General features: G+C 70.3%; 56 protein-coding genes. 22 read left to right on the top strand and 34 right to left on the bottom strand.

Going from position 1 to position 55,638, the window contains the following annotated elements:
- Positions 1-2 precede the first annotated feature (2 nt).
- The 4 genes from QMK24_RS20620 to QMK24_RS20605 form a co-directional block, all read right to left on the bottom strand.
- On the bottom strand, positions 3-611 hold the full coding sequence (locus tag QMK24_RS20620; protein WP_283467914.1) for a MarC family protein: 609 nt from the start codon (positions 609-611) through the stop codon (positions 3-5).
- Positions 612-722: 111 nt separating this feature from the next.
- Positions 723-1,580, bottom strand: a complete 858-nt coding sequence (locus tag QMK24_RS20615; RefSeq protein WP_283467911.1) for a PHP domain-containing protein — start codon at positions 1,578-1,580, stop codon at positions 723-725.
- Positions 1,581-1,678: 98 nt separating this feature from the next.
- Positions 1,679-2,317, bottom strand: a complete 639-nt coding sequence (locus QMK24_RS20610; protein ID WP_283467909.1) for a DUF6758 family protein — start codon at positions 2,315-2,317, stop codon at positions 1,679-1,681.
- 153 nt (positions 2,318-2,470) lie between these two features.
- Positions 2,471-3,058 carry a suppressor of fused domain protein gene (locus tag QMK24_RS20605; protein WP_283467907.1) on the bottom strand — a complete coding sequence of 196 codons (588 nt, stop codon included), beginning with the start codon at positions 3,056-3,058 and terminating at the stop codon, positions 2,471-2,473.
- Positions 3,059-3,491: 433 nt separating this feature from the next.
- On the opposite strand from QMK24_RS20605, the gene QMK24_RS20600 reads away from it, so the two are divergent.
- The gene (locus QMK24_RS20600; RefSeq protein ID WP_283467906.1) at positions 3,492-4,607 is read left to right on the top strand and encodes a magnesium and cobalt transport protein CorA; all 1,116 of its coding nucleotides are present in this window, start codon (positions 3,492-3,494) and stop codon (positions 4,605-4,607) included.
- Between the two features lie 60 nt (positions 4,608-4,667).
- Here QMK24_RS20600 and QMK24_RS20595 read toward each other — a convergent pair whose 3' ends face one another.
- Entirely contained in the window at positions 4,668-5,636 is a 969-nt protein-coding gene (locus QMK24_RS20595; RefSeq protein ID WP_502962632.1) for a DMT family transporter, read from the bottom strand.
- 168 nt (positions 5,637-5,804) lie between these two features.
- Here QMK24_RS20595 and QMK24_RS20590 point away from each other — a divergent pair, with 168 nt between their 5' ends.
- Positions 5,805-6,332, top strand: a complete 528-nt coding sequence (locus tag QMK24_RS20590; RefSeq protein WP_283467905.1) for a hypothetical protein — start codon at positions 5,805-5,807, stop codon at positions 6,330-6,332.
- 43 nt (positions 6,333-6,375) lie between these two features.
- Here QMK24_RS20590 and QMK24_RS20585 read toward each other — a convergent pair whose 3' ends face one another.
- Positions 6,376-7,107: a hypothetical protein gene (locus QMK24_RS20585; RefSeq protein WP_283467902.1), complete on the bottom strand. Its 732-nt coding sequence runs from the start codon at positions 7,105-7,107 to the stop codon at positions 6,376-6,378.
- 283 nt (positions 7,108-7,390) lie between these two features.
- Here QMK24_RS20585 and QMK24_RS20580 point away from each other — a divergent pair, with 283 nt between their 5' ends.
- From QMK24_RS20580 to QMK24_RS20570, 3 genes are read left to right on the top strand one after another with little or no spacing between them, the layout of a single operon-like run.
- A complete protein-coding gene (locus QMK24_RS20580) occupies positions 7,391-8,689 on the top strand; it encodes a magnesium transporter MgtE N-terminal domain-containing protein (protein ID WP_283467900.1) in 1,299 nt (432 codons plus the stop codon).
- A complete protein-coding gene (locus tag QMK24_RS20575) occupies positions 8,679-9,239 on the top strand; it encodes a DUF1003 domain-containing protein (protein ID WP_283467897.1) in 561 nt (186 codons plus the stop codon). The genes QMK24_RS20580 and QMK24_RS20575 overlap by 11 nt, the downstream gene beginning before the upstream one ends.
- Before the next feature lie 19 nt (positions 9,240-9,258).
- Positions 9,259-10,416 (top strand): Mrp/NBP35 family ATP-binding protein, encoded by a 1,158-nt coding sequence (locus tag QMK24_RS20570; protein ID WP_283467895.1) that lies wholly within the window; start codon positions 9,259-9,261, stop codon positions 10,414-10,416.
- A gap of 55 nt (positions 10,417-10,471) precedes the next feature.
- Here QMK24_RS20570 and QMK24_RS20565 read toward each other — a convergent pair whose 3' ends face one another.
- The 5 genes from QMK24_RS20565 to sigE form a co-directional block, all read right to left on the bottom strand.
- The gene (locus QMK24_RS20565; protein WP_283467893.1) at positions 10,472-11,086 is read right to left on the bottom strand and encodes a hypothetical protein; all 615 of its coding nucleotides are present in this window, start codon (positions 11,084-11,086) and stop codon (positions 10,472-10,474) included.
- Between the two features lie 146 nt (positions 11,087-11,232).
- Complete coding sequence (locus QMK24_RS20560; RefSeq protein WP_283467891.1) at positions 11,233-11,679, bottom strand: sec-independent translocase; 447 nt, start codon at positions 11,677-11,679, stop codon at positions 11,233-11,235.
- 122 nt (positions 11,680-11,801) lie between these two features.
- Positions 11,802-13,094, bottom strand: coding sequence for a S1C family serine protease (locus QMK24_RS20555; protein WP_502962631.1), 1,293 nt, complete (start codon positions 13,092-13,094; stop codon positions 11,802-11,804).
- Between the two features lie 57 nt (positions 13,095-13,151).
- On the bottom strand, positions 13,152-13,946 hold the full coding sequence (locus QMK24_RS20550) for a zf-HC2 domain-containing protein (RefSeq protein WP_283467890.1): 795 nt from the start codon (positions 13,944-13,946) through the stop codon (positions 13,152-13,154).
- Positions 13,943-14,704, bottom strand: coding sequence for an RNA polymerase sigma factor SigE (gene sigE, locus QMK24_RS20545; protein ID WP_283467887.1), 762 nt, complete (start codon positions 14,702-14,704; stop codon positions 13,943-13,945). Before sigE ends, QMK24_RS20550 begins: the two co-directional genes overlap by 4 nt.
- Before the next feature lie 224 nt (positions 14,705-14,928).
- On the opposite strand from sigE, the gene QMK24_RS20540 reads away from it, so the two are divergent.
- Entirely contained in the window at positions 14,929-15,567 is a 639-nt protein-coding gene (locus tag QMK24_RS20540; RefSeq protein WP_283467966.1) for an O-methyltransferase, read from the top strand.
- Positions 15,568-15,678: 111 nt separating this feature from the next.
- On the opposite strand, the gene QMK24_RS20535 is transcribed toward QMK24_RS20540, so the two are convergent.
- A complete protein-coding gene (locus QMK24_RS20535) occupies positions 15,679-15,846 on the bottom strand; it encodes a DUF3117 domain-containing protein (RefSeq protein WP_069464762.1) in 168 nt (55 codons plus the stop codon).
- Positions 15,847-16,125: 279 nt separating this feature from the next.
- Between QMK24_RS20535 and chcB the strand changes: the two genes are divergently transcribed.
- Complete coding sequence (chcB, locus tag QMK24_RS20530; protein WP_283467883.1) at positions 16,126-16,926, top strand: 2-cyclohexenylcarbonyl CoA isomerase; 801 nt, start codon at positions 16,126-16,128, stop codon at positions 16,924-16,926.
- 49 nt (positions 16,927-16,975) lie between these two features.
- On the opposite strand, the gene QMK24_RS20525 is transcribed toward chcB, so the two are convergent.
- Positions 16,976-17,560 carry a DNA-3-methyladenine glycosylase I gene (locus QMK24_RS20525; protein ID WP_283467881.1) on the bottom strand — a complete coding sequence of 195 codons (585 nt, stop codon included), beginning with the start codon at positions 17,558-17,560 and terminating at the stop codon, positions 16,976-16,978.
- Positions 17,553-17,933 (bottom strand): cell division protein DivIVA, encoded by a 381-nt coding sequence (locus QMK24_RS20520; protein ID WP_283467880.1) that lies wholly within the window; start codon positions 17,931-17,933, stop codon positions 17,553-17,555. Before QMK24_RS20520 ends, QMK24_RS20525 begins: the two co-directional genes overlap by 8 nt.
- Positions 17,934-18,068: 135 nt before the next feature.
- Here QMK24_RS20520 and folP point away from each other — a divergent pair, with 135 nt between their 5' ends.
- Positions 18,069-18,929, top strand: a complete 861-nt coding sequence (folP, locus tag QMK24_RS20515) for a dihydropteroate synthase (RefSeq protein WP_283467879.1) — start codon at positions 18,069-18,071, stop codon at positions 18,927-18,929.
- Positions 18,930-18,956: 27 nt separating this feature from the next.
- Here folP and QMK24_RS20510 read toward each other — a convergent pair whose 3' ends face one another.
- From QMK24_RS20510 to dapE, 3 genes are all read right to left on the bottom strand, one after another.
- Positions 18,957-19,793: an LOG family protein gene (locus tag QMK24_RS20510; RefSeq protein WP_283467877.1), complete on the bottom strand. Its 837-nt coding sequence runs from the start codon at positions 19,791-19,793 to the stop codon at positions 18,957-18,959.
- 19 nt (positions 19,794-19,812) lie between these two features.
- Positions 19,813-20,892, bottom strand: coding sequence for an alpha/beta hydrolase (locus QMK24_RS20505; RefSeq protein WP_283467876.1), 1,080 nt, complete (start codon positions 20,890-20,892; stop codon positions 19,813-19,815).
- Positions 20,893-21,029: 137 nt separating this feature from the next.
- The gene (gene dapE / locus QMK24_RS20500) at positions 21,030-22,100 is read right to left on the bottom strand and encodes a succinyl-diaminopimelate desuccinylase (protein ID WP_283467872.1); all 1,071 of its coding nucleotides are present in this window, start codon (positions 22,098-22,100) and stop codon (positions 21,030-21,032) included.
- Positions 22,101-22,200: 100 nt separating this feature from the next.
- Here dapE and QMK24_RS20495 point away from each other — a divergent pair, with 100 nt between their 5' ends.
- Together QMK24_RS20495 and QMK24_RS20490 are read left to right on the top strand one after the other, a co-directional pair.
- Positions 22,201-23,154 carry a VldE C-terminal domain-containing protein gene (locus QMK24_RS20495; RefSeq protein WP_283467871.1) on the top strand — a complete coding sequence of 318 codons (954 nt, stop codon included), beginning with the start codon at positions 22,201-22,203 and terminating at the stop codon, positions 23,152-23,154.
- A 276-nt stretch (positions 23,155-23,430) separates the two neighbouring features.
- Positions 23,431-23,913 carry an ATP-binding protein gene (locus tag QMK24_RS20490; RefSeq protein ID WP_283467868.1) on the top strand — a complete coding sequence of 161 codons (483 nt, stop codon included), beginning with the start codon at positions 23,431-23,433 and terminating at the stop codon, positions 23,911-23,913.
- A gap of 70 nt (positions 23,914-23,983) precedes the next feature.
- On the opposite strand, the gene dapC is transcribed toward QMK24_RS20490, so the two are convergent.
- Complete coding sequence (gene dapC / locus QMK24_RS20485) at positions 23,984-25,081, bottom strand: succinyldiaminopimelate transaminase (RefSeq protein ID WP_283467867.1); 1,098 nt, start codon at positions 25,079-25,081, stop codon at positions 23,984-23,986.
- An 83-nt stretch (positions 25,082-25,164) separates the two neighbouring features.
- Positions 25,165-25,491: a ferredoxin gene (gene fdxA / locus QMK24_RS20480; protein ID WP_138351014.1), complete on the bottom strand. Its 327-nt coding sequence runs from the start codon at positions 25,489-25,491 to the stop codon at positions 25,165-25,167.
- A 114-nt stretch (positions 25,492-25,605) separates the two neighbouring features.
- On the opposite strand from fdxA, the gene QMK24_RS20475 reads away from it, so the two are divergent.
- Together QMK24_RS20475 and QMK24_RS20470 are read left to right on the top strand one after the other, a co-directional pair.
- Complete coding sequence (locus QMK24_RS20475; RefSeq protein ID WP_283467965.1) at positions 25,606-26,565, top strand: GNAT family N-acetyltransferase; 960 nt, start codon at positions 25,606-25,608, stop codon at positions 26,563-26,565.
- The gene (locus QMK24_RS20470; RefSeq protein WP_283467866.1) at positions 26,562-27,386 is read left to right on the top strand and encodes a transglutaminase family protein; all 825 of its coding nucleotides are present in this window, start codon (positions 26,562-26,564) and stop codon (positions 27,384-27,386) included. Before QMK24_RS20475 ends, QMK24_RS20470 begins: the two co-directional genes overlap by 4 nt.
- A 73-nt stretch (positions 27,387-27,459) precedes the next feature.
- Here QMK24_RS20470 and QMK24_RS20465 read toward each other — a convergent pair whose 3' ends face one another.
- From QMK24_RS20465 to QMK24_RS20430, 8 genes are all read right to left on the bottom strand, one after another.
- Positions 27,460-28,065 (bottom strand): response regulator transcription factor, encoded by a 606-nt coding sequence (locus tag QMK24_RS20465; RefSeq protein ID WP_283467865.1) that lies wholly within the window; start codon positions 28,063-28,065, stop codon positions 27,460-27,462.
- A gap of 70 nt (positions 28,066-28,135) precedes the next feature.
- Positions 28,136-29,305: a sensor histidine kinase gene (locus QMK24_RS20460; protein ID WP_283467963.1), complete on the bottom strand. Its 1,170-nt coding sequence runs from the start codon at positions 29,303-29,305 to the stop codon at positions 28,136-28,138.
- A gap of 97 nt (positions 29,306-29,402) precedes the next feature.
- Positions 29,403-30,143, bottom strand: a complete 741-nt coding sequence (locus tag QMK24_RS20455) for an ABC transporter permease (RefSeq protein WP_283467863.1) — start codon at positions 30,141-30,143, stop codon at positions 29,403-29,405.
- Positions 30,140-31,096, bottom strand: coding sequence for an ABC transporter ATP-binding protein (locus QMK24_RS20450; protein WP_283467862.1), 957 nt, complete (start codon positions 31,094-31,096; stop codon positions 30,140-30,142). Before QMK24_RS20450 ends, QMK24_RS20455 begins: the two co-directional genes overlap by 4 nt.
- Before the next feature lie 158 nt (positions 31,097-31,254).
- A complete protein-coding gene (locus tag QMK24_RS20445; RefSeq protein ID WP_283467861.1) occupies positions 31,255-33,150 on the bottom strand; it encodes a hypothetical protein in 1,896 nt (631 codons plus the stop codon).
- 334 nt (positions 33,151-33,484) lie between these two features.
- Positions 33,485-33,856 (bottom strand): DUF6113 family protein, encoded by a 372-nt coding sequence (locus tag QMK24_RS20440; RefSeq protein WP_283467859.1) that lies wholly within the window; start codon positions 33,854-33,856, stop codon positions 33,485-33,487.
- Entirely contained in the window at positions 33,853-34,713 is an 861-nt protein-coding gene (gene mshB / locus QMK24_RS20435; RefSeq protein WP_283467857.1) for an N-acetyl-1-D-myo-inositol-2-amino-2-deoxy-alpha-D-glucopyranoside deacetylase, read from the bottom strand. The genes QMK24_RS20440 and mshB overlap by 4 nt, the downstream gene beginning before the upstream one ends.
- Positions 34,714-34,738: 25 nt before the next feature.
- Positions 34,739-34,933, bottom strand: coding sequence for a hypothetical protein (locus QMK24_RS20430; RefSeq protein ID WP_283467855.1), 195 nt, complete (start codon positions 34,931-34,933; stop codon positions 34,739-34,741).
- Positions 34,934-35,122: 189 nt separating this feature from the next.
- On the opposite strand from QMK24_RS20430, the gene QMK24_RS20425 reads away from it, so the two are divergent.
- The gene (locus QMK24_RS20425; RefSeq protein WP_283467853.1) at positions 35,123-37,243 is read left to right on the top strand and encodes a S9 family peptidase; all 2,121 of its coding nucleotides are present in this window, start codon (positions 35,123-35,125) and stop codon (positions 37,241-37,243) included.
- A gap of 61 nt (positions 37,244-37,304) precedes the next feature.
- Here the strand turns inward: QMK24_RS20425 and QMK24_RS20420 are convergent, their stop codons facing one another.
- Positions 37,305-38,450: a hypothetical protein gene (locus QMK24_RS20420; protein ID WP_283467851.1), complete on the bottom strand. Its 1,146-nt coding sequence runs from the start codon at positions 38,448-38,450 to the stop codon at positions 37,305-37,307.
- 417 nt (positions 38,451-38,867) lie between these two features.
- On the opposite strand from QMK24_RS20420, the gene QMK24_RS20415 reads away from it, so the two are divergent.
- From QMK24_RS20415 to QMK24_RS20395, 5 genes are all read left to right on the top strand, one after another.
- Positions 38,868-39,899 carry an ABC transporter permease gene (locus tag QMK24_RS20415; RefSeq protein ID WP_283467850.1) on the top strand — a complete coding sequence of 344 codons (1,032 nt, stop codon included), beginning with the start codon at positions 38,868-38,870 and terminating at the stop codon, positions 39,897-39,899.
- A gap of 87 nt (positions 39,900-39,986) precedes the next feature.
- On the top strand, positions 39,987-41,765 hold the full coding sequence (locus QMK24_RS20410; protein ID WP_283467848.1) for an ABC transporter substrate-binding protein: 1,779 nt from the start codon (positions 39,987-39,989) through the stop codon (positions 41,763-41,765).
- Between the two features lie 101 nt (positions 41,766-41,866).
- A complete protein-coding gene (locus tag QMK24_RS20405) occupies positions 41,867-42,844 on the top strand; it encodes an ABC transporter permease (RefSeq protein WP_283467845.1) in 978 nt (325 codons plus the stop codon).
- A gap of 67 nt (positions 42,845-42,911) precedes the next feature.
- Complete coding sequence (locus QMK24_RS20400; protein WP_283467844.1) at positions 42,912-43,979, top strand: ABC transporter ATP-binding protein; 1,068 nt, start codon at positions 42,912-42,914, stop codon at positions 43,977-43,979.
- Positions 43,980-44,000: 21 nt separating this feature from the next.
- On the top strand, positions 44,001-45,116 hold the full coding sequence (locus QMK24_RS20395) for an ABC transporter ATP-binding protein (RefSeq protein WP_283467843.1): 1,116 nt from the start codon (positions 44,001-44,003) through the stop codon (positions 45,114-45,116).
- 162 nt (positions 45,117-45,278) lie between these two features.
- On the opposite strand, the gene QMK24_RS20390 is transcribed toward QMK24_RS20395, so the two are convergent.
- The 6 genes from QMK24_RS20390 to QMK24_RS20365 form a co-directional block, all read right to left on the bottom strand.
- Positions 45,279-46,301, bottom strand: a complete 1,023-nt coding sequence (locus tag QMK24_RS20390) for an ABC transporter ATP-binding protein (RefSeq protein WP_283467840.1) — start codon at positions 46,299-46,301, stop codon at positions 45,279-45,281.
- Positions 46,288-47,319, bottom strand: coding sequence for an ABC transporter ATP-binding protein (locus QMK24_RS20385; protein ID WP_283467837.1), 1,032 nt, complete (start codon positions 47,317-47,319; stop codon positions 46,288-46,290). Before QMK24_RS20385 ends, QMK24_RS20390 begins: the two co-directional genes overlap by 14 nt.
- 12 nt (positions 47,320-47,331) lie before the next feature.
- The gene (locus QMK24_RS20380; protein WP_283467835.1) at positions 47,332-48,312 is read right to left on the bottom strand and encodes an ABC transporter permease; all 981 of its coding nucleotides are present in this window, start codon (positions 48,310-48,312) and stop codon (positions 47,332-47,334) included.
- On the bottom strand, positions 48,305-49,228 hold the full coding sequence (locus QMK24_RS20375; protein WP_283467834.1) for an ABC transporter permease: 924 nt from the start codon (positions 49,226-49,228) through the stop codon (positions 48,305-48,307). Before QMK24_RS20375 ends, QMK24_RS20380 begins: the two co-directional genes overlap by 8 nt.
- A gap of 64 nt (positions 49,229-49,292) precedes the next feature.
- Entirely contained in the window at positions 49,293-50,933 is a 1,641-nt protein-coding gene (locus tag QMK24_RS20370) for a peptide ABC transporter substrate-binding protein (protein WP_283467833.1), read from the bottom strand.
- A gap of 151 nt (positions 50,934-51,084) precedes the next feature.
- Positions 51,085-52,065, bottom strand: a complete 981-nt coding sequence (locus QMK24_RS20365; protein WP_283467831.1) for a helix-turn-helix domain-containing protein — start codon at positions 52,063-52,065, stop codon at positions 51,085-51,087.
- 329 nt (positions 52,066-52,394) lie between these two features.
- Here QMK24_RS20365 and QMK24_RS20360 point away from each other — a divergent pair, with 329 nt between their 5' ends.
- The 4 genes from QMK24_RS20360 to QMK24_RS20345 form a co-directional block, all read left to right on the top strand.
- Positions 52,395-53,390, top strand: a complete 996-nt coding sequence (locus QMK24_RS20360) for a penicillin-insensitive murein endopeptidase (RefSeq protein ID WP_283467829.1) — start codon at positions 52,395-52,397, stop codon at positions 53,388-53,390.
- A gap of 22 nt (positions 53,391-53,412) precedes the next feature.
- Positions 53,413-54,141 (top strand): peptidoglycan-binding domain-containing protein, encoded by a 729-nt coding sequence (locus tag QMK24_RS20355; protein ID WP_283467826.1) that lies wholly within the window; start codon positions 53,413-53,415, stop codon positions 54,139-54,141.
- 25 nt (positions 54,142-54,166) lie between these two features.
- Positions 54,167-54,928: a D-Ala-D-Ala carboxypeptidase family metallohydrolase gene (locus QMK24_RS20350; RefSeq protein WP_283467824.1), complete on the top strand. Its 762-nt coding sequence runs from the start codon at positions 54,167-54,169 to the stop codon at positions 54,926-54,928.
- Between the two features lie 157 nt (positions 54,929-55,085).
- Positions 55,086-55,638: transposase (locus QMK24_RS20345; RefSeq protein WP_283467822.1), on the top strand; the 553-nt coding region annotated here is incomplete at its 3' end.

Below are 55,638 nucleotides of genomic sequence, written 5' to 3'. Positions count from 1 at the left end.
GCTCAGCCCTCGCCGTGCACGAACCCCAGGACCCCGTTGGCCACCGACTGCACGGCGATGGCCGAGAGCAGCATCCCGGACAGCCGGGTCACCAGCACCACACCGCCCTCCTTGATGATCCGGATGATCGCCAGCGAGTAGCGCATGACCAGCCACAGCACGACGTGCATGGCCGCGATCGCCACCCACACCGACGCCTGCTGACCGAAGCCGTCCGCGTTCTGCACCGCGAGGATCACGGTGACGATCGCACCGGGCCCGGCCAGCAGCGGCATTCCCAGCGGCACCAGCGCGACGTTCACGTCCTTGGTCTGGGTCGGCTCGTCCATCTTGCCGGTGAGCAGATCCAGCGCGATGAGGAGCAGCAGCAGCCCGCCGGCGATCCGCAGCGCGGGGACCGAGACATGCAGATAGTCGAGGATCTGCTGGCCGCAGATGCCGAAGACCGCGATGACGCCGAAGGCGACGAGCGTCGCCTGCCAGGCCATTCTGCGCTGGACCTTGGTGGCGCGCCCGGAGGTCAGGGCGAGGAAGATCGGTGTGATGCCGGGCGGGTCCATGATCACGAAGAGCGTGACGAATACGGACCCGAAGAGGGTGACGTCGAACATGTTCAGTGGGGGCTTTCCGCGGTGGGCCGGCAGGCGGGTGGGCGCCGGCGTCGAAGCGCCGGCGCGTCAGGGGTCGCGTCAGGGGTCGGGCGAGTCCGGGCGGGAAGGGCGCTAGACCGCGCTGATCGGGACCGCGCCGGGCGCCCTGCGGGCGATCTCCCGGTAGACCTCGGGGTCGGTCACGCAGTCCCCGAGCCGACAGTCCTTGCGGCTGCCGTGATAGTCGCTGGAGCCGGTGACGAGCAGCCCCGTCCCTGCGGCGAATCCGCGCAGCCGGGCCCGGGTGGCCTCGTCGTGGTCCATGTGGTCCACCTCGATGCCGTCGAGTCCGGCCGCCGCGAGTTCGGCTATGACGCTGTCGGGGACGGTCTCGCCGCGCTGGTGGGCACCTGGATGCGCGAAGACCGTGACACCGCCGGCCGCCTTGACCAGGCGTACGGCGTCGAAGGGGTCGAACTCGTGCTTCTCGACGTACGCGCGGCCGTCGTTGGCCAGCCATTGGTCCGTGAAGGCGTCCGAGACGCTGTCCACGACGCCGAGCTCGACGAGCGCGGTCGCGATGTGCGGCCGTCCCACGGAGCCGTCACCGGCGATCCTGGCGACACGCTCCCAGGTGACCGGGACCCCGAGGCCGCGGAGCTTGTCGACCATGGCCCGCGCGCGCGGCATCCGGTCGTCACGCACCAGTTCGCGCTCCCGGAACAGCTCGGGTTCCTCGGGATCGAAGAGGTACGCCAGCATGTGCATGCTGATGCCGCCGACTTTGCAGGACAGCTCGGCGCCGGTCACCAGCGTCAGCGGCGACCCGAGGTCGTACAGCGCCTTGGCCGCCTCGCCATAGCCGCCGACCGTGTCGTGGTCGGTGAGCGCCACGACGTCGAGGCGGGCCGCGGCGGCGTTGCGCACCAGCTCCGCGGGGGTGTCCGTACCGTCCGAGGCCGTGGAGTGGGTGTGCAGATCGATGCGCACGGCACAGCTCCCAACGGCGGTCGGCGGTATACGGCACAAGCTTTCGGAAAGTAAGGATAGCGGGCCGGGGAACCTGCGAATCTCAGGAGATGTGCATCTCAGCCGAGCAGACGGGGTGACAGCGCACCGCACGGCAGCAGGTCGACCTCCGCCCCCGCTTCCCGCAGATCGGTGAGCACCAGCTCGTCGTACATCATCAGCCCGGACTGCTCGGGCCACACGACCGCCCAGAGCCACAGCCCGAGCGCCTCGCCCGCGAAGACCACCCGGTCGCCGGGCGCGCCCGCCACATGCCACATCGGGGTCGGCCGGCCCGCGGCCAGCACCTTGGTGTGCGGGGACCGCTCCATGCTCATCGCCGACCCGGGGTCGGGCCCGGCGATGCCCGCGTAGCGCGCACCCAGCCCCACGCCCAGCTCCTCGGCGATGAGCAGCAGCTCACCGGGGCCGCCGAGCGGGCCGGGCCCGGAGCAGGCGATGGCGGTCGCACGCCCGCCGCTGCGGTCGTCGCCCGCGTAAGCCGCCCCGGAGAACAGCCACCCGACCGGCAGCGGCCAGGGCATCCACACCGGCACCTGCGCACGGTGCACGACGACGCCGAGTGCCTCGACGCTCGGTGGGACGACCGGCTGGAGCGGATACACGGTCCCGTGCACGCCGCACTGCCAGGAATCGGCGAAGAGGCCGGGCGCTCGCACCCGGCCACCACACTTCGGGCAACTGGGTTCGCCCCTCATAGGGCCCAACGGTCCTCCCGAGGCGTGCCCGCGTCAAGGACGATCACCCGTCCGGCGCCGCGTAGATCAGTCTTCCGCCCGGCCGGCGAGCGCGGCCGGGATCCGGGATACGGCACAGGGACACGGCGGAGGAGGGCGGGGAAGCGGCGGCGCTCAGTCGGCGAGCGGTACCGACGCCCGCAGCGGGTCGCGCAGATCCGTGCCGTACTTCAGCCAGCGCTCCTGCAGCGCGGCACCGCCCTGGACACGTTTCCAGGCCGCCTCGTTCTGCGTCATCGGGAGCACGGGGAAGAACCTGACGGGATCCAGAGGGTCTTCGAGTTCGAGATCCTCGACCAGACCGCCCGGTTCCGCGACCAGCACGGCGGAGAACGGCGCACCGCTCCACAGCGGACCGCCGACGTCCAGGGAGGCGCCTGGAGCCACCACGACGCCCTCGACCTGCGGCGAGGCCGCGAGCACGGCGAGCGGCCGCAGCACCTGGTCGACGGGGGCGAGCCCGGCACGGACCGACAGCACCAGTTCGGCGCGCGGACCGCGCAGCGGGTCGGCGACCGGGGCCAGCGGATCGCTCATCGGCTGCCGCGACATCCCGAGGGTCGCGTAGCGCACGACGTCGCCGTCGACGAAGCGCAGCACCTCGATGCGGTCGGTACCGAGAAAGGTCACCGCCGCCCTGCTGTGCCGCTCACCGAACGCCGAGTGCAGTCGTGCCTCGACCAGCTGAAGAAGATCGCCCATACCGCGGAGCATAGGTGCGCTCCCCCCGCCGCAGGTAGGGGAACCGTATTGAACAGGCAAAGCTGGGCGGCAGCGCTCTGGGCGCTTGCTAAGCTAGGGCGTTGGCCGCCGTGAAGTCTGGCGTCGCCATGGGTATACGTCATCCCCCAGCGGGGATCGGCCGGAGGAGGTGGGGCTGACATGGATCCTAGTCGACCTGGCAGTACCGGCAGCTCTTCCTCACGCCACCCCGCCATCTGAGTCCTCGCGTTCCATACCCGGCCCTCCCGCCGGGAAACGCGGAAGTTTCGTCTTCCCACTGGATCAGCTGGATCAGCGTCTGCCGCGGGCACCGCGCCGGAAGAGCGCCCTGAACTGCCGTGTGATCACCCTGCCTTGATCAGCATTTCAGTGCGGCTTTCGTGCCGTCGGCCAGTCCGTGAAGGAGCTTGCCATGTCGATGATCCGTGACCTGCGCGCAGTCGTCCGCCCCTCCCTGCGCAAGAGCGCCGCGTCATACGACTACGGTGCGACCCGCACCCCCGGCGCCACGAGCGCGGTCGTGGACTGCGCCGTCTACCGCGACGGTGTGCGCTGCGGCGATCACATCGGCCCGGCCGAGGCGCTGGAGAAGGTGCGTACCGGCAGCCGCAGCGAGGGCTTCGTCTGGATCGGGCTGCACGAGCCCACCGAGCAGGAGTTCTCCGGCATCGCCGAGGTGTTCGGGCTGCACCCGCTGGCAGTCGAGGACGCCGTGCACGCCCACCAGCGCCCGAAGCTGGAGCGGTACGACGACATCCTCTTCACCGTCTTCAAGACCATCCGCTACGTCGAGCACGCCGAACTCACCGCGACCAGCGAGGTCGTGGAGAGCGGCGAGGTCATGGTCTTCACCGGCCGGCACTTCGTCATCACCGTCCGGCACGGCGGCCACGGCTCGCTGCGCGCGCTGCGGCACCGGCTGGAGGAGGACCCCGAGCTGCTCGCCAGGGGCCCCTCGGCCGTCCTCCACGCCATCGCCGACCAGGTGGTCGACGACTACCTCGCGGTCACCGAGGCGGTGCAGGACGATATCGACGGCGTGGAGATCGACGTCTTCTCCGCCGCGCAGGGCAAGTCGGCACGCGGCGGCGACGCGGAGCGGATCTACCAGCTCAAGCGCGAGGTACTGGAGTTCAAGCGGGCCGTCTCGCCGCTGCTGCGGCCGATGCAGCTGCTCAGCGAGCGGCCGATGCGGCTGGTCGACCCGGAGATCCAGAAGTACTTCCGCGATGTCGCCGACCACGTGGCGCGCGTCCACGAGCAGGTGGTCGGCTTCGACGACCTGCTCAACTCGATCCTCCAGGCGAACCTGGCGCAGGCGACCGTCGCGCAGAACGAGGACATGCGCAAGATCACGGCCTGGGCAGCCATTCTCGCCGTGCCGACGATGATCACGGGCGTGTACGGGATGAACTTCGATCAGATGCCGGAGTTGCACTGGCGCTACGGGTATCCCATGGTGCTTTGCGCGACAGTCGCTATCTGTTTCAGCATCCACCGGGGGTTCCGGCGCAACGGCTGGCTGTAGGCCTCACCGATGGCCTCAGGCGCCGGCCGGGCTGGATTCTGCCGTCAAGCGCCGGGCGGGCTAAGGCATGGCCTCAAACGCCGGCCGGGCTGATTTGGGCGGGCTGATTTTCTTGTGTCCTCGGATGACCAGGGCCAGGCCGGCGAGGATCACTCCGAGGGCCGGGTAGGCCATCGCCGGCGGTGTCTGGCCGAGCCAGAGGGCCGCGATGAGGGCCGCGCCCGGCGTCTCCAGCAGGATCGCGGTCGAGGTGGTGGACGGGCCGAGACCGTGCACCACGCGATTCAGCAGCGAGTGGCCGAGCAGCTGCGCGACGACGGTGAGCGCGATGAGCTTCAGCCAGGTCTCGCCGCTGTATCCGCCCAGTGAGGCGCCGGAGACCAAGCACGCGATGAGCAGCGCGATCGCGGTCGTCGAGTAACAGACGTAGGTGTACGCGGTGGTGCTGGCGGTCCTGCGGACCTCCGCGCCCAGCAGGACGTACGCGGCCGCCGCCATACCCGCGCCCAGCGCGAGCGCGTCGCCCGCCAGCGCCCGGGTGTTGATCGACATGTCGATGCCGGTCAGGATGACCACGCCGACCACCGCCAGCAGCGTGCCCGCCCACACCAGCCGGGGCGGGCGGTGGCCACGCACGCGCAGGATGAGCGTGGTCCAGATCGGGGTGGTCGTGCACAGCGCGGTCGACGTCGCGACCGACGTCATCGACAGGCTCGGCAGCCACAGGCCGAAGTGCAGCGCGAGGGTCGCACCCGCCGTCACCGACAGCAGGATGGAGCGGCGCCCCATCCGGCGCAGCTCGCCGAGGTTGCGGCCGAGCACGAACGGGGTGAGCACCCCGATCGCCATGGCGTTCCGCCAGAAGGCGATGGCCAGCGCCGGGGCGGCGGTCGCCGCGATCAGCGGGGCGGAGAACGAGACGCCCGCGATGGCCACGGCCAGCAGCGTGAAGTCCAGCGGCCGGTGCGCGACCGCTGCCGCGGGCGGCACGGCGGCGGTCGTGGCGACGGTGCGCGGCTCGGCGGACACGGGACTCCTCGGTCGGGGCGGCCTGACTGGACGGGGGCACGAGCGGCTCGCGATGGGATGGGACCGATCCCAGCGTAAGGCCCGTGACCGGACCAAGCCCCTGTCGTCCATCGCTTGGACGGCGTCCGCCGGGCCGTGGCGAATGCCGTAACGAATAAGGTGACCCCCATGACGGAAACCGCCGAACAGACCGCCCTCGTCGAGGAGGCCACCAAGAAGTCCGGCCTGGTCTGGGTCCAGGCCCCGACCGGCCGCCCGCCGCAGGCGGTCTGGCATGCCTGGGTCGACGGCGCGATGTACGTCCTCGGTGGCGGCCCCGGGGAACAGCCGCTCGGCGGGCTGGCCGACGGCGGCACCGCGGTCGTGACCGTGCGCAGCAAGGACAAGGGCGGCCGGCTCGTCGCCTGGCCCGCCGCCGTCACCGCGCTCGCGCCCGACAGCGAGGAATGGACCGCCGCCGTCGAGGAGCTCAAGGGCAAGCGGCTGAACGCGCCGGACGCCGAGACCATGACCGTCCGCTGGGCACGTGAGTGCCAGGTGCTGCGCCTCGCGCCGTCCGGGCCGCTCGCCGAGCAGCCCGGCGACATGCCGGACGACTCCGGCGCGGCAAGCCCCGTACCCACCCCCGCCACGACCCGGCAGCCGATGCCGGAGGCGCTGCCGCGCCTTCTGGCGCGCCGCAGGAAGCGCGCCTGACGGTCCGGCGGGTGACCGTGGGGCGTCGCCGGTGGTGGGGGCCTCAGCCGCCGGAGGTGCCCGTCATGGACTTGCCGTAGTCGACGACATGCGCGGCGTCCGGCGCCGCGAGCGGGAAGTCCTTGCCCCAGTCGGCAAGCGTGAGCGTGCCGGAGCCCCCGGCACGTTCGTACTGCAGGGGGTAGGGGCTGCCTTCGAGCGAGACATCGAGGGTGCCGCCACCGCCGCCGTCCGCCGCGAGGGCGATGGTGCGGGTGCCGTTGACCTTGCGGTGGTCGCCGGTGGAGAGGTCGCCGCTGAGGACGAAGAGCCCGTCGAGCAGGACCTTCTTGTCGGTGAAGCCGCTGAACTGCTGGTACGCGGGGTCACCGGCGGGCACCTTGACGTACTTGTCCTTGAGCTTGGCCGCGGCGGCCTGGCCGTCCTTGTCCGAGCCGGCGTCGCCGTAGAAGTCGGCGCCCGCCTTCAGGTACAGGTCCTTGCCGACACGCAGCAGCTGGAACGTACTGCTCTGGGTGGAGACATCGCCGACGCCGCCATCGCCGCGCAGCCGCATGTCGAGCTTGTACGTCTTCCCCTTGCTGACCACGGTGCCGGACAGCCGGACGGTCTCCGCCGACGCGGCGGCCTCACGGGCCCGCTGCTCGATCGTCTTCGGCGGCAGCTTGGCGACCCCGTTCGTCCCGGCGTCCGGGTCGCCGCCGGCACACCCGGCGAGCGTCAGTCCGGCGCACAGCGCCCCGACGAGAACAGCAGATCGGCGGCCCGGAAACACGTGTTCTCTTCCTCCAGCGGCAGGGGAACGGTGGTGGGGAGACCCGAAGCTACCGCAGCGTACAGCTCTCTGCCGAGACCCGGTCCTTACCCGGCCGCGCCCCGACCGTGCCCCACCCGCGCCCCGTACCCGCCCCGCCCGTACGCTGCCAGGAGCTTGGCGCCTCGCACGGAGCGAAACCACGGAGCAGCACCGCGGAGCAGCACCGCGCGGCGGCCAAGATTCCCGCGGGTTAGCCTGACAGCGACGACCCGTGACCCGAAACGACGCCAGGAGGCACCGCATGGCCGCTGGTGCCCCGCGCGTGTTCATCTCTCACATCTCGGGTGTCGCGGTCTTCGACCCGGGCGGCGACCAGGTCGGCCGGGTCCGGGATCTCGTCGTCATGCTGCGCGTCGGCGGCCGGCCGCCGAGGGTGCTGGGACTGGTCGTCGAGGTGGTCAGCCGGCGGCGGATCTTCCTTCCGATGACCCGGGTGACCGGAGTCGAGTCCGGCCAGGTGATCACCACCGGAGTCGTCAACATGCGCCGTTTCGAGCAGCGGCCGACCGAGACCCTCGTCCTCGGCGAGCTGCTCGACCGCCGGGTCAGGATCGTCGGGACCGGCGAGGAGGTGACGGTGCTGGACATCTCGATGGTGCAGTTGCCGGCCCGCCGCGACTGGGAGATCGACAAGGTCTTCGTGCGCCGGGGCAAGGGCGGGGCGCTGCGCAGGCGCGGCGAGACCCTCACCCTGGACTGGTCGGCCGTGACCGGCTTCTCACTGGAGGAGCACGGGCAGGGCGCCGCGAACCTGCTCGCCACCTTCGAGCGGCTGCGGCCCGCCGACCTCGCCAACGTCCTCCACCACCTGTCCCCCAAGCGCCGTGGCGAGGTCGCCGCCGCCCTGGACGACGACCGGCTCGCCGACGTCCTGGAGGAGCTGCCCGACGACGACCAGGTGGAGATCCTCGGCAAGCTCAAGGAGGAGCGCGCCGCCGACGTCCTGGAGGCAATGGACCCGGACGACGCGGCCGACCTCCTGTCCGAGCTGCCCGAGGTCGACCAGGAGCGCCTGCTGACGCTGATGCAGCCGCAGGACGCTGCCGATGTGCGTCGCCTGCTGTCCTACGAGGAGCGCACGGCCGGCGGTCTGATGACGACCGAGCCCATCGTGCTGCGGCCCGACGCGACGATCGCGGACGCGCTGGCCCGGGTCCGCAACCCGGACCTGTCCCCCGCGCTCGCCGCCCAGGTCTATGTGTGCCGGCCGCCCGACGAGACGCCGACCGGCAAGTACCTGGGCCTGGTGCACTTCCAGCGGCTGCTGCGCGACCCGCCCTTCACCCTGGTCGGCTCCATCGTCGACACCGACCTGCTGCCGCTGCCGCCCGGCACCCCGCTGTCCGCGGTCACCAGCTACCTCGCCACGTACAACCTGATCTCGGCGCCCGTCGTGGACGAGAGCGGGTCGCTGCTCGGCGCGGTGACGGTCGACGACGTACTCGACCATCTGCTGCCGGAGGACTGGCGCGAGACCGATCTGCACGGCGCGGCGGGCGCCCACCACGTCAGCGAGACCAGGCCTGACGATGGCAGCTGAGGTGGAGCGCGACCGCGAGCGCGGAAAGATGCCGGGCGGCGCCACCGCCGTGCCGCGGCTGCGGGTGCGGCTGGACCAGCCGCGTCCGGTGCGCCGCCGGCTGCTGCCGGCCTACGACCCGGAGGAGTTCGGCAAGTTCTCCGAGCGGATCGCGCGCTTCCTCGGCACCGGGCGCTTCATCGTCTGGATGACGGTCCTCATCGTCCTGTGGGTGCTGTGGAACATCTTCGCCCCGGACTCGATGCGCTGGGACCAGTACCCGTTCATCTTCCTGACGCTGATGCTCTCGCTGCAGGCGTCGTACGCGGCCCCGCTGATCCTGCTCGCGCAGAACCGCCAGGACGACCGCGACCGGGTCACCCACGAGCAGGACCGCAAGCAGAACGAGCGCAGCATCGCCGACACCGAGTACCTGACGCGGGAGGTGGCGTCGCTGCGGATGAATCTCGGCGAGGTCGCCACCCGCGACTGGATCCGCTCCGAGCTCCAGGATCTGCTGAAGGAGCTCGAGGAGCGGCGTGACGAAGGCGACGGCAGAACACGCCGGTAAGCGCCGTACCATCGACCGTATGGCTACCGATATTCACGGATCCGCTCCGAACGAGGACGCCGTGCGCGCCGCGCTCGCGACGGTGAACGACCCGGAGATCCACAAGCCGATCACTGATCTCGGCATGGTCAAATCCGTGGACATCGCGGACGACGGCACGGTGAAGGTCGCCGTCTATCTGACGGTGTCGGGCTGTCCCATGCGCGAGACGATCACCACGAACGTCACCACGGCCGTCGAAGCCGTCCCGGGCGTCACGGGCGTCACCGTCGAACTCGACGTGATGAGCGACGAGCAGCGCAAGAACCTCGCGACCAACCTGCGCGGCGGCACCGCCGAGCGCGAGGTGCCCTTCGCGCAGCCCGGCTCGCTGACCCGGGTCTACGCGGTCGCCTCCGGCAAGGGCGGCGTCGGCAAGTCCTCGGTGACGGTGAACCTGGCGGCGGCGATGGCCGCCGACGGCCTCAAGGTCGGTGTCGTGGACGCGGACATCTACGGCCACTCGGTGCCGCGGATGCTCGGCGTGGAAGGCCGCCCGACCCAGGTCGAGAACATGATCATGCCGCCGTCGTCGCACGGTGTGAAGGTCATCTCCATCGGCATGTTCACCCCGGGCAACGCGCCCGTGGTGTGGCGCGGCCCGATGCTGCACCGCGCGCTGCAGCAGTTCCTCGCCGACGTGTACTGGGGCGACCTGGACGTCCTGCTGCTCGACCTCCCGCCGGGCACCGGCGACATCGCGATCTCCGTCGCGCAGCTCGTCCCGAACGCCGAGATCCTCGTCGTGACGACGCCTCAGCAGGCCGCTGCCGAGGTCGCGGAGCGCGCCGGGTCCATCGCGGTGCAGACCCACCAGAAGATCGTCGGCGTCGTGGAGAACATGGCCGGGATGCCGTGCCCGCACTGCGACGAGATCGTCGACGTGTTCGGCAGCGGCGGCGGCGAGCGTGTCGCCGAGGGCCTGACCAGGACCACGGGTGCCACGGTGCCGGTGCTGGGCCAGATCCCCATCGACGTCCGGCTGCGCGAGAGCGGCGACGATGGCCGTCCCGTCGTCCTGAGCCACCCCGACTCCCCCGCCGGGCTCGCGCTGCGGTCGATCGCGGGCAAGCTGGGCGGCCGGGCCCGCGGCCTTGCGGGTATGTCGCTGGGGATCACCCCGCGCAACAAGTTCTGACGCTCATGACCGTGCCCCCGTCCGCCGCGCGGCCGGGGGCACGGTCATGCGGCCGTCAGCCGTCGTACGTCGTGATGTCCTTCACCACGGCCAGGCCCAGCCCGTACGCGCTCATGCCGCGCCCGTACGCGCCCAGGTGGGCACCGCGGGCGGAGCCCGCCAGGACCCAGCCGTACTCGGACTCCCGGTAGTGGAACATGGTGGGCTCACCGTCCACAGGGAGCGTGAGGGTCGACCAGGCGGGGCCGGAGAGGTCGTCGGCGAGATCCCACGCGGTCGCCGTCTGCTGGTCCAGCCAGTCCTGGCGCAGTGCCCGTTCCATATGGGTGGGCCAGGTGCACGACAGCAGGCCCGAGCCCGCCAGCCAGGCCGCCGAGGACACCGAGGTGGCCTCCAGAAGTCCGGTGCCGTCCGAACTGCGCCTGCCGGGACGGCGGGCGATCGTGACCACCACGACGAAACGCTGTGCGTGGGGGTCCGTGGTCTCCGCCTTGATCGACGGTTCGTCGCCATGCCCTATCGAGCCGTGCTCCACGGTTGCGTCCGCGCTGGTGCCGACCGCGGTCAGCCAGCGGCGTCCGGTGAACGCCTCGTCCAGCCCGTACCACGGGAAGTCGGCCATCAAGTAGCCGTCGACCGTTCGATCCGCTCTGCCGGTCTTCGTCTCCATCGGGGTGGCGCCTCCTCCATGCCCTTTTGGGCGACTCGCCATCTTGCCGGACCGGAGCCGGGCCTGGAGGCCAAAACGGCGCACGGTGATGGCGGACACACGGAGAATAGCCACCCCAAGGGGTGGATGGGGACAATACGGTTGACTCAGGTCGCGTCGGAATCGAACGGCGGCGGTTCGTCCTTGTCCAGGGTCTCGCGCTTGCGGAGCCGGTCCGGGGTGCCGGGGGCGGAGCCCGCGGGGCCCGCGGGGCCCGCGGCGGCGGTGTCCGTGCCGTTCACGGCGTCCGTGACCTCGGCCATCTCCTTGCGGAAGTCGAACCCGTTGCGCAGGTCCTGCAGACCGAGCTCTTCGTTCTCCATCAGGTTCTTGCGGATGAACGTCTTGGGGTTCAGGTCTTCGAACTCGAAGTCCTTGAATTCCGGCCCCAGCTCCTTGCGGATGTCCTCCTTGGCGCTGTCCGAGAACGCGCGCACCTTTCGGATGAACGACATCGTGTCCTGGATGACCTTCGGCAGTTTGTCCGGGCCGAAGACGAGCACCGCAAGGATGACGATCGCGACCAGCTCCAGCGGGCCTATGTCGAAGAACACCTTGCAGCTCCTTGATACGTCCTCAGCCGGGTGGGCAGGGTCCGGGTGGACTTACCGTACCTGGCCACGCGGGCAGCGCGGGAGTGGCTCGGGCCAACAGTACGTCGTGCCCCGGTAAACGGTCAGTTCCCGGTGGCCGAACCCAGGGTCAGCTCCACGGTTCGCTCCGATCCGCCGCGCACCACGGTCAGCGTCAAGCGGTCCCCCGGCCGGTGGCTGCGGATCTTCACGATGAGCTCCTCGCCGCGGTGCACCCGCTCGCCGTCCACGGCCGTGATGACATCTCCGGTCCTGATGCCGGCCTGGTCGCCGGGACCGCCGGGGGTCACCGCGGCGGCCGCGTCACCCGCCTTGCCGCCGACCCGCGCGCCGTCCCCGTCGTAGTTCATGTCGACGGTCACCCCGATCACCGGATGGGTGGCCCGGCCGGTGTTGATCAGCTCTTCGGCGACGCGCTTCGCCTGGTTGGCGGGGATCGCGAAGCCGAGGCCGATGCTGCCGCCCTGGCCGCCGGCCGGGCCCGCGCTGTCGTCCGCGGCCCGGATCGCGCTGTTGATGCCGATCACCCGGCCCTGCGCGTCGACGAGCGGACCCCCGGAGTTGCCCGGGTTGATGGGAGCGTCGGTCTGCAGCGCGTCCACGTAGCTGACTTCGGTGCCGTCGGTCTTGCCACCCGCCGTGATGGGCCTGCGGGTGGCGCTGATGATGCCCGCGGTGACGGTGCCCTCGAGGCCGTACGGGGCGCCGATGGCGACCACCGGGTCGCCGACGCGCACCGAGTCGGAGTTGCCGAGGGCGAGCGGATGCAGTCCCGACACCCCGCCGACCTCGATGACGGCGAGGTCGTAACCGCTGTCCACGCCGACCACCTTCGCCTTGCTCACCTGGCCGCCGTTGAAGGTGACCTCGATGTCGCCGCCCTTTCCGGCGGCGCCGACGACATGATTGTTGGTGAGGATGTGGCCCTTGGTGTCCAGGACGAACCCGGTGCCGGTGTCCTCACCGGCGGTGCCGCGCACATGGATGTAGACGACGCCCGGCAGCGTGCTGGCCGCGATCCCCGCGATGCTGTCGCGCGCCCGGTCGCCGCTGCCCACGGACGCCTGGGGCAGCGTCACCCGATCGGAACCGCTGTCGCTGTGCCGTGCCGCGTACACGCCGACCGCGCCGCCGATCCCGCCCGCGAACAGCGCCAGCAGGGCCGCCCCCACGGCCAGCGGGGCCGCCTTCCCGCCACGGGGGCGGACGGGCGTGCCGCCAGGCCAGCGGGAGGGCCCGGGCCGGCCGCCGGGCGACTGCGAGAGGCGGTGAGGGTCCGGGAACGCCGCTTCCGGGGCGGGTCCCGCGGCGCCCGCGCCGGGCACCGGCCCCTCCGGGCGACTCCACCACTGCGGCCGGCCCGCCTCATCGCTCATCCCATGAGCCTGCGGGCGGGACACGGAAGTCCGCAAGTGCCACACGGCCGGATGGGCTCAGCGGCGCGCGAGAGGGCCGGGAGTGGCCGTCGGGGTTGCCGAGGCGGTCGGTACGGGTGTCGCGATCGGCAGCGTCGCGGGCGCCATCAGCGGCCGGGTCACCGAGACGGGCGTGACGCCGGCCATCGCGGGGTGCCGCAGGTAGCGGTCCTCGGCCGAGTTGACCAGATCGTCCCGCAGCGGCTGGGGGTCGGACACCGAGTTGGCGCTGAGCGGGGCCGTCGCGGGGCCCTGCTCCTCGGGGCGGGCGCCGCTGTCCAGCGCCGTATCCATCGGCAGCGCGCCGCCGAGGGCGATGGCCGCCATGGAGAACGCGCCGGCCGCCGCGAAGGCGAACCGCCGGCCGCGCGAGGCCGAGCCGGGGGCGGCCACCGAACGTTCGGCCTCATGGATCCGGAAGCCCCGGGACCGCACATCCGTCGGAGTGGCGAAATCGGGGCCGGGCGACAGGAAGGAGAAGTCCTCCGCCGTGCCGCGGCCGAAGGCATCACCGCCGCCGAGCAGGCCGCCGTCGAATGGGCCTCTTCCGTCGTCCTCGCCACCACCCGGCAGTCCCTGCAGCCGGGCCAGCAGGCCCGCGGGCAGGGCAGGCGGAGCCGTGGCCGCCACGACGCTCTTCAGCCGGCGCTGCTCATCGGCGGCCGTCTTGCACTGCGGACACGTCACCAGGTGCGCGAGCACCCGGTCCCGGGTGTCATCGGGCAACTCACCGTCGACGAAGGCGGCGAGACGATCCCCGAGATGTTGCTCGGCAGGCCCGGCATGCTGCTGGCCTGTACCGCTACTGGTCACGCTCTCCCGCCCTCCAGGCCCGGTTTCGGTACGGCGGCGGCCAGCGCGCGACCCGGTCGGGCAGCGGGGGCACGGTGCTCGAGCGACTTGCGCAGGTGGGAACGGCCGCGGTGAATCCGGCTCCGAACAGTGCCCAGCTTCACGCCGAGGGTCGCGGCGATCTCCTCGTACGACAGTCCCTCGATGTCACAGAGCACGACCGCGGCCCGGAACTCCGGCGCGAGGGTGTCCAGCGCCTGCTGGACGTCCGCGTCGAAGTGGGTGTCGTTGAAGTGCTGTGCGGGGGACGGCTCGCGGCTCGGGAGCCGCTCCGCCGCGTCGTCGCCGAGCGCGTCGAACCTGATTCGCTGACGGCGGCGCACCATGTCCAGGAAGAGATTGGTGGTGATGCGGTGCAGCCAGCCCTCGAAGGTGCCGGGCGTGTACGTGGACAGGGAACGGAAGACACGGACGAAGACCTCTTGGGTGAGATCCTCGGCATCGTGCTGGTTGCCCGTCAGGCGGTACGCCAGGCGGTAGACGCGGGTGCTGTGCGTGCTGACGATCTCCTCCCAGGAAGGAGGCGTCCACGCCTGGCTCTCCCCGTCGGTGGCGAAGGTCGCGTTGGCGGGTACGTCATTGCGTGAACGGTCAGCAGTGTTGGTCACGGATTTCGGCTGTCCGGAGGACCTGAGAATATGCCGAAGCACCCCTCGGTCACCGGCCGCAGCCGCACCTCCCCTGTCGGCTCTGGTGGTGTCCAGTAGAGCCACTACCATATCCACCTCGCCCGTTAGCTCCGGATAAGTGCGCTGTATCGCCGGAGACCTGGTCCGTGACACCAGGCGGATCCACTCCCGCCCGCCGCACGTTCTCGGTCCCGACCTTACTAACGCGTAGTCCCCTCACCGGGTTCCCGGCCCGGGGGCACCTCCCAGCGGTAGCTGGGGGCGGATACAGTCGCCGGGCGGGCCGCAACACCGACGCGGACAGGGAGAGGGCCATTACCGGCAACCGGCAGGCGAGCTGGGCGTTCGCCGACGCGTTCGTCTCCGAGGACGACGCGCTGATACGAGCCCGGCGCCGAGCCCACGAGGCCGGTCTGCGTCCGGTGTCCCCCGGTACCGGCGCGACGCTGCGGCTGCTCGCCGCCGCCTCCGGCGCCAAGGCCGTCGTCGAGATCGGCACCGGCACCGGTGTGTCCGGAATCCATCTGCTGCTCGGAATGCGGCCGGACGGGGTACTGACCACCGTCGACTCGGAACCCGACCGCCAGCAGCTGGCCCGCGAGGCGTACCGGGACGCCGGCTTCGCCGCGAACCGCGCGCGTTTCATTCCCGGCCGTGCGCTGGAGGTCCTGCCGCGGCTCGCGGACGGCGGATACGACCTCGTCTTCTGCGACGGCGACCGGATGGAGTACCTGGAGTACCTCGGCGAATCGTTGCGCCTACTGCGTCCCGGCGGGCTGGTCTGCTTCGAGGGCACCTTCGCCCAGGGCCGCACGCTGGACGCGGCTCACCAGGACACCGAGGCGATACGGCTGCGCGAGCTGATGCGCGCGGTCCGTGACAGCCCGGTGTTCACGCCGGTCCTGCTGCCCACCGACGACGGGCTGCTGTGCGCCGTCCACCGGGGTCCCTGACCGCTCCAGGAGATCTCCCTGAGCAACGCGCGGATACGGCAGCGGCCCCGATGCCGGACCTGGAACGGTCAGGAATCGGGGCCGTGACGATTAATTGGGAACGCGCTCGTGTCAGGCGATGGCCTTCTTCAGCGCGTCGCCGAGGGCATCCGCCTCGTCAGGAGTCAGCTCGACAACAAGCCGTCCGCCGCCCTCGAGCGGAACGCGCATGATGATGCTCCGCCCCTCCTTGGTGACCTCGAGCGGGCCATCACCCGTCCGCGGCTTCATGGCCGCCATGCTCGTTCCCCTTCCTGAAACCAGCTCGGACTCGAACACATTGGTTCTCGACCATTATCCCGCATGTGCCGACCCAATGACCAACATCGGTTCCCATCCGTTCGACAGACCCCTCCCACAAAACAGGCCAATTCGGTGATGAGACTGCGATACTCCGCCGTCGCACTCCCCTTCCGCCCCGCAATCGCCCCGTTGAATGTTTGACGTACATCACATGTTCGCCCGTGGCGATCTCCGGCATGCTGGCCAGGACCGGAGCCGCGACGAAGGGGATCTGCCATGTCCGACAGCGTGCTGTACGAGGTGAGCGACGGGCTCGCGACCATCACTTTGAACCGTCCCGACGCGATGAACGCCCTCAACACCGAGACCAAGGTGGCGCTCCGCGAGGCCGTCCGGGGCGCGGCGGCGGATTCCCAGGTCAGAGCGGTTCTGCTCACCGGTACCGGGCGCGCCTTCTGCGTCGGCCAGGACCTCAAGGAGCACGTCGGCCTGCTGATGGAGGACCGCAAGTCCGGCACGGGCGCCACGATGTCGACGGTGCGGGAGCACTACAACCCCATCGTCACCGCCCTCGCGACGATGCCGAAGCCGGTGGTCGCGGGGATCAACGGGGTGGCGGCGGGCGCCGGGGCGGGGCTGGCCTTCGCCTCGGACTACCGGGTGGTCGCCGACACCGCCAGCTTTAACACGTCCTTCGCGGGGGTGGCACTGACCGCGGACTCGGGCGCGTCGTGGACCCTTCCCCGCCTGATCGGCCACGGCCGCGCCGCCGATCTTCTGCTCTTCCCCCGCAAGGTGACCGCTCAGGAGGCGCTGGAGCTCGGCATCGCCAACAAGGTCGTCCCGGCCGCCGAACTGGCCGCGGAGGCCCTGGCGGTGGCACGGAGCCTCGCACAGGGGCCAACCGTCGCGTACGCGGCGATCAAGGCGTCACTGGCGTACGGGACGGACCACTCGCTCCTGGAGACGCTGGAGAAGGAGGACGAGCTCCAGACGGTGGCGGGCGCCTCCGAGGACCACCGGATCGCGGTGGAGGCGTTCCTCCGGAAGGAGCAGCCGCGCTACCTGGGCCGGTAGCGCGAGTCGGGGCCGGAACCGGGCCGGTCCGCGCCGGAGACGGGTCCCGTCAGGTGCGACGGGCGTGGCAGCCGGCCAGATGATCGTCGACCAGGCCGCACGCCTGCATCATCGCGTAGGCCGTGGTGGGCCCGACGAAGCGGAAGCCGTGCTGCTTGAGGTCCTTGGCCAGCGCCACGGAGCCGGGCGTGGTCGCCGGTACGTCGTCGAGCGTGCGCGGCGCGGGCCGGTCCCCGGGCTCCGGCGCGTGCGACCAGATGAGCTCGTCGAGCTCGCCGGCGCCCAGCGCCGCGGCCACCCGGGCGTTGGCGAGCACCGCGTCGATCTTCGCGCGGTTGCGGATGATGCCGGGATCGGCGAGCAGCCGGTCCCGGTCCCCGTCGGTGAAGTCGGCGACCGCCTTGATCCGGAAGTTCGCGAAAGCGGTGCGGAAGCCCTCTCTGCGCCGCAGGATCGTGATCCAGGAGAGCCCGGACTGGAACGCCTCCAGGCTCAGCCGCTCGAACAGCGCGTCGTCGCCGTGCACCGGACGGCCCCACTCGGTGTCGTGGTAGGTCACGTACTCCGGCGCCGACAGCCCCCAGGGGCAGCGGGCCAGGCCGTCCTCGCCGGTGACCGTCCCGCGCTCACTCATGCGGGCGGTCCTCGGGTTCCTTGCGCAGCGAGGGGGTGCTCCCGGACGGCGGGGCGTCCAGCAGCGAAGGGGTGGCGACGGCGGTCGCCCGGACGCCGGCCAGCGCCGTCTCCAGGTCCGCGATGCGCGCGTCCCGTTCGGCCAGTTCCGCCGCGAGGCGGTCCAGGACCTCGTCCGCGTCGAGCATCCGGTAGCCGCGTACGGCCACCGGCAGCCGCAGCGCGTCGATGTCGGCGCGCACCAGCGGGCGGTCGGGCAGCCGGTCGTCGATCCGGTCCGGGTCCGCGTCGCGGAGGGTCCCGCCGTCGCCGAGTACGGCCAGTGCCACTGCGGCGACCACCGCGACCAGCGCGATGAGCATGAACCAGAACAAGACCGTCTCCCGGGGCCGCGCGATGTGTTTGGACGATGGTGCCACGTCCCGCCGCCGCTGGGCCCTCCTGTGGGCGGCCGGCGGCCGCCTGCGGCTATCGTCGCTGGCGGGCGACCTACAGGGAGGCACACGCAAATGCTGCGGTTGGGCACGCGGGAGTTCGGCGACGACGAGCCGGTCATCATGGCGATCGTGAACCGGACACCCGACTCGTTCTACGACCAGGGCGCCACGTTCACCGATGAACCGGCCCTGCTGCACGTGGAACGGGCGGTGTCCGAGGGCGCCGCGATCATCGACATCGGAGGCGTCAAGGCCGGTCCCGGTGCGGATGTCTCGGCCGAGGAGGAGATCCGCCGGACGGTGGCCTTCGTCGCCGAGGTGCGCAGGCGGCACCCGGAGGTCGTCATCAGCGTCGACACCTGGCGGCACGAGGTGGGCGAGGCGGTCTGCGAGGTGGGCGCGGATCTGCTCAACGACGCCTGGGGCGGCGTCGACCCGAAGCTCGCCGAGGTCGCGGCCCGCTACGACGTCGGCCTGGTCTGCACCCACGCGGGCGGCGCGGAACCGCGCACCCGCCCGCACCGGGTGGGCTACGAGGACGTCATGGCCGACATCCTGCGGGTCACGATGGGCCTCGCGGAGCGGGCCGTCGCGCTCGGGGTGCGGCGCGACGCCGTCCTCATCGACCCCGGGCACGACTTCGGCAAGAACACCCGGCACTCGCTGGAGGCGACACGGCGGCTCCCGGAGATGACGGCGACCGGCTGGCCGGTGCTGGTCTCCCTGTCCAACAAGGACTTCGTGGGCGAGACGCTCGACCGCCCGGTCAAGGAACGGCTGATCGGGACGCTGGCGACCACCGCGGTCTCGGCCTGGCTCGGGGCCCGGGTGTACCGCGTCCACGAGGTCGCCGAGACCCGTCAGGTCCTCGACATGGTGGCCTCCATCGCGGGCCACCGGCCGCCCGCGGTCGCGCGCCGCGGGCTGGCGTAGCCGCCGGGGCGGGCTCCCGGCCCTCGGTCAGCCCCCGTTCAGCCCCCCGTTCAGCCCCTCGGTCTCCTTCGTCACCAGGGCCACGGCCTCGTCCACGTCGTCGGTCAGATGGAACAGCTCCAGGTCGGCCGCCGACGCCTTGCCGCCGGAGATCAAGGTGCCGCGCACCCAGTCGACGAGGCCGCTCCAGTACTCGGTGCCGAACAGGACGATCGGGAAGCGGGTGACCTTCTTGGTCTGGACGAGGGTGATGGCCTCGAACAGCTCGTCCAGGGTGCCGAATCCGCCGGGGAGCACGACGAAGCCGCGTGCGTACTTCACGAACATCGTCTTCCGGACGAAGAAGTAGCGGAAGTTCACGCCGATGTCGACATAGGGGTTGAGGCCCTGCTCGAAGGGCAGCTCGATGCCGAGTCCGACGGACACGCCGCCCGCCTCGCCCGCGCCCCGGTTGGCGGCTTCCATGGCGCCGGGGCCGCCGCCGGTGATCACCGCGAAGCCGGCCTCGGCGAGGGCCCGGCCGATTCGGATGCCGGCCTGGTACTCCTCGGAGTCGACCGGAGTGCGGGCGGAGCCGAACACGCTGACGGCGGGGCCGAGTTCGGCGAGGGCGCCGAATCCTTCGACGAATTCGGACTGGATGCGCATGACCCGCCAGGGATCGCCGTGCACCCAGTCCGAGGGGCCGCGGCTGTCCAGCAGCCGCTGGTCGGTGGTCCCGGCCTGCACCTGGTCGCGCCGCCGGACCACCGGCCCGGTGTGACGTTCGGGCCAGCCATGCTCCTGCGGAGAGCTCTCGGCCGCCTCGTTGGCCGCCGCTGCCGCCTCCTGCGCGTTGCTCGTGTCCCTGCGTGCGCTACTCATGCGTGCAGCGTACGACGCATCACTGCGCGTCCGGCCTGGCCAGCGGGACAACGCGCGGTGCCTCCAGATGACTGCTCACCCAGGTGAGCGCGTCGGGGAACATACGTCCCCAGGTCTTCCAGTTGTGGCCGCCGGTGTCCAGCAGCATGGGGGTGACGGTCGTCGGCGCCTGGACCGCGTGTCCGAGCCACTCGGCGAACCGAGGCGGGCTCTCCGGGTCCTGGACGCTCGATCCCACGAGCAGGTCGACGTTCGGCCGGGTGTTGTGGGCCAGCCACAGCGGCGAGCGGGGACCCTCCGCGGGATTGTCGGGGGCCAGCGCGGCGCCCGCCACATAACGGGACGGGTAGTCCAGGGCGAGCCGGGCGGCGCAGTAACCGCCGGTCGATATGCCCATCACCGCCCAGCCGCTCGGGGCGGGCAGCGTACGGAAGTTGTGGGCGATCACGTTCGGCACGTCCTGGGCGAGCCAGGTGCCGCTCTTGCCCCGCCCCGGCGCGTCGGCGCAGCCGGCCTTGGCCCCGTCAGGCGTGATCGTCGGCAGGACGAGGATGGCCGGCTCGGCCTTGCCGGCCGTTATCTGCCGCTCCATGATCTGGCCCAGCCGCATGGCGCGCAGGAAGCTGCGCGGGCTGCCGGGCAGGCCGTGCAGCACCTCGATCACCGGGAAGCGGGTGTTCGCGTACTCCTTCTTGTCGTACTGCGGCGGCGTCCACACCATGACGTCCCCCGACACGCCGGACTGCGCGCCATGGACGATCGCCTTGCGGAAGCCCTGCGCGTACGGGTCGAACTTCACCGTCAGCTGCGCCGGTCCCGGGGGCGGCGGCTTGTGCTTCGCCGCCGCGTTCATGCTGCCCCCGCCGCTGCCGCCGCCGAGCAGATCGTCCCAGGAGGCGTAGAAGCCGTACTGGTTGTTGACCCCGGCCATCACCACGAAGACCGCCGTCAGCTGGCACAGCACGATCATGCCGACGCGGACGGGCACCCGGAGCAGCCTGGAGTCCGGTACGCGCCCCCACAGCAGCACGGCCCCCGCCACGGCCGCGACGGCCGCGACGATGAGCACGACGAAGAACAGCGGACTGGTCAGTCCCATGCAACGGCCCTTCCCCCCACACGATCGGTCGCACCCGATCACACCATGGCAGGAACATCACGCGGCCAGAGGCCCGCGCGGTTCCCCCCGGCTCCCCACCGGGTCCCTCCGTCCAGTCTCCCCTTCGCGGCCGGCCGTCAGGCGGTGAGCCAGGCCCGGAGGCGCTCCTCGGCCTCCAGGACGGCGGCGACCGCCACGTTCTCCTCACGGGTGTGGGACAGCTTGGGGTTGCCGGGCCCGTAGTTGACCGCGGGGATGCCGAGCGCGGAGAACCGGGCCACGTCGGTCCAGGACTCCTTGCCGAACGGCTCGGTTCCGATGGCCGCGACGAAGGCGGCGGCGGCCGGCTGGGAGAGGCCGGGCAGGGCGCCGGGCGCGCTGTCGGTGGGCACCACCTCGAAGCCGTCGAAGACCTCGGTGACGTGCGCGAGCGCCTCCGCCTCGGTCTGGTTCGGTGCGAAACGGTAGTTGACGGTCACGGCGCACGTGTCGGGAATCACATTGCCCGCGTGCCCGCCCTCGATCAGCACCGCGTTGAGGCCCTCGGGGTAGATGAGACCGTCGATGACGACCCGGCGGGGTTCGTACGCGGCGAGGCGGGCGAGGATCGGCGCCGCCTTGTGGATGGCGTTGTCGCCGAGCCAGCTGCGCGCGGAGTGGGCCCGCCGGCCGGTGGTCTGCACCCTCACCCGCAGGGTGCCCTGGCAGCCGCCGTGCACCTGGGCGTCGGTGGGCTCCAGGAGTACCGCGAAGTCGCCCGCCAGCCAGTCCGGGTGGTTCTCGACGAGCCGCTTCAGCCCGTTGAACTCGGCGGCGATCTCCTCGGCGTCGTAGAACACGAAGGTGAGGTCGCGGTTGGGCTCGGGCACGGTCGCGGCGAGGCGCAGCTGTACGGCGATGCCCGACTTCATGTCGGTGGTGCCGCAGCCCCACAGCAGACCGTCGGCGTCGAGCCGGGACGGCACGTTGTCGGCGATCGGCACCGTGTCCAGGTGTCCGGCGAGCACCACCCGCTCCGCGCGGCCCAGGTTCGTCCGGGCCACGACCGCGTCCCCGTCCCGGTCCACGGTCAGATGGGGAAACGCGCGCAGCGCCTCCTCCACGATGTCGGCCAGCGCCTTTTCGGCGAGGCTGACGGAGGGGATGTCAACGAGCTGTGCGGTGACGCCGGCGGCGTCCTGGCTGAGATCAAGTGGGCTGGCGGTCATGTCATGACCCTACCGGCGGTACCGGCGGCGGCCGGGATTGCGAGCGCCTCCGACGCAGGCGTTCGAGAGCAGCGGCCGGTGTGTGGGTACGGTGGGCGTCATGCCCAACCCTTCGCCGACGTCCCAGCAGCGTCCCCGCCGGCGCGGCCGCCGACTCCGGTTCGCCGTCGCGGGCCTCACCCTGCTCGGTCTCGCCGGGTACGGCGTCTACTACGTCACCGGTGGCGGGGCGCAGCAGGCCGGGTGCACGGTGGCGGCGGGGGGCGGCAGTGACGGGACTGTACTGCGGCTCGAACCGCAGCAGGCGGCGAACGCGTCGACGATCGCGGCGGTCGCGACGTCCCGGAGCCTGCCGGAGCGGGCGCTGACGATCGCGCTCGCCACCTCGATGCAGGAGTCGACGCTCCGCAATCTCGACCACGGCGACCGTGACTCGCTCGGCCTGTTCCAGCAGCGCCCCTCGCAGGGCTGGGGAACGCCGGCGCAGATCATGGACCCGGTGCACTCCACGAACGAGTTCTTCGACGGGCTGCTGAAGATCGACGGCTATGCGACGCTGCCGCTGACCGAGGCCGCCCAGCGGGTGCAGCGGAGCGGCTTTCCCGAGGCGTACGCGAAGCACGAGGCGGACGCGACCCTGCTGGCCGCGGCGCTCACCGGCCGGCAGCCGGGCGCGCTCACCTGCACCCGGGGTGACGGCGGCCCGGTCACGACGGGCGATCCCGCGCAGGTCCGCAAACAGCTGGCCCGTGAGTTCGGCCCGCAGGTCGTGCCACGGCCGGCCGAGGGCGCGGCGGGCGGCGGGACGGCGCGCGCCCGGACCGTGCAGGTGCCCTCCACCCTCACCGGGGGCGCGGCGGACCGGAACGGCAAACGCCGCGGCTGGGAACTGGCGCAGTGGGCGGTGGCCCACTCGGACGACCTGAAGGTCGAGAAGGTCTCATTCCAGGACAAGCAGTGGCGGGCGGCCGATTCCGGCAAGGGATGGCAGAAGTCCGACACGAGCGCGGCCGAGACCGCCGACGGGGACGTACGGATCACGGTCGCGCAATAGTGCGCCGCGTCACCCGAAAGCGCATAGCGAGTACGTCAAACCCCGGCCGTGGGAATTTCGCCCGACTGGACGTCAATTTCCTTGCGACATGGGCGATGTGACGTTTCATCACGCACTGCCGAGGCGCCCGGAATGGCCGCTTTTGCCGGATGACTATTATGCGACGCATTACTAACTCTTTACCTCGAACGGCCGCAACCTTCGGGCTCCTGGAGCGGTAGTCAGCACGTCCGCCAACCGGACGTGTCCCGTCCCTCCCTCCGCAAAAGGAGCACCATGTCCCTCCCCCTCACGCGTCGGATCGCCCGTGCCGCCCTGCTCGTCGGCGCGGCCGCTGCTCCCCTGCTGGGCGCCTCCGCCGCGTCCGCCGCCGTGCTGCCGCAGACGACGGACCTGGGTGGACTGACCAACCTTGACGGCGCCTCCCTCGGCAACACCCTCGACGGCGCCTCCCAGAAGGCCACAGGGCTGGCCGGCCAGGCGGGCGGCAAGTCCGTGCAGACCGCCGTCCCCGCCGCGGGCAAGGCGGTCGGGGCCGCGGGGAAGACCGCCGCCCCGGCCGCCCAGCAGACCGCGGGCCAGGCCACCGGCTCCACCGGCAACATCCTCGGCGAGACCGCCAAGAGCCTGCCCGGCGCCGACACCCTCCCGGTCAGCAGCCTGCCCGGCGGCGCGCCCGCGCTGCCGTCGACGGGCAACCTCCCGGTCAACGCCCTCCCGGCCAGCTCGCTGCCCCTCAAGGGCCTGCCGCTCGGCTAGCCACCGCGACGGATGCGAAGGGGCCCGGAGAGCGCTGCTCTCCGGGCCCCTTCGTCCACCAATGGCCGGGTCAGGCCAGCCGGCGCACCGCGGCGTCCACGCGCTCGTCGATCGCGGTGAACGCGATCCGCACGAACTGCGCGCCCACCGGACCGTAGAACTCGCCCGGCGCTACCAGGATGCCCTGTTTGGCCAGGTCACCGACCGTGTCCCAGCACGACTCCGCGCGCGTCGCCCACAGGTAGAGGCTGGCCTCGCTGTGCTCGATCCGGAAGCCCGCGGCCTCGAAGGCGGTGCGCAGCACGGCCCGCCGCCGGACGTAGCGCTCCTTCTGCACGACGGCGTGTTCCCGGTCGCCGAGCGCGGCGATCATCGCGGCCTGTACGGGCGCCGGGACGATCATGCCGGTGTGCTTGCGCACGCCCAGCAGCTCCTTGACGACGGCGGCGTCCCCCGCCAGGAACGCCCCCCGGTACCCGGCGAAGTTGGAGCGCTTGGAGAGCGAGTGGACGGCGATCAGGCCGTCATGGCTGCCGCCGCACACGTCGGGGTGGAGCACGGAGACCGGTTCCGCGTCCCAGCCCAGCTCGATGTAGCACTCGTCGGAGACGACGAGGATGCCGTGCCCGCGCGCCCAGTCCACGATGCGGCGCAGCTCGGCGGCGTCCAGCACCTGGCCGGTGGGGTTCGCGGGGGTGTTGAGCCACAGCAGCCTGACGCGCGACGGGTCGAGGTCGGTGACGGGGTCCGCGTACGTCACCGGTTCCGCGCGGGCGACGAGCGCCCCGATCTCGTACGTCGGGTAGGCCAGCTGCGGATAGGCGACCTGGTCGCCCTCGCGCAGCCCCAGCAGCGTCGGCAGCCAGCCGACCAGCTCCTTGGACCCGATCAGCGGCAGCACGTTCGCCGGCTGGGCGCCCGCGATGCCGAGCCGGTCGCGCAGATAGTCCGCGATGGCGTCGCGCAATGCGCCGGTGCCGTACGTCAGCGGGTAGCCGGGGCTGTCCGCCGCGGCGGACAGCGCCCGCCGGATCACGGCCGGGACCGGGTCCACGGGGGTGCCCACGGACAGGTCGACGATGCCGTCCGCGTGTGCCGCGGCCGCGGCCTTGTACGGCTCTAGCCGGTCCCACGGGAAGACGGGGAGACGGTCGGAGACTGGCGCCACGCTGGTGCTCACTTTCCTGGAGACGACGTCGGTCCCGCACGGAAACGCTCCCCGTACGGGACCGACGCGACGTGCGGTCTCGATCAGCCGGGCTGGTTCTGCGGTTCCAGCGCGGCGATGAAGGGGTGGTCCCGCTCGATCAGCCCGAGCTTCGAGGCGCCACCGGGCGACCCGAGCTCGTCGAAGAACTCCACATTCGCCTTGTAGTAGTCCTTCCACTCCTCCGGGGTGTCGTCCTCGTAGAAGATGGCCTCGACGGGACAGACCGGCTCACAGGCGCCGCAGTCGACGCATTCGTCCGGGTGGATGTACAAGGACCTGGAGCCCTCGTAGATGCAGTCGACCGGGCACTCTTCGATACACGCCTTGTCCTTGACGTCGACACAAGGCTGCGCGATGACGTAGGTCACGCTGTCGTTCCTCCTCGGTAGGGCTCATCTCGCGCGGGAGCGCGGCGTCGTCGATGCCCGCCCCTAGTATCTCCGTTCCTGGGCATGAGACGAACAAGAGGGGCACTGATGACTATGGATTTTGCCGCCACAGGACGGCTAGTGGTCCGCATCAGCCCTGCTGACGTGGGAAAACGCGTTTCTGTACGGCGGGTACTGGAGATCGCTGACGGGCAGCCTACGTTCAGCGACACCATCGGTGTTCTCGCATCGTGGGATGAGGGGGTGGTGTGTGTCACGCGGCGGGACGGCGAAACCGTCCGTATCGCGGAATCCTCCCTGGTCGCGGGCAAGGTGGTACCCCCCGCTCCGGTCCGCCGCGGCGCCCTCGCGAGCACCGGTGAGCTCCAGGAGGCGGCGTCGCGTGCCTGGCCCGCGATCGAGACCGAGCGGCTGGGCGAGTGGACGCTGCGGGGCGCCGGCGGCTTTACCCGGCGGGCCAATTCCGTCCTGGCGTACGGCGACCCGCGGGTACCGCTGGACGAGGCGCTGGACTTCGTCGTGCGCTGGTACGGCGAACGCGGTACGACCCCGTATCTGCAGGTCCCGGATGACGCGCCGCTCGCCGCCGAGCTGGAGCGGCGCGGCTGGCCGAGGGAGGCCGACACCCTGGTCCGCACCTCGCCCATCGCACCGCTCGCGGACCTGCCAGGCGCGGAGGGCGTCACCCTCACCCGCGAGCCCGGGGATTCCTGGCTCGCCTCCTACCACCGCACGGGTGAACTGGCGGAGCAGGCGCTGAAGGTCGTCACCGGCGGGCCCTCGGTGTGGTTCGCCGCCATGCCCGGGGCGATCGGGCGCGGCGTGGTGGACGGCCGGTGGGCGCTCTTCGGCGCCGTCGAGGTCGAGCCCGCGTACCGGCGGAAGGGGCTGGCCACCGCCGTGATGGCCGCACTCGCCCGGCGGGCCCTGGAGGAGGGCGCGTCGTTCGCGTATCTCCAGGTCGAGGCGGACAACGACGCCGCCAGGGAGCTGTACGACCGGATGGGCTTCACCACCCATCACGGGTACCACTACCGGCGTCCGTCCCCGTGACGGGCCAGTGGCGCGAGCGGTTCGCGGAGGCGGCCCGCGAGGAGCGCCCCGACCTCGCGGAGCTGTGTCTGCTGATCAGCGCGGAGGCCGACCCGGACTTCGGCCAGACCGGCCTGGACACGGCGCAGATCGAACTCGACCGGCTGGCCGGCCTGCTGCCCTACGGCCTCGGCACGCCGGACGACTGGGCCTGCGCCCTGTCCGCGCTCCTCGGCGCCGACTGCGGCTTCGCCGGGCTGCCCGCCGATTACGGGAAGCTGGAGTCCTCGCTGCTGCACGAGGTGCTGCGGCGGCGGCGCGGTCTGCCGATCCTGCTGTCGGTGGTCTGGATCGAGGTCGGCCGGCGGGCCGGCGCGCCCGTGTACGGGGTGGCCCTGCCCGGCCACTTCGTCGTCGGCCTGGGCGATCCCGCCGGGCACTTCGTCCTCGCCGACCCCTTCCGCGGCGGCCGGGTGCTGACCTCCGACGACGCCGGGCTGCTCGTCGCGGGCGCGACCGGCGCCCCGCTGTCCCCCGCCATGCTCGTCCCCGCCGACCCGCTCGACATCCTGCTGCGAGTGCTCAACAACATCCGCGCCTGGGCGGCGGCACGCCCCGAGCAGATCCACGTCCAGCTATGGGCCGTGGAGCTCTCGCTGCTGCTCCCCCGCCATCCGGCCCGGCTGCGCTACGAACGCGCCCAGCTCCTCGTACGGCGCGGTGACTTCGCGCGCGGCGCCGCCGAGATGGAGGCCTACGCGGAAATGCTGGAAGCGGTGGATCCACAGACCGCTGAATCCATTCAGCGGCAGGCCCGGTCGGCCCGCGCGCTGCTGAACTGAGCGGGCGACCTGAGCGGGCGACCTGAGCGGACGGCCGAACCGGGCGGGCAGCTGGACGGAGCGAGCGGGGCAGCTACAGCCAGCCCTTCTCGCGGGCGATGCGTACCGCTTCCGCGCGGTTGCGGGCGCCGGTCTTCTGGATCGCCGTCGAGAGATAGTTGCGGACCGTGCCCTCCGACAGCAGCAGGCTCCGCGCCACCTCCGCGTTCACCGAACCGTCCGCCACCGCCCGCAGCACATCCCGCTCCCGGCCGGTCAGCGGATCCGCCCCGTCCGCCAGCGCCGCCGCCGCGAGCGTCGGATCGATGACCCGCTCGCCGCGCAGCACCCGGCGTACCGCGTCCGCGAGCTGCGCCGCCGGCGCGTCCTTGACCAGGAACGCCTCGGCCCCCGACTCCATCGCCCGGCGCAGATACCCGGGGCGGCCGAACGTCGTCACGATCACGATTCTGATGACCGGCAGCTCCTTGCGCAGCTGCGCCGCCGCCTCGATCCCGGTCATGCCGGGCATCTCGATGTCCAACAGCGCGACATCGGGAGCGTGGGCGTGGGCCGCCGCCAGCACCTCGTCGCCCCGCGCGACCTGGGCGACCACCTCGATGTCGTCCTCCAGGCCCAGCAGCGTGGCCAGCGCCTCCCGCACCATCGACTGGTCGTCGGCCAGCAGCACCCGAATCATGCGTGCAGCGTAGCGACGTACGCGCCGGTGCCCGTACGACCTGGTGTGCGGAAGGGAGTGGATCAGGTCGTCATCCGACGGGCGGGCCCGTCGCCACGGGGGCGCGGCGCGGCACGCTCGCGCGGAGGGTGAATCCGGTGGGGGCCGCCGGGCCGGCGGTGAGGCTGCCGCCGGCGAGCAGCAGGCGCTCCTCCAGGCCGGTGAGACCGTTGCCCGGGCTGCGGGCGGGGCCGTGGCCGTTGTCCGTGACGGTGAGGCTGACGGTGCCGCCGCCGTCGTCTGCCTCCTCGGCCAGGGTGATCACACAGCGGGTCGCTCCGCTGTGGCGGATGACGTTGGTGATCGCTTCGCGAAGGGCCCAGGCCAGCGCGCCCTCGGTGTCGGGGGCGAGGGACGGAAGCGTCTGTTCCACCGTGACCGGGAGGTCCGCGGGGAAGTCCGCGGTGACGCCCGCGGCGGCCAGCGCCGTACGGGCGCCGGCCAGCTCGGTCGCCAGGGTGGGGCGGCGGTAGCCGCTCACCGCCTCGCGGACGTCGACGAGCGCCTGCCGGCTGACCCGCTCGATGTCGGAGACCTGCTGCGCGGCGTCCAGCGGACGGTCCGGGAGCATCCGCCCGGCCAGCTCGCTCTTGAGCGTGATCAAGGACAGCGAGTGGCCGAGCAGATCGTGGAGGTCGCGCGCGAGCCGCAGGCGTTCCTCTGTCGCGGCGAGCTGCGCCACGGTCTCCCGCGCCTCGCGCAGCTCCCGCATCGTCTGGACGAGTTGTCTGATGCCCACCATCGCGAACCCTCCGAGGAGGCAAGGGATCAGTAGTGCGGGGAAGAGCTCCCCGGCGTTGTCGACGACCGATCCGATCGCGGCGAGTACCGCCGTGACGGCCGGGATCAGCCAGCGCGACCGGCGCGGGGGCAGCACCGCCCCGCACGCGACCGATACGTAGACGAAGAGCACCAGCCAGGGCTTGCCGAAGGCGGCCGAGGTGGCCACCGCCAGCGCGGACAGCGCGCACAGCGCCCCGTAGACCCAGCGATCCTGCTCGTCGGTGTTGGTGCGCAGGAAGACCAGCGCCAGGTACCCGACGACGAACGCGGCCAGGCCGAGCGAGGCGATCACGGTCACGGGGACGCCGTGGCCGGCGTGGATGAGGTCGTCCAGCGGAGCGCCCAGGTAGAGCATCCAGATCGCGATCCACAGCAGCTTCACCAGCGCCTGCCGGCGGTTCTCCGGCGCGCGCCCCATGGAGGTGGAGTCCGCGGACTCCACCTCCTCCCGCCACGGCGGCCAGTTCTTGATTCCGGCGCTCACGCCGTCCACAGACTTCACGGGATCCACGGTGTCACGCCTTCTGGGTGTCCTTGCGGTACAGATACGCCGCACCGCCCGCGAAGACCAGCAGGTAGACGATGAGGATCGCGATGTCCTTCACATGCGGGGCGTCACCGAGCTCGACGGCCTGGCCGAGCGCCGCGTAGGGGCGGGCCGGCAGGTATTCGGCGATGTTCTGCATCCACTGCGGGAAGGAGGTGAAGGGCACCCACAGACCACCGAGCAGGGCCAGCGCGAAGTAGGCGATCATCGAGACCGGCCGGGCGACATCGGCGGTGGAGACGTAGCCGATGGCCACGCCGAGCGCGGCGAAGACGAAGCTGCCGGCCCAGCTGCACAGCAGGATCGCGGCCCACTGCCAGGCGTCGAGACGCACCTGCTTCACACTCGCGCCGACCAGCATGACGAGCACGATCGACGGAAGGCTGATGGTGGCCGCCGAGGCGATCTTCGCCGTGACGTAACCGCGGCCGGGCAGCGCGGTCAGCCGCAGCTGGCGTACCCAGCCCTTCTCCCGCTCACGGGCGATCCGCTCCGCGTTGCCCATGAGGACGGCCGTCATCGCGCCGAACGCGGACATCGCGACCATGAAGTACGCGACCCTCGACAGATCGGTGCCGGGCAGCTTCGAGGAGGGATCGGTGCCCGCCGTGAAGATCAGGAAGAGCAGCGGCGGATAGATCACCGAGAAGAACATGAACTTCTTGTTGCGCAGGACGCGCAGGATCTCCAGCTTGATCAGAGTCTTCATCGCTCTCCCGCCTCCTCGGCGGATGCTGCGTCGGTGATGGCGAGGAACGCCTGCTCCAGGCCGAGGCCCGCGACTTCGAGGTTGCGGGGGTAGAGCCCGAGGCCGTAGACCGCGTGCACCGTCGCGTCGGCGTCGTCGGAGCGGATCCGGACGGTGGCCCCGGACACCTCGACACCCACCAGGTTCGGCAGCGCCTTGAGCGCCGCCTCGTCGATCGTGCCCTGGAGGTCGAACGTGATCCGGCGGGCGCCAGCCCGCGCCTTGATCTCGGCGGCGGTGCCGTCGGCGATGAGCCGGCCGCGGTGCAGGACCAGGACGCGGTCGGCGATCGCGTCCGCCTCCTCCAGGTAGTGGGTGGCGAACAGCACCGTGCGGCCCTCGTCGACCTGGCGGCGCATCGTCGCCCAGAACGCCTGGCGGGCGGTGACGTCCATGCCGACGGTCGGCTCGTCGAGCACGATCAGGTCGTTGGCGCCCGCGGTGGCGAGCGCGAAGCGGACGCGCTGTTCCTGGCCGCCGGAGAGCTTGTTGACCATGCGGTTGCCGAGGTCGGCGATATCGGCGGTGGCCAGCACCTCGTCGACGGGGTGGGCGCGCGGATGCAGGGCGCAGGCCAGGGAGATGATCTCCCGTACCGTCACGTCCTCCATGAGCCCGCCGCTCTGCAGCATCGCGCCGACCCGGCCCTGCGCGATGGCCTGCGCCGGGCTGGTGCCGAAGACCTTGATGCTGCCGGAGTCGGGGTTGCGCAGCCCGAGGAGCAGATCGAGGGCCGACGACTTGCCGGCTCCATTGGGACCGAGCAGCGCCGCGGTCTCACCGGGGTGCAGGGTCAGGGTGAGGTCGGCGACGGCGTGGACAGGGCCGAAGCTCTTGTTCACACCGCTGAAGCCGACCACGGGCTCGCCCGTGGCGGGCCCGTCGGTCGCGGTCGGTACGGCTGTTGCGGTCATGGACTCAGCTTCGCCGAGACGCGCGTCCTCCCGGCAGTGCCGGACATCGTGTCTTCCCCATGACAGATGTCATGGGGAAGGGTTCACGGACCCGGTCCCTGGCCCATGGATCACGCGCCGGGGGGCCGGGGTCCCGGGTCCCGGTGCGGGGCCGCGCGTTACTGCGCCACGTGCGGGATCACGACCGTCTTCTTGGACGGGTCCGCCGTCTGCAGCGCCGGCAGCATCGCGTCGGCGACGTCCTTGGGGGTGACGGCGGTCTTCGTGCCGTTGTCCCGCTCCAGGAGCACACCGGTGAACACCTTGCCGTACAGATCCTTGAGGACGGCCAGGTCGAAGGAGGGCTGCAGCTTGCCCGAGTCGTCCGCGACCATCGTCAGGAACTTGGGAAGCGACTTGTTCGGGCCGAACGGGACCTTGTGCGCGCCATCGGTCTTCACGGTGATGATCCCGGCCATCGCGGTCTTTCCGAAGTCGGCGAGCGCCCGGTCGATCTCTGCCTGGGTGACCTTCGGCTGCACGGTCGTGGCGGTGAGCTCCACCGGCTGGTCCCGGCCCGTCTCGGCGCGCGTCCGGTACGCGGCGGCGACCTTCTTCATCGAGCCGTCGACGTCGAGCGCCAGCCGCGGCGAGCCCGGTACGCCGACGGCCTTGCCGTTGACGAACTTCACCATGCCCTCGGAACCGGACCCGTCGGCCGCCTGCTGCGACAGATTCTGCAGCGCGGACTTCAGCTTCTCGTCGTCCTCGATCAGCACCGGTTCGGCCTGTCGCGCTCCGCCGAGGAGCGAGCCGATCACCGAGACCGGGTTGTAGTCGGTGTGCGCGACGGCCCGGACGGTGGCCGGGTTGTCGACCGAGAGTCCGGCCACCGAGGGCTTGAGCTCCAGCGTCCGGGCACCGATCTTCACCTTGAGCGGAGCCGAGATACGGGTGCCGAGCTTCGCGTCGAGCGACTTGACGGCGTCGTCCCGCGACTTTCCGCCGATGTCGACGCCGAGGACGGTGGTGCGCTTGGGCACTTCCGAGTGGTCCATCAGCAGGCCGGCGCCGTAGGCGACACCCGCGAGGCCGACCAGGACGACGCCCGCCAATATCACCTTGGACCGGCCCTTGGGCGCGGGAGTGCTGTCCGCCTCGAAGCGGTACGAGTCCTCGCCGCCGGCCGGCGGCGTCCTGGACCCGGAGGAGGGCACGGTGGGGATGCCGCTGACCAGGGTGTCGCCCGACACTCGCCCGCCGGGAGCACCGGAGGCGGCGGGAGCACCGGGACCGCTGGAGGCACCGGGGCCGGCCGGACCGCCCGGGCCGCCGGGACCTGTCTGGGGCAGCCGGACCCCACCGGTCACCGGACCGGAGGTCGGTCCTGCCGGTTCCTGCGGGGCCATGCCCGCGGGCGGCTGGTAGGCGGGGAAGGGGGTGTTCCGGTCGGCCGTCCCCGACGCGCCGCCCGGTGCACCGAACGCGGGGTCGCCGAACCCGGGGTCGGAGTAGGCCGGGTCGCTGAACGTGGGGTCCTGCGGCGCCAGCGGGTTGGCACCGGGCCAGACGGCGCCTTCCGGATCCTCGTCGAAGGGACCGGGGCCGGGACCGGTGCCACCGAGCGGTACGCCCATCGGCGGGGCCAGATACGGGCCCGAGGGCGCCGGGCCCGCGGGGTCCTGGCGTGCGGGGTCCTGGCGTGCGCCGGGACGGGGGTCGCGACGCCCGCCGGGAATCTGCGGACCGGCGGGACCGCTCGGCTGCGTGCCGTCCGGCGCCGGTACCGGCGGACGGGCGGGACCGGACGCGAGGGGCGGCGCGGGCGCCGCCGCGCCGGGCTTGCGCGGTGCGAACCAGTCGCTGGTCCGCTCCGGCTCGGAGGCCGGTTCCGGTTCGGCCACCGGCTCCGCGGCCGGCTCGGGCGCCGGCACGGCGTTCCAACTGGACGCCGGACGGCCCGGTTCCGCATCGCCGCCGGGGCCCGCCGGGGTGCGGTCCTCGACGGGGGTGCGCATGACCAGCGGCGGGATCGGCCGGGATCCGGGGATGTTGATCCGGATCCTGGTGGTCATCGTGGTCTCGGTCCTGGGCTGCTCCGGAGCGGCCGGCACCGGCCCCTCGGGCGCGGCGTCGCCGTCCTGCGGCCCCTCCTGCGGGTGCAGCGACGGAAACGGGCGCGTTCCGTACGGCGGCGTGCCCGACGGGTACGCGGCTCCGCCGCGACCCCCCTGGTTTCCGGAGGACGAACTGTCAGTTTCACGACTCAAAGCAGGCTCTCCCGGTTAGCTTCGCCACCTCACGGCCATCCTCAGGCGGCTCGCCAGCGCGCACCACCATACTGGGCGGCGCCGAAGCGATCCCCCGACCGGTGGAACGCTCACCGCTCAGCACACCATGGACACCGGGTCAGCCGCCAAGTCGGGCGTCATTCGCCCCAGATGAGGGCAATTGGGGAAGAGTGGCACAGATCACTCCCACCATCGCTCCTCCCAGCAGATAGATGTACGGGCCGATACCGGCCGCGAAGAGGAAGTCGCCCTCGGACCGCGCGGAGCTGAGCAGCATCACCGTAATGAGCCACACGCCGGCCGGCACCACCGCTCCCAGCCGGGTGCCGGTGAGCTTCACACCGCCGTAGAACAGCCCCGCCACGCCCGCCAGCGCGAGCAGCAGGCCGCCGGGGAACCAGCCGTCCTGCACCAGCGCGCCCGCCCCGCCTACCAGCGCGGCGAGCACCGCGAGCACGAGGTACGACACGATCCGCGGCGCCGTGCTCATACCCGCACCCCGGCGAAGAGATCGTCCTCGCGCCCGCCGCCCGCGGTGCCCCGCGCCAGCGTGTAGTACTCGGCGGCGAAGAGCGGCTGTCCGAGGTCGTTGGAGAGCGCGAAGAACGGGCCGTCCACCGCGATCTGGGTGAAGTGGGCCCGCATCGCCGCCGCCTTGCGCTCCGCGAAGTCGGTGCCGTCGATGGCCGCCGTCACCTGTGCGTCGTCCACCACACCCGGTACGTCGTCGGCCGAGGCGATCCCTTCGAAGGGGATCTCTTTCCCCGCCGCCTTGAGCGCCGCGAAGCCCGCCTCGACCACGGAGCGCGGCACGCAGTTCCAGTAGATCTTCTCGATGCCGTGGCCCGCGGCCCCGGCCAGCTCCGCCGCGCGCATCGCGACCCGGTGCGCCTGGATGTGGTCGGGGTGCCCGTAGCCGCCGTTCGGGTCGTAGGCGACCAGGACCTGCGGCCGGACCTCGCGGATGACCTCCACGAGATGCCCGGCGGCCTCATCGAGATCGGCCTGCCAGAAGCAGTCCGGGTTCTCGTTCTGGACGACGCCCATCATCCCCGAGTCGCGGTAGCGGCCCGGCCCGCCCAGGAAGCGGTGGTCGGTGACGCCGAGCTCGGCCATCGCGTGTGCCAGTTCGCCGACGCGATGCCGGCCGAGGGTGTCGTCGCGGTCCGCGGCGAGGTGCGCGAGATCGGTCGGGATGACCTCGCCCTCTTCGCCGAGGGTGCAGGTCACGAGGGTGACATGGGCGCCTTCGGCCGCGTACTTGGCCATCGTCGCGCCATTGTTGATCGACTCGTCGTCCGGGTGCGCGTGGACGAGCAGCAGCCGCCTGGGAGGGAGATCGCTCATGAGGAGAGCGTACGGCTCGGAGCCCTCAGAACTTGAAGCCCCCGATCACGCCCGCGAGGCTGTTCGTGAGCTGCTGGATCGTCGGTGCCACCGAAGAACTCGCCAGATAGAAGCCGAGCAGGATGCAGGCCACCGCGTGACCGCCCTTGAGCCCAGACTTCCTCACCAGCAGGGCCACGACGATCAGCAGCAGCACCACCGCCGAAATCGAAAGTGCCACAACGGCTCACCTCCCAGGTACGCAGGGGCACGACACTTGCCAGTTGCTACTAACCCTTACCCGCACACGGCAACTGATCATAACTTTCCGTGCCCCCGCATATCTCGGTGCACAGAAGCACGCGGGGGCGCATAGCCGGTTTTCCGCCAGAGACGGTAGGGGCCTGCGGCGACATCTAGGGTCGGTGGCATGACTGAAGAGCTCTCGTTTCCGCGTCAGCACGCCCGTACGCAGCGCTTCACGCTCGGGGCGCCCAGGTCGTTCACGGTCTCACCGGACGGGGAACGCGTGGCGTTTCTGCGGTCCCGGTCCGGGACCGACCCGTCCAATCTGCTGTGGATCCTCGACCCGGCCTCGGGGCAGGAGCGGATCGCCGCGGACCCGGGAGCGCTGCTGTCGGGGGCCGGGGAGGAGCTCTCCGCGCAGGAGCGGGCGCGGCGCGAGCGCAGCCGTGAGGGCTCGGCCGGAGTGGTCGGTTATGCGGTGGACCAGGCCGTGGAGCTGGCGGCGTTCGCGCTTTCGGGCCGGCTGTTCGTGGCCGAGCTGCGGGCCGGCACAGCGCGTGAACTGCCCGCCGCCGGACCGGTGGTCGATCCGCGGCCGTCGCCGGACGGCCGCCGGGTGGCGTACGTCGCCGGGGGCGCGCTGCGAGTCGTCGACGCCGAGGGGGGCGGCGACCGGGCGCTGGCGGAACCGGACGGCGACGAGGTGACCTGGGGGCTGGCGGAGTTCATCGCGCAGGAGGAGATGGCCCGCAGCCGCGGCTTCTGGTGGTCGCCGGACAGTGAGCGGCTGCTGGTCGCCCGGGTCGACGAGGCCCCCGTACAGCGCTGGTGGATCGCCGACCCGGCGCATCCGGACCGGCGCCCGGCCGAGATCGCCTATCCGGCCGCCGGTACGCCCAACGCGGAGGTGACGCTGGCGCTGATCGGCCTCGACGGTTCCCGGGTGGACGTGGAGTGGGACCGCGAGCGTTACCCGTATCTCGCGCAGGTGCACTGGTCGGCCGCCGGCCCGCCCGTGCTGCTCGTCCAGGCCCGTGACCAGCGCAGCCAGCTCTTCCTGAGCCTCGACACCGGCTCGGGCCGCACCCAGCCGGTGCACGCCGAGGAAGATCAGGAATGGCTTGATCTTTTCGCCGGTGTGCCGGCCTGGACGCCGGACGGGAAGCTGGTGCGTATCGCCGATGAGGCGGGCGCCCGCGTCCTGGTCGTCGGTGACCGGCCGCTGACCGGACCGCAGTTGCACGTCAGGGCCGTACTGGACATCACCGCGGACGACGTACTGGTGTCGGCCTCGGCCGGTGCCACGGCCGACGCCGCCGAGACCGGGGAGATCCACGTCTACCGGGTGAGCGAGCGCGGGGTCAGCCGGGTGTCCGACGAGCCGGGCGTGCATTCGGCGGTCCGTTCCGGGGCGCTGACCGTGCTCGCCTCCGCCACACCGGACACCGCCGGCGCGCGGGTACGGGTGCTGCGGGACGACAAGCAGGTCGCCGTGATCACCTCGTACGCGCAGCAGCCGGTGCTGCGGGCGAACGTCCGGCTGACCGAGGCGGGCGAGCGCCGGATCCCGGCGGCGGTGCTGCTGCCCACCGGATACCGGGAAGGGGACGGGCCGCTGCCCGTCCTGATGGACCCGTACGGCGGTCCGCACGGCCAGCGGGTGGTGGCCGCGCACAACGCCCACCTGGCCTCGCAGTGGTTCGCCGACCAGGGCTTCGCGGTGATCGTCGCGGACGGCCGCGGCACCCCCGGCCGCTCCCCCGCCTGGGAGAAGGCCATCGTCGATGACTTCGCGGGAGTGACCCTCGACGACCAGGTCGAGGCACTGCACGCACTCGCCGGGTCGTACCCGCTGGACCTGTCACGGGTCGGGATCCGCGGCTGGTCCTACGGAGGCTATCTCGCCGCGCTCGCCGTACTGCGCCGCCCGGACGTCTTCCACGCGGGTGTCGTGGGCGCGCCCGTCACCGATCTGCGGCTGTACGACACCCACTACACCGAGCGCTATCTGGGCCGTCCGGACGAGCGGCCGGAGGTCTACGCGGCCAACTCCGTGGTCACCGACGAGGGTCTGTCGGGTGCGGTGGACCAGGTCCGGCCGATGATGATCATCCACGGCCTCGCTGACGACAACGTCCTGGTCGCGCACTCCCTGCGGCTGTCCTCGGCGCTGCTGGCGGCCGGCCGGCCGCACGAGGTGCTCCCGCTGTCCGGGGTGACCCACATGACCCCGCAGGAGGAGGTCGCGGAGAACCTGCTGCTCCTCCAGGTGGCCTTCCTCAAGCGGACGCTGGGCATCGCGTAACACCCACGACCCTCGAGGCCCCCGAGCTCCCGTCCCCGAACCCCCGTTCCCCGAAGCCCTGTTACCAGCCGGCCCCCGGCGGCGACTGCGGGCGGGGCGGGGTGTTCGGGGGGAACTCCGGCGGCAGATCCCCCGGTACATCCGGCGGGTTCCCGAACGGCGAATGCCCGTACGGGGCTTCGCCGTACGGGGAGGGCGCGGGCGGTGTTCCCCAGGCGCCGTACTGCCCGGAGGGCGCTGCCCACGGGGCGGCCACCGTCGGGCGGTGGACGCCGCGCAGGGCGAGCAGCAGGAGGATCAGCAGGCCCGCGACGATCTCCACGACGGCGGTGAGCTGCTGCAGCATGTCGCTCGTCGGCAGGTCGCCGAACGTGAAGAGGACCTTCTGCTTGGAGTAGATGTCCAGGATGAACACCGCGTAGGCGGCCAGTATCCAGCCCATCGCCATGCCCATCGGGCGCGCCACCGGTTTCCTGGCGAACGCCAGCACCGCGGTGGCCAGGCCCAGTGCGCCCACCGCCCAGTCCGCCCAGAAGCCCGACGGGCTGAGCAGCGTACCGGTGGGCTGCTGTCCGCTGAGCTGACGCCAGTACGAGAACGGTCCGACGCGGTCCGGGGTGAACCTGTGGATGTAGTACAGCTCCCAGGCGACGGTCACCAGCGTGAGGAACACCAGCAGCAGCCCGGCGAAGACCGCCGGTACGGTGCGCGGCGGGGCGGCCGGCTCGCCGCCGCCTTCGCCGGGTGAGAGTGCCGGTTCGCCGGGTGAGAGTGCCGGGCGGCGGCCCGCAGCCGCGATGACGATGAGCGCCACGGATGCCACGACCGAGCCGATCCCCGTATACAACGCCCGGTCCCGCAGCGGGAGTCCCCTGGTCGAGTCCTCGGTCATGACCCAGAGCAGCGGGAGCCGGTAGACGAAGGTGATCACCCCGACCGTCACGAAGGCACCGGAGGCGCTGGGCTTCGAGGCCGCCACCAGAGCGCCCAGGCAGATGACGAGCAGGATCAGATCCGTGACAGAGGTGCCGAGGGGCGCATGTTCCTGTCCCGAGAAAAGCCGTCCTATCCAGGTCAGCAGCATGTCTTTCGCGCCGACGTTTTTGACGTCCCGGGTGATCCATATGATCTCCACCGCGACGAGAACGGCACAAATGATCCCACCCGCGACCCGCGCTCCGCGTGCGAGCACATTGCCCTGATTCAAGGCCATCTCCCCCCAGGCACACCGTTCCCATAGATATACCCGTACATCTGGGAGGGGAACAGGCTTTCCCCAAAGGGCAGTCGGCCGAGACCCCATCAGGCACCTCGGCCGACCCACGCGACCCGCACAGCCGTACGGTGTTCAGAGTGCTACGTCCGTATATCGGTGTTGCGACAGTCAAGTTGCCGACGTGTAAACGCGGTTGGTCCACATTCCTCCCTAATTTCTGGAGGCAACCGACCCTTGTCAAGCACGCGTACGCGGCAATCTGCAAAATCTTCACTCAAGAAGCACCCTTCCGCGATTTCTTCCCCCGTCAGCCCCTTGACTGGACGATGAATCCATTGCCAAAGTCCGCTCAACCCGTGACGCACTTCCCCGTCGCGCAGACAGACTCTTGGTGCGGGGGCATTCGTAATGACGAGTCCAACCCGAGCTGCCGACGTGCAGCCCGACCCGGCTTCGGCCGACGCGACCGAAGCACTGGCTGGAACTCCCCGGGGCGCACCCGAATTCATCGGGCGCTCCCCAGGTCAACTGGCATGGATTCGCTTCAAACGTGATCGAAGCGGCATCGCCTGTGCCTTCGTCGTCATCGGTTTCATTCTCGTGGCGGCGGCCGCGCCCCTGATCGCCAAGCTGTACGGCAAGAACCCGTACGAGCTGTACGGGCAGGACCAGGGCCTGATGAACACCTACGGCCTTCCGCTCCAGCCGAACGGCGGTGTGAGCGGCAGCTACTGGTTCGGGATCGAACCGCAGCTGGGCCGCGACGTGTTCACCCTGCTGATCTACGGCATCCGGACGTCACTGATCATCGCGGCCTGCGTGACGGTCGCCTCGGTCGTGGTCGGTGTGCTCATCGGCCTCGTCCAGGGCTACCTCGGCGGCCGGTCGGACTACACGCTCGGCCGGGTCTCGGACTTCTTCCTGGCCTTCCCGAGCCAGCTGTTCTTCATCGTGTTCACTCCGGTAGTCGTCTCCCTGTTTGTCACGACCAATGACGTCGAACCCTCGTACGTGCGGTTCTTCGCGTTGATCATCGTCCAGTCGATCCTGGGCTGGATGAGCATCGGCCGGCTGGTACGAGCGCAGGTCCTCTCACTGCGTGAACGCGAGTTCGTAGAAGCGGCGCGGATCAGCGGTGCCTCCTCCTGGCGGATCATCCGCAAGGAACTGCTGCCGAATATCTGGAGCACCATTCTCGTCCAATCGACGCTGCTGCTCCCGGTCTACGTCACCACAGAGGCCGGCCTTTCCTTCCTCGGTGTCGGAATTCTCCCGCCCACGCCGGACTGGGGCCTGATGTTCCAGACCGCAGCGAACTACTACGAGAACGACGTCACGTTCATGTTCTTCCCCGGCATCGCGATGGTTCTCTTCGTGGTCGCCTTCAACCTGCTCGGGGATTCGGTCCGGGACGCGCTCGATCCCAAGACCATTCGTTGATCGTTCAGGCAGTCGGACCGGCCCGCACCTGCGGAAACCGGCACGTCGGCATCGGTGGAAGTTCCGTTCTGTGACAGGCAGGAATCCATGAGAAATCGCAAGGCTCGTTACGCCTCCGCGTTCCTGGCGGTGGGGGCTCTGACGCTGGCCGCCGCGTGCAGCAGCGGCAGCAGCAATGACACCGGCAACAAGGGGGGCGACGGTGGCGCAAAGGCCAGCGTCCAGAACTTCGGGCTCGGCACCGCGGCGGACTCCACCGGTCCCGCTCCCGAGATCGACGGCGCCAAGAAGGGCGGCACGGTCCACGACCTGGAACAGGCCGGGTTCGACTATCTCGACCAGGGCCAGCAGTACGTCAGCGACCAGATGTCGGTCTCGCTGCTGTACAACCGCACCCTGACCGGCTACAAGATCGATGCCAAGACCAAGAAGACCATCCTGGTCGGCGACCTGGCGACGGACACCGGTGTGCAGACGGACGGCGCCAAGACCTGGACGTACAAGCTCAAGAGCGGCCTCAAGTTCGAGGACGGGACCCCGATCTCGTCCAAGGACGTGAAGTACGGCATCGAGCGGCTCTTCGCCGGCTACCAGACCCAGGGCCCGCAGTACGTGCAGAAGTGGATGCTCGGCCCCGACTACCGCAAGGCGTACACCGGACCGTACGAGGGCAAGGAGCTACCCGCGACCGTCCTGGACACCCCGGACGACACGACGCTGATCTTCCACTTCAAGGAAGCGCACCCGGACGCCCCGTACGCCATGGCCATGCCGAACATCTCGCCGGTGCCGAAGGCGAAGGACGACAAGGACAAGTACAACAACCACCCGGTCGCCTCCGGTCCGTACAAGATCGAGAGCTACAAGCCGGGCAAGTCGCTGGTCTTCGTCCGCAACACCAACTGGGACCCGAAGTCGGACCCGATCCGCAACGCGTACCCGGACAGCTGGAACTTCGAGCTGGGCATCGCCCAGCCGGCTCTCACCGACCGCCTGATGGCCGGCTCCGGCACCGACGCGACCGGTATCGACCTGTCCGGCGCCGCCGCACCGGAGCGGATGCAGACCCTTGCGACGAGCGCCCAGTACAAGTCGCGGACGGTCAACGAGTACCAGCCGTACGTCGAGGTCCTGGACATCAACACCAAGCGGATCACCGACCCCAAGATCCGTCAGGCCATCGCGTACGCATTCCCGATGACCCAGGTGCAGAGCGCGTTCGGCGGCGCGGCCCAGGGCGAGCTCGGCACCACGCTGATCAGCCCGACCGTCGCCGGCTGGAAGGCGTTCGACCCGTTCGGCAAGCTCAGCGCGCCGGCCGGTGACATCGAGAAGGCCAAGGCGCTACTGAAGGATGCGGGACAGGAACACCCGAAGCTGTCCTACGCCTACTCCAACACCACCCGCTGGCAGAACATCTCCCTGATCGTCGCCAACTCGCTCGAGAAGGCCGGCTTCCAGGTCACCCGTAAGGCCATCGACCCGACCAGCTACTACACGGTCGTCGGCAAGGTCAACACCCCGTACGACCTGTACCGCACCGGCTGGGGTGCCGACTGGCCGAACGCCTCCACCGTCGTGCCGCCGACCTTGGACGGCCGCAATCTGGCCGACGGCACCAACAACTACTCGTTCCTCAACGACGAGCACGTCAACACCGAGATCGACCGGATCCAGAAGATCACCGATCTCACCAAGCAGGCCGACGAGTGGCGGACCCTGTCGGAGTACGTCCTGAAGACCGACACCTCCCAGGTGCCGTTCCTCTTCGACAAGTTCTTCGGCATCTACGGCGCGGGCCTCGGCGGCGTCACCTACAACCAGGTGGTCGGCGTCATCAACCCGAATAGCGTGTTCGTGAAGTAGTTCCAGCGCATGGCGCCGGCCCCGGCCTCACCGCCGGGGCCGGCCGCCCCGACTGAACCGCGCGGCGCCGCCGATCGCGCCCCTACGGAAGAGCTTGCCCGATGCTCCGTTTCCTCGTTCGACGCGTACTCGGCGCCGCCGTCATCCTCCTGGCCATCAGCGCCGTCACGTACTTCCTCTTCTTCGTGCTCCCCACGGACCCGGCCATGCTTTCCTGCGGGAAGCAGTGCGATCCGCAGAACGTCGCCCAGATCCGCAAGAACCTGGGCCTGGACCAGCCGGTCTATCTGCAGTACTGGCACTACATGAAGGGCATCGTCGCCGGCCGCACCCTCGAGATCGGTCCCTGCCCCGCCCCCTGCTTCGGCTACTCCTTCTCCGACCGGCAGCCGATCTGGCCCACGCTCACCGACCGTTTCCCGACGACCCTCTCGCTGGCCATCGGCGGCGCGGCCACCTTCCTGACCATCGGCGTCGGCCTGGGCCTGCTCTCCGCCTGGCAGCAGGGCAAGACCTTCGACCGGGTCGCCAGTTCCATCTCGCTGGTCGGCAACTCGGTCCAGATCTACTTCATCGGCCCGCTGGCCATCCTGCTGTTCTCCACCAACCTCGGGTGGCTCGACCGCGGCCACGATCCCGACTGGACGACGGACCCGCTGGCCTCGGTCAAGGGCCTGATCCTGCCCTGTCTGATCATGTCGGTGATCTTCTGGTCCAACTACAGCCGCCAGACCCGGTCGCTGATGGTGGAACAGATGTCGGAGGACCACATCAGGACCGCCCGCGCCAAGGGCATGTCCTCGCGCTATGTCTTCCTCAGATACGCGCTGCGCGGCACCGCGGCCTCCATCATCACCATCTTCGGCATCGACCTCGGTTCGGTGCTCGGCGGCGCGATCATCACCGAGGCCACCTTCGGCCTCCACGGGCTCGGAACGCTCTCCGTCGCGGCCGTCCTGCAGGCCAACCTGCCGCTGGAGATGGCCGTGATGCTGATCGGCGCGACCGCCATCGTGCTGTCCAACATCGTCGTCGACGCCTGCTACGCCCTGATCGACCCACGGATCCGGCTCGCATGACCGACGTAAGCGCCGCCGTAACCCCTCGCCGTCCCGAACTCCGCACGACCCGGCAGGAGAACCGTCCGTGACCATCCTCACCAAGGCTGAGGCGGAGCCCGCACCCCAGGACTCCCAGCCCTTCCTCTCGGTCCGCGACCTGTACGTCCAGTTCGCCACCGAGGACGGCACCGTCAAAGCCGTCGACGGGCTCTCCTTCGACCTGGAACGCGGCAAGACCCTCGGCATCGTGGGCGAGTCCGGCTCCGGGAAGTCCGTCACCAACATGGCGATCCTGGGTCTGCACAACCCGCGCAACACCATGGTCAAGGGCGAGATCCTCCTCGACGGGCAGGAGCTGACCGGGGCCTCCGAGCGCACGCTGGAGAAGCTCCGCGGCAAGAAGATGGCCATGATCTTCCAGGACTCGCTGACCGCGCTGTCGCCGTACTACACAGTCGGCCGGCAGATCGCCGAGCCCTATATGAAGCACATGGGCGCCTCCCGGAAGGCGGCCCGCGCGCGGGCCATCGAGATGCTGGACAAGGTCGGCATCCCGCAGGCCAAGATCCGCGTGGACGACTACCCCCACCAGTTCTCCGGCGGTATGCGGCCGCGCGCGATGATCGCCATGTCGCTGGTCTGCGATCCGGCCCTGGTGATCGCGGACGAGCCGACGACCGCGCTCGACGTCACCGTGCAGGCGCAGATTCTCGACCTGCTCAAGGAACTCCAGCGGGAGACGGGCACCGCGATCATCCTGATCACCCACGACCTGGGCGTGATCGCCAACACCGCCGACGACGTGGTGGTCATGTACGCGGGACGCGCCGTGGAACGCGGCACCGTCCGCGAGATCCTCAAGGAACCCCAGCACCCCTACGCCTGGGGCCTGCTGGGATCCATCCCCCGGCTGTCGGCCTCGGTGGACGTACCCCTGTCCCCCATCCCGGGCAGCCCGCCCAGCCTGCTCAACCCGCCGTCCGGCTGCCCGTTCCACCCGCGCTGCGCGTTCACCGGGCAGGTCGGCGGAGACCGCTGCTCGCGGGAGCGCCCGAGCATCCCCTTGGGCGAGCGCCGCGGTTCGGCCTGCCATCTCTCGCCGGACCAGAAGCAGGACATCTTCATCGAGCAGATCAAGCCGCGGCTGCGCTGATCACGAGTCGAGGGAACCACCATGAGTGAACAGCAGACCCTGGCCGAAGTACCCGCCCCCCGGAACGAATCCGGCGCACCGCTGCTCGAGGTGTCGGGCCTGGGCAAGTACTTCCCCATCCGCGGCGGCTTCCTCGTCAAGCGCCATGTCGGGGACGTACGCGCCGTGGACGGCGTCGACTTCCATATCGCCGAGGGCGAGGCCCTCGGCCTGGTCGGGGAGTCCGGCTGCGGCAAGTCCACCACCGGACGGCTGGTGACCCGGCTCCTGGAACCGACGGCCGGGAAGATCACCTATCAGGGCCAGGACATCACCCACTCGTCGCGCAAGGAACTGGCGCCGATCCGCTCCGAGATCCAGATGATCTTCCAGGACCCGTACGCGTCGCTGAACCCGCGGCAGACGGTCGGCAACATCGTCTCCGGTCCGATGGAGATCAACAACATCAATCCGACGGGCGGCCGCGCCCGCCGGGTCCGCGAGCTGCTGGAGATCGTCGGCCTCAACCCCGAGCACTACAACCGCTTCCCGCACGAGTTCTCCGGCGGCCAGCGGCAGCGGATCGGGGTGGCCCGCGCCCTCGCCCTGGAGCCCAAGCTGATCGTCGCGGACGAGCCGGTCTCCGCGCTCGACGTGTCCATCCAGGCGCAGGTCGTCAATCTGCTGCAGAAGGTGCAGCAGGAGCTGGGCATCGCGTTCCTCTTCATCGCCCACGACCTGGCCATCGTGCGGCACTTCTCGCAGCGCGTCGCCGTCATGTACCTCGGCAAGATCATCGAGGTCGGCGAGCGGAAGGACATCTACGAGCGGCCCCGCCACCCGTACACCCACGCGCTGCTCTCCGCCTCGCCGGAGGCGGACCCGGACGACGACCAGCGCGAGCGCATCCGTCTCGCCGGTGACGTCCCCTCCCCGATCAACCCGCCGTCCGGCTGCCGATTCCGCACCCGGTGCTGGAAGGCCAAGGACAAGTGCGCCGCGGAGGAGCCGCCGCTGATCCAGATCGGGGGCAACCGTGAGGGCCACCTCACGGCGTGCCACTTCCCCGAAGAACCGACGATCGGGGCACGGGAAGAGGACATCGTCCTCGACCCGGCGCTGGCCGCGATCGAGGAGGCGGCAGAGAAGACCCTTTGACCCGGGCCCCCGTCCTCCGCTCGGCCCGAGGTCCGTACCCGGACACCCCAGCCCCACCGGGTACGGACCCCGGCAGTTTTTCCAGCCCGCCCGGCGTTTGAGGGCAGTTTTTCCAGCCCGGCCGGCACTTGAGGCCAAACCAGCCCGGCCGGCGATTGAGGCCTATTCCTCGGCGAAGTGGCACGCGCTGTCGTGCTCCGCGGGCGAGCCCACCCCCCGGAACACCGCCGGCACCGCCAGCAACGGCTCCTCCAGCGCGCAGCGCTCCTGCGCCTTCCAGCAGCGGGTACGGAACCGGCAGCCGGACGGCGGATTGGCCGGGGACGGCACGTCGCCGGCGAGGATGATCCGGTCCCGGTGGTCGCGCGCGGCCGGGTCGGGGACCGGGACCGCCGAGAGCAGCGCCTGGGTGTACGGGTGGGTGGGGTGCTCGTAGATCTGGCTGTCGCCGCCGATCTCGACGAGCTTGCCGAGGTACATCACGCCGACCCGGTCGGAGATGTGCCGGACGATCGACAGGTCGTGGGCGATGAACATGTACGACAGGTTGAACTCGTCCTGCAGCTTCTCCATCAGGTTGATGACCTGCGCCTGGACGGAGACGTCGAGCGCCGAGACCGGCTCGTCCGCGACGATGATCTCCGGGCGCAGCGCCAGACCGCGGGCGATGCCGATGCGCTGCCGCTGGCCACCGGAGAACTGGTGCGGATAGCGGTTGATGTACTCCGGGTTGAGGCCGACCACGTCCAGCAGATCCTCGACCGCCTTGCGGCGCTCGCCCTTGGGGGCGACCTCCGGGTGGATCTCGTACGGCTCACCGATGATGTCGCCGACCGTCATACGCGGGTTCAGCGAGGTATAGGGGTCCTGGAACACCATCTGAATGTTGCGGCGAACGGCCTTGAGGGCCTTCCCCGACAGCTTGGTGATGTCCTCGCCCTTGTAGAGGATCTCACCCTTGGTCGGCCGCTCGAGATTCATCAGCAGCTTGGCGACGGTGGACTTGCCGCAGCCGGACTCGCCGACGATGCCCAGCGTCTCGCCCTGGAAGAGGTCGAAGGTGACCCCGGAGACCGCCTGGACCGAGCCCACGTTCTTGCGGAAGACGATCCCCTGAGTGATCGGGAAGTTCTTGACCAGGTTGCGGACCTGAAGGACCGGTTCCCGCGCCTCAGTTGTCGACACCGAGGGTCTCCTTCCAGAAGTGGCAGGCACTCGCCCTGATGGGGCTCACCTCGTACAGCGGCGGCACGTCGGTCCTGCAGATGTCCTGGGCCATCGGGCAGCGCGGGTTGAAGGCGCAGCCCGGCGGGATGTGGATCAGGTTCGGCGGCAGCCCCTTGATCGCGTAGAGCTGCTGGCCCTTCTGGTCCAGGCGCGGGATCGAGTCGAGCAGGCCCTTGGTGTACGGGTGGGCCGGCCGCTTGTAGATCTCGTGCACGGGCGAGGTCTCCACGATCCGGCCCGCGTACATCACCGCGATCTTGTCCGCCACGTCCGCGACCACGCCCAGGTCGTGGGTGATCAGGATGAGCCCCATGTTCAGCTCGCGCTGCAGCTCCGCCAGCAGGTCCATGACCTGCGCCTGGACCGTCACGTCCAGGGCCGTCGTCGGCTCGTCGGCGATGATCAGGTCGGGCTCCAGGGCCATCGCCATCGCGATCATGATGCGCTGGCGCATACCGCCGGAGAACTGGTGCGGGTAGTCGCCGACCCGCTGCCTCGCCGCCGGGATCCGGACCCGCTCCATCAGCTCGATCGCCTTGAGCTTGGCGTCCTTGCGCGACAGCCCCCGGTGGACGATGAACATCTCGCCGAGCTGCGCGCCGACGCTGAGCACCGGATTGAGCGAGGACAGCGCGTCCTGGAAGATCATCGCCATCTTCTCGCCGCGCACCTTGCGGCGCTCCTCCTTGCCCATCGTCAGCAGGTCCTTGCCCTGGAAGACGATCTCGCCCTGGGTGATGAAGCCGGGCGGCGAGTCCAGGATGCCCATGACCGCCTGCGCGGTCACCGACTTCCCCGAGCCGGACTCGCCGAGCACGGCGAGCGTCTCGCCGGCGCTCACCGTGTAGTCGACACCGTTGACGGCCTTGGCGACCCCGTCCCGGGTACGGAATTCGACGTGCAGGCCGCGCACGTCCAGCAGGGTGTCCTGCGGGGTCGGCGGCCTGTTCGGGGTCTGCGTGGTCAGCGTGGTCATGGAACGCCTCCGTCAGCGCAGCTTGGGGTCGAGGGCGTCGCGCACCGCGTCGCCGAGCATGATGAACGCGAGCACCGTGATGCTCAGCGCGCCCGCGGGCCACAGCAGCATGTGCGGTGCGTTGCGGATCTGGGTGGACGCCGCCGAGATGTCGATGCCCCAGGAGACGGTCGGCGGCTTGAGGCCCACCCCGAGCCAGGACAGCGTCGCCTCCAGCGCGATGTACGTGCCGAGTGCGATGGTCGCGACCACGATCACCGGGGCGACCGCGTTCGGCGCGATGTGCCGCAGCAGGATGCGGGAGTGCCCCGCTCCGAGCGCCTTGGCCGCCTGCACATAGTCGTTCTGTTTGGCAGTGATCACCGAGCCGCGCGCGATACGGGCGATCTGCGGCCAGCCGAGCAGCACGATGAAGCCGATCACCGGCCACACCGTGGAGTTGGTGACCACGGACAGGAAGACCAGACCGCCGAGGATGATCGGGATGGCGAAGAAGATGTCACTGATCCGGGAGAGCACCGCGTCCCACGCGCCGCCGAAGTAGCCGGCCAGGCCGCCCAGGACGCCGCCCAGCAGCGCGACGCCCGCTGTGGCGCAGACGCCGACGGTGACCGACGCGCGCGCCCCGTACACCGTGCGGGTGTAGACGTCGCAGCCCTGGTTGTCGTAGCCGAAGGGATGGCCGGGAGCCGAGCCCAACTGGGATTTCGCCAGGTCGCACTTCAGGGGATTGCCGCTGGCGATCAGCGAGGGCCACAGCGAGATGACGACCAAGAAGAGGATCAGCAGCGCGGAGATGATGAAGATCGGGTTGCGCCGCAGGTCGTGCCAGGCGTCGGACCACAGGCTGCGGGGTTTGCCCGTCGGGCCGCCCGGGGCCTGGCCACTCCCGGGGGACTTCTCCAGCGTCATCGCTTCGGCGGCGGCAAGGTCCATCGCCCCGCCCATACCGGTGGGGGCGATGGAGTCATGGGGGTCGTGCGGCTCAGGCATACCGAATCCTCGGGTCCAGGACCGCGTAGAGCAGGTCGACGAGCAGGTTCGCCAGCAGGAAGACGATCACCAGGATGGTGACGAAGCCGACCACTGTCGCTGAGTTGTGCCGGAGGATGCCCTGGTAGAGCTGGTAGCCGACACCTTGGATGTTGAAGATCCGCTCGGTGACGATGGCGCCGCCCATGAGCGCGCCGATGTCGGTCCCGATGAAGGTGATCACCGGGATGAGCGAGTTGCGCAGCAGGTGCCGCACGATGACGCGGTGGCGGGGCAGCCCCTTGGCGACGGCGGTGCGCACGTAGTCGGCGCGGGTGTTCTCGGCGATGGACGTCCGGGTCAGCCGGGTGACGTACGCCAGGGACACCAGCGCCAGCACGATGCCGGGCAGGATCAGTTCGTTGAGCGGCGCTCCCGGCGAAACCGATGGCCGGCCGATGCCCCATTGCACCGCGATCACGTACTGCAGCACATAGCCGAGCACGAAGACCGGGATGGAGACCACGACCAGCGTCAGCAGCAGCACCGAGGTGTCGATGGGGCGGCCGCGGCGCATGCCGGTGGTCACACCGAGCGTGATGCCGACGACGATCTCGAAGAAGATCGCGACGAGCGTCAGCCGGAGCGTCACGGGGAAGGCGCTCTTCATCAGATCGGTGACGGGCTGTCCGTTGAACGCCGTCCCGAAGTCCCCGGTGAAGATCTTCCGCATGTAGTCGATGTACTGGTGCCACAGCGGCTTGTCGAGCCCGTACTGATGGCGGATCTGTGCGGCCGTGGCCGGGTCGGGGGCCCGGTCGCCGAAGAACGCGGCCACCGGGTCGCCGAGCGCGTACACCATCACGAAGATCAGGATCGTTGCGCCGATGAACACCGGGATCATCTGGAGCAGGCGCCGGATCACATAGCGTCCCATGGGGCCTTCCCAAGAGTCGGGCGGCGGCCCGGCGCGGCGTCACCGCGCCAGCCCGCCGCGCGGGTCAGCTGACCTTGATCTGCTCGTAGACCGGGACGCTGAACGCGTTGAGGGTCACGCTCGACACCTTGGTCGAGTAGCCGGCGGTGCCGTTCTGGTACCAGAGCGGAATGGCCGGCATGTCCGTGGCCAGCTGCTTCTCCGCGTCCTGGAACGTGGCGACGGCCTTGGCGATGTCCGGCTCGGCGTTCGCCTCCTTCACCAGCTTGTCGAAGTTCGCGTTGGTGTAGTGCGAGTCGTTCGACGAAGCGCCCGTGAAGTACAGCGGCTCCAGGAAGTTCTGGATCAGCGGGTAGTCCATCTGCCAGCCGGTCCTGAACATGCCCGAAATCTGCTTGCCGACCACCTTGGAGCGGAAGTCCGCGAAGGTGCCGATCGGGTTGAAGACACACGCCTTGTCGTTGCCGAGCGCGTTGTTGATGCTGTTGCAGACCGCATCGGACCAGTCCTTGTGGGACCCGGTGTCGACATTGGAGGTGAGGGTGATCTGCCCGCCGGGCAGGCCGCCGCCCTCCTCGACCAGCTTCTTGGCCTGGGTCGGGTTGTAGACGCAGGCGTCACCGCACAGGCCGTCCTTGAAGCCGCCCGCGGCTCCGAGTACCGGTGAGGTCCAGTCGGTGGCGGGCTGCCGGGTCTTCTGGAAGATCTGCTCGGTGATCTGCGCGCGGTTGATCGCCATCGACAGACCGCGGCGGACCTTTTCCTTGCCCGCGGCGGACCACTTCGCGTCGTACATCGGGAACGAGACGGTCTGGATGATGCCGGCCGGCTGGTTGATGTAGCGGTCGCCCAGGTCACCCTTCACGTTCTTCAGCTGCGACGCCGGGATGTCGTCGACCAGGTCGATGTTGCCGGCCTGCAGGTCGGTGTACGCGGTGTTGTTGTCGGTGTAGACCCGCAGATCGACACCGCCGTTCTGCGCCGCGTCGGGGCCCTTGTATCCGGCCCACTTACGCATCTTCATGGTCTGGCCCTTGGTGTACGAGTCCACCGTGTACGGGCCGTTGCCGATCGGCTTGTTCAGCCAGGACGCGTGGTTGGAGAAGAACGACTTCGGCAGCGGCTCGAACGCCGTGTAGCCCAGCGTGTCGGGCCAGGTGGAGAACTTCTGGGTCAGCTTGACCGTGAAGTTCAGGTCGTCGACCTTCTTCAGCCCGGCGAGCGTCTGGGCCGTGGACGCGGCCCCCGCCGCCTCCGGGTGCACCGCGTCGTAGCCGTCGATAAAGCGGAAGAAGCTCGCGTTCTTCTGCGCGTTCTTCAGCAGAGCGCCGTAGTTCCAGGCGTTGATGAAGGAGTCGGACGTGACCTTGTCGCCGTCACTGAAGGTCCAGCCGGCCTTGAGCTTGATCGTGAAGTTCTGCGAGTCGCTCGTGGTGATCGAGTCCGCGACCATGTTCTCGGCCTTGCCCGACTTCGAGTTGTACTGCTTCAGACCGCGGAACAGCATGGAGAGGACCTTGCCGCCCTGCACCTCGTTGGTGTTCGCGGGCTCCAGCGGGTTCTGCGGGTCCCCCCACGAGGCGCGTACGACGCCTGCTGCGGAGCCACCTCCACCGCCACTGCTGCCCCCTCCACCACAGGCGGTGGCCGTCAGGACGACGGCCGTCGCACAAACGGCCCACTTCAAGCGCGTGGCTCCGCGCATCGCGTGCCTCCTCATGGGTCACAAATGACGCTTTGTTCCCCATGACACCCCAATAGAGGCATTGATGCACTTCTTGCGCCGCCGTGTCGGCGTACCAAACACCGGATGGTCGAGGAGGCTCAGGCCATGACGTGACGGAGAGGCAGCCGGCTCACGGCTGGCCGGGCTTGTTCGGGGAGCACTCCTTCTCGTGCTGGGACGGGATCAGCCCGCAGATCGTCACCGTGGTGGCCGGAGAGCCCGCCGTGGACAGCATCCGGGTGTACGTATCGGTGCCGGTCCTGATCCTGGCATCCAGGGTGCGGCTCCAGGCGTCGGTGATCGTCACCTCATCCCCCACCGTCCCGTTCTCGACGCGGCCCCACACCGCCTGACACGCGGGGCTGTACCGCAGCTCGATCTGCAGGCCCCGCAGCCAGGTCTCGCGGACCGTCGTGGCGTCCCACTGGCAGTCCATGGCCTGCGGCTCGCGACTCAGGCAGGTCTCGCCTGTACAGCCGGCATGCACACCCTTGGGCGCGGACAAGGTCTGTACGGCCAGCTGCTGCTCCGACGGCGCCCCCGCCGCCGCGGAACGCTGGGGTCCGGTGGCCAGAACCGTCCCGACGCTGCCCGCCAGGGCGCCGGCGACGACGCAGCACACCGCGAGCAGCCCGCGGTTCCACGCCCGCTTCCCGCGCCCGCCGGAGTCCGGCCCCGCGTCGTCCCGCGCCTCCGGCTCCGCGCCGGGTTCCGCACCGGGTTCCGCGCCGATCTCCGCAGCGACCGACGGTCCGGTGCCGGGATGCGCATCCCCGGACCCGGGCCGGGACTGCGGCGACGGCTCCGGCTGGGGCTCCGCATCCACCGATGCGTCCGGCTGCCCGTCCTGCGCCTCGCCGGTGACGAGGTCCCAGAGGCGAAGCAGCGGGCCCGGGTCCTCCCCCATCACGCCCGCCAGTTCCTCCACGGCGATCCGGGTGGGCAGTTGTTTGCCGTTGAGGAAACGCTCCCAGGACGAGCGGCTGTAGTGCGTCCTGCTCGCCAGCCGGCCGAAGCTCAGCCCCGAAGCATCCTTGATCCGCCGCATCTCGCAGACGAGCAAGCGATCGGGTGCCGTTATCTCGACGTCTCCGTGGATCCCTGCAGTCACACGAATCTCCTCGCTCATTCAGGCGCGCCCACCCCGCCGCAAACCCGGTCGATCTCCGCACAGGATCGACTCGGCAATCCTCCCGGACCGTCCCAACGCGCCGCTAACAGACAGCCAACGATCCCTGAGGGACCACGGGTCGCGACGGATCTTCGCAGGTGGCGGCGTATTCACCGAGCGCAGGCGTCCCGAGATGTCCCGAACCCGCGCCCGGGACACCCGCCGTGGCCAGTGCACGCCAAAGAATAACCGAGCGGCGCCGTGTGCCGGCCCCCCTTCCGGGACACGGCGGCCGCGTCACCTACTCCGCCCCGGAAGGACATCACCGCATGACAGGAACATCGACGGGCCGCCGCAGACCGCTGGCCCGGATCGGGCTGCTCCTCGCCGCGATCCTCGGGCTGATGCTGGGCCTGCAGCAGCCGGCCCAGGCATTCTCCGGCGCGTTCTATCCGACCCAGAGCACCGGCAACCGCGGCTCCGATGTGGTCGCCCTCCAGTACCTGCTGAACGCCCACGGCCAGAACCTGTCCACCGACGGGGTGTTCGGCTCCGGCACCAAGGCCGGGGTCACCTCGTTCCAGGGCTCCGCCGGGCTCGGCGCGGACGGCATCGTCGGCCCGGCCACCTGGGGAAAGCTGGTCACGACGGTCCGGCAGGGCGACAGCGGGCCGGCGGTCAGGGCCGTCCAGTATCTGCTGAACGCCAAGCGGGGGGCCGGGCTCACCGTTGACGGGGTCTTCGGCGGCGGCACCGACTCCGCGGTGCGGACCTTCCAGAGCCACGCCGGCCTCTCGGCCGACGGCATCGCCGGCCCCGACACCTGGCGCAACCTGCTGTGGCACTACCAGTACGCCAACTTCAACGCCGGCACGCTCTGCGACGAGGACCCCGACGGCAACACCTCCGCCAACTGGGGCACCGGAGCGGCCATCGGCCAGCTCGAAGCCGCCGCGACGACGTTCTCCTCCTACGGCCGCGGCCGGATCCCGGTCGGCGACATCAGCTTCGAGCACGGCGGCCCCATCAACGGCCACGCCAGCCACCAGGACGGCTTGGACGCCGACATCTGGCCGATCCGCACGGACTCCGCCCAGTGCAGCGCGGGCCGGATCACCTGGCAGTCGGCGGCGTACGACCGGTCCGCCACCCGGCAGCTCATCCAGACCGTGAAGGCGGCCGCGCCCGGTCACGTCAAGATCATCTTCTTCAACGACCCGGTGCTCATCAACGAGGGCCTGACGCAGCCGCTTGACAACCACGACAACCATCTGCACGTCCGCTACTGCGAGCTGGTGCATCCCAACTCGCTCTACGTCTGCTGATCCGCGGAGAGGAATCGCGTTGATGCGCACCACCCCGGCCTTCCGCGGGCCCGCCGTCCTGCTGCTGACCCTGCTGGCCCTGCTGGCGCTGGCAGCCCTGCCCGTCCAGGCACAGGCCGCCGACTCCACCACCTGGATCCAGCGCAACCTCGCGGGCCTGAACTACCTGGCCGCGAGCGGGGTCGACGGCGTGTACGGGTCGCAGACCACCACCGCCGTCCGCGGCTTCCAGCACGACAACGGGCTCGACGAGGACGGCGTGTACGGCGGCCGCACCGAACTCGCCCTCCACAACAAGGTCATCGAGGTCCAGCGCAAGGCCGGCAGCACCGCCGACGGCGCCTACGGGTCCGGCACCTCCAACGCCGTAGCCGCCTGGCAGTCCGCCCACAGCCTGACCGCCGACGGGATCACCGGGCCCGCCACCATGAACGCCATGGGCATCGCCCGCACCGTGCGGCTCACCGCACAGTGGAAGTTCGGGCGGTACGGCTGGAGCGTCAGCGGCCAGTTCGGCTGCCTGGACCAGCTGTGGATCCACGAGAGCGAGTGGAAGGTCTACGCGGACAACCCCATGTCCGACGCCTACGGCATCCCCCAGGCACTGCCCGGCTCCAAGATGTCCACCGCGGGCGGCGACTGGCAGACCAACCCCGCCACCCAGATCCAGTGGGGTCTGGACTACATCAACGGCCGGTACGGAACGCCCTGTTCGGCCTGGAGTTTCTGGCAGTCCCACAACTGGTACTGATCACCACTGTCTTGAGGAGCATCACATGAGCACATCCATCGACCGCCGTATGTTCTTCCGCTACGGCGGCGGCGCGCTCGCCGCCGCCGGGCTCGCCACCGTGGCCAACATCGGATTCGCCGGCTCCGCCGCCGCCTACGGCTGGTCCGGCACCCTCCAGCAGGGCTCGTCCGGCTCCGCCGTCACCGAACTGCAGATCCGAATAGCCGGCTGGGCCGCCGACTCGGCCTCGCAGACCTATGTCGGTGTCGACGGCTCCTTCGGGCCCGGTACGGCCGCCGCGCTGCGACGATTCCAGTCCGCGTACGGCCTGAGCGCCGACGGCGTCGCCGGGCCGCAGACCTACGGCGTACTCAACGCCCTGGAAAGCGGCGACGGTTCGACCCTGCACTTCGACTGGTCGGAGTTCACCAGCCACGACGGCTCCGGCTTCAACAACGGCAAGGTCGGCGCCGGCGAGGTGCAGGAGAACGTCCGGCGCACCATGTACAAGCTGGAGGCGCTGCGCAAGAAGTCCGGCGACCGCGGGGTCACCATCAACTCCGGCTTCCGCAGCGTCCCGTACAACTCCTCCATCGGCGGAGCCTCCAACTCCATGCACACGTACGGCGTGGCCGCCGATATCGCCGTCAGCGGCCTGTCCACCCTCGCCATCTACCGGATCGCCGAGACCTGTGGCTTCTCCGGCCTGGAGACGTACTCCGTCTCGTGGCAGCACGTGGACAGCCGTGTCGAGCACTCCAACTACGGCTCGGGCTCCTGGTGGTGGCAGGACGGCGTCGCCTGAGTGCGTTGTGGCAAACCGGATCTCGTTCGAGGCGTACGGCACGGGTGACCATCTGTACGGAGGTACGGGTACGGCTGCGGGCATGAAAGAACGGGCCCCTTGGTAGTGACGCGGTTACGACACCCAGCACGACCAAGGAAGCCCGTTGCCTGATCAGTTGAGCAGTATCGATGCGCTCACGTCCACCACGGTCACCCCTGCGTGTGACTGCTACGTGCACCGGTTCGGTTCGATCGCTCCGGGGCTGCGGGCGGGCTGCTATCCGAGTGACATGACGGATGCGGAGTGGGCCGAGGTCCGCTCCGCGATGCCGGTGCCGGCCTGGCTCCTCAAGCAGGGCGGACGCCCCGAGGCACATTGCCACCGCGAGATGCTCGACGCGATGCGCTACCTCGTCGACAACGGCGTGAAGTGGATGGCCCTGCCGGTCGACTTCCCGTACTGGCGGGCCGTCTACGACTTCTTCCGCCGCTGGCGAACCTACGACTACGTGCGTGAACTGCACGAACGCCTGCGCCGCACGGCTCGGGAACGCAAAGGCCGCAACGCCGAGCCCAGCGCGGGGATCATCGACAGTCAGTCAGTGGACGCCTCCGAGACCGTCGGCAAGGACAGTCGCGGATACGACGGCGGCAAATCACGCGACGGCCGCAAGCGCCACATCCTGACCGACACCGAGGGCCTGCTCCTGGAGGTCACCGTGACGACAG

This window comes from Streptomyces sp. PH10-H1 (genome assembly GCF_030063355.1).
Taxonomy (GTDB): Bacteria; Actinomycetota; Actinomycetes; order Streptomycetales; family Streptomycetaceae; genus Actinacidiphila.
Note: the sequence above shows the minus strand (reverse complement) of the source record. Positions and strands in the feature narration are given on the sequence as shown.

Coding starts and splice junctions, on each gene's coding strand:
- QMK24_RS20475 (WP_283467965.1), top strand. CDS start 25,606: ATGGATTTTGCCGCCACAGGACGGCTAGTGGTCCGCATCAGCCCTGCT.
- QMK24_RS20490 (WP_283467868.1), top strand. CDS start 23,431: ATGTCCCTCCCCCTCACGCGTCGGATCGCCCGTGCCGCCCTGCTCGTC.
- dapE (WP_283467872.1), bottom strand. CDS start 22,100: ATGACCGCCAGCCCACTTGATCTCAGCCAGGACGCCGCCGGCGTCACC.
- sigE (WP_283467887.1), bottom strand. CDS start 14,704: ATGGTAGTGGCTCTACTGGACACCACCAGAGCCGACAGGGGAGGTGCG.
- QMK24_RS20580 (WP_283467900.1), top strand. CDS start 7,391: ATGGCCGCTGGTGCCCCGCGCGTGTTCATCTCTCACATCTCGGGTGTC.
- QMK24_RS20570 (WP_283467895.1), top strand. CDS start 9,259: ATGGCTACCGATATTCACGGATCCGCTCCGAACGAGGACGCCGTGCGC.
- QMK24_RS20415 (WP_283467850.1), top strand. CDS start 38,868: ATGACGAGTCCAACCCGAGCTGCCGACGTGCAGCCCGACCCGGCTTCG.
- QMK24_RS20565 (WP_283467893.1), bottom strand. CDS start 11,086: ATGGAGACGAAGACCGGCAGAGCGGATCGAACGGTCGACGGCTACTTG.
- QMK24_RS20445 (WP_283467861.1), bottom strand. CDS start 33,150: ATGACCACCAGGATCCGGATCAACATCCCCGGATCCCGGCCGATCCCG.
- mshB (WP_283467857.1), bottom strand. CDS start 34,713: ATGAGCGATCTCCCTCCCAGGCGGCTGCTGCTCGTCCACGCGCACCCG.
- QMK24_RS20590 (WP_283467905.1), top strand. CDS start 5,805: ATGACGGAAACCGCCGAACAGACCGCCCTCGTCGAGGAGGCCACCAAG.
- QMK24_RS20380 (WP_283467835.1), bottom strand. CDS start 48,312: ATGCCTGAGCCGCACGACCCCCATGACTCCATCGCCCCCACCGGTATG.
- QMK24_RS20405 (WP_283467845.1), top strand. CDS start 41,867: ATGCTCCGTTTCCTCGTTCGACGCGTACTCGGCGCCGCCGTCATCCTC.
- QMK24_RS20385 (WP_283467837.1), bottom strand. CDS start 47,319: ATGACCACGCTGACCACGCAGACCCCGAACAGGCCGCCGACCCCGCAG.
- QMK24_RS20395 (WP_283467843.1), top strand. CDS start 44,001: ATGAGTGAACAGCAGACCCTGGCCGAAGTACCCGCCCCCCGGAACGAA.
- chcB (WP_283467883.1), top strand. CDS start 16,126: ATGTCCGACAGCGTGCTGTACGAGGTGAGCGACGGGCTCGCGACCATC.
- QMK24_RS20370 (WP_283467833.1), bottom strand. CDS start 50,933: ATGCGCGGAGCCACGCGCTTGAAGTGGGCCGTTTGTGCGACGGCCGTC.
- QMK24_RS20620 (WP_283467914.1), bottom strand. CDS start 611: ATGTTCGACGTCACCCTCTTCGGGTCCGTATTCGTCACGCTCTTCGTG.
- QMK24_RS20535 (WP_069464762.1), bottom strand. CDS start 15,846: ATGGCGGCCATGAAGCCGCGGACGGGTGATGGCCCGCTCGAGGTCACC.
- QMK24_RS20350 (WP_283467824.1), top strand. CDS start 54,167: ATGAGCACATCCATCGACCGCCGTATGTTCTTCCGCTACGGCGGCGGC.
- QMK24_RS20525 (WP_283467881.1), bottom strand. CDS start 17,560: ATGAGTGAGCGCGGGACGGTCACCGGCGAGGACGGCCTGGCCCGCTGC.
- QMK24_RS20440 (WP_283467859.1), bottom strand. CDS start 33,856: ATGAGCACGGCGCCGCGGATCGTGTCGTACCTCGTGCTCGCGGTGCTC.
- QMK24_RS20425 (WP_283467853.1), top strand. CDS start 35,123: ATGACTGAAGAGCTCTCGTTTCCGCGTCAGCACGCCCGTACGCAGCGC.
- QMK24_RS20610 (WP_283467909.1), bottom strand. CDS start 2,317: ATGAGGGGCGAACCCAGTTGCCCGAAGTGTGGTGGCCGGGTGCGAGCG.
- QMK24_RS20555 (WP_502962631.1), bottom strand. CDS start 13,094: ATGAGCGATGAGGCGGGCCGGCCGCAGTGGTGGAGTCGCCCGGAGGGG.
- QMK24_RS20375 (WP_283467834.1), bottom strand. CDS start 49,228: ATGGGACGCTATGTGATCCGGCGCCTGCTCCAGATGATCCCGGTGTTC.
- QMK24_RS20495 (WP_283467871.1), top strand. CDS start 22,201: ATGCCCAACCCTTCGCCGACGTCCCAGCAGCGTCCCCGCCGGCGCGGC.
- QMK24_RS20410 (WP_283467848.1), top strand. CDS start 39,987: ATGAGAAATCGCAAGGCTCGTTACGCCTCCGCGTTCCTGGCGGTGGGG.
- folP (WP_283467879.1), top strand. CDS start 18,069: ATGCTGCGGTTGGGCACGCGGGAGTTCGGCGACGACGAGCCGGTCATC.
- QMK24_RS20460 (WP_283467963.1), bottom strand. CDS start 29,305: ATGGGGCGCGCGCCGGAGAACCGCCGGCAGGCGCTGGTGAAGCTGCTG.
- QMK24_RS20465 (WP_283467865.1), bottom strand. CDS start 28,065: ATGATTCGGGTGCTGCTGGCCGACGACCAGTCGATGGTGCGGGAGGCG.
- QMK24_RS20600 (WP_283467906.1), top strand. CDS start 3,492: ATGTCGATGATCCGTGACCTGCGCGCAGTCGTCCGCCCCTCCCTGCGC.
- QMK24_RS20455 (WP_283467863.1), bottom strand. CDS start 30,143: ATGAAGACTCTGATCAAGCTGGAGATCCTGCGCGTCCTGCGCAACAAG.
- QMK24_RS20505 (WP_283467876.1), bottom strand. CDS start 20,892: ATGGGACTGACCAGTCCGCTGTTCTTCGTCGTGCTCATCGTCGCGGCC.
- QMK24_RS20355 (WP_283467826.1), top strand. CDS start 53,413: ATGCGCACCACCCCGGCCTTCCGCGGGCCCGCCGTCCTGCTGCTGACC.
- QMK24_RS20510 (WP_283467877.1), bottom strand. CDS start 19,793: ATGAGTAGCGCACGCAGGGACACGAGCAACGCGCAGGAGGCGGCAGCG.
- QMK24_RS20360 (WP_283467829.1), top strand. CDS start 52,395: ATGACAGGAACATCGACGGGCCGCCGCAGACCGCTGGCCCGGATCGGG.
- QMK24_RS20575 (WP_283467897.1), top strand. CDS start 8,679: ATGGCAGCTGAGGTGGAGCGCGACCGCGAGCGCGGAAAGATGCCGGGC.
- QMK24_RS20605 (WP_283467907.1), bottom strand. CDS start 3,058: ATGGGCGATCTTCTTCAGCTGGTCGAGGCACGACTGCACTCGGCGTTC.
- QMK24_RS20450 (WP_283467862.1), bottom strand. CDS start 31,096: ATGACCGCAACAGCCGTACCGACCGCGACCGACGGGCCCGCCACGGGC.